Raw genomic sequence first — 57,671 nt, 5'->3', positions numbered from 1 at the left:
CGCGCTTTTAAGTTCGATGCTTTACTCAAAGACACTGTGATCGAAGAAATTGATTTTGCTATCGGCCGTACCGGAAAAATAACCCCCAGGGCCAAGGTTACTCCTACAGTACTTGCAGGAACAACAGTCACCTACGCTACCTTACACAACCAAGACTATATTAACGAATTGGGAGCAGGCATAGGCGCCAAAGTTTTGATTTCCAAACGAGGAGAAATCATTCCAGCCGTTGAAAAAGTAATCTCCCCTCCCACCAAAGGGGTATTTCAATTACCGACAGAATGTCCATCTTGCAAAACTCGCTTGGAAAAAGTAGATGATTCCGTCGATTTGTTTTGCACGAACAGACATTGTCCCGAAAGGGAAAAAAACTCTCTTATTTTTTTCTGCGCGAAAAAGCAGATGAATATAGAAAATATCGGAGAGAAACAAATTGAAATTTTTTACGAACAAGGCTTGGTAAAAAATCTACCTCAACTCTATTCACTTCATAAAAAAAGGGAAGAGCTTTTAGCAATGGACCGGTTTGCGGAAAAATCCGTAGACAATATACTTTCGGCTATCGAAAAATCGAAGGAAAAAGATTTTCGCCTAACACTTCCTTCTCTAGGACTTAATGAAGCGGGCCACAAAGTAACGGAGATACTGATTGAAAACGGATTGGACTCCTGGGATAAATTGGTCGCATTAGCTAAAAAGAAAAATGCAGAAGAGGAACTTTCCAATCTTCACGGAATCGGCCCGAGAACCGTAAAAGCGTTATTAGGTCATCTAAAAGACAAAGAAACTCTCACTCTTGTAAAAGATCTCATCAAACTGGGTCTGAAATTCAAAGCGGATGAAGTGGAGAAAAGCGACTTACAACCGTTTATCGACCAATCCTGGTGTGTGACAGGAAGTTTCGAAAACTTTCAGCCGAGAGAAAAAGCTCTGGATATCATTACGAAACACGGCGGCAGAAAAGTATCTTCCGTTTCTTCCAAAACAACCCATCTATTGTATGGGCCTGGTGCAGGATCAAAATTGGAAAAGGCGGAAGAACTGGGAATTACATTGGTCAATGAAGAGGAATTCCTCGCTCTTTTGAAAAAAGAAGGAATCCCTCACTAAAAAACAAACTTCCGATCGGAATCGATTTCCTATTTACAGATTTTATCCAAAGTAGAAACGATTTTAAAATCCACATTCGGCCAAAGTTTGCTTGTTCCATCCGCACCTTTGTGAAGATCTCTGCATTCTTCATTCAAACGGGAAAGTCCCGATTTCAATCCGAAATCCAATACATCCAAAGAACCTGCTACTTCAATTGTGTTTTCCTTTACCGTAAATTGAACAGGCACGGATTTTTTGATTCCGCCGAATTCCAGGTTCAATTTCGCGGAACCGGTATTAGTTCCTTTGATTTCCGAAAAACCGCCTTTGAACTCCTTTCCGTTCTTTACGGAACCGAAAAAGAATTTTTTGATTTTTTCATCCCGATCAGGGACATTCGAATTGATGGAAGCAATCTCGATTTTAAAAGATAAATCTTTTACGGAATCCAAGATGGTGGTTGCCGGTTTGACTTTAGCAACCTGGATGGAATCGAATTTTCCTTTTACACCTGTCTTCTCAGTGAATTTAAATGCGGTCCACTCCAAAGTCGTTTGTTTTGGATTGTACGAATAAGTACATTTTTCCTCGGCAAATAAAGAAGTGGCGGATACAATGGAACAGATAATTACAAACAGATAAACGTTTTTCATCGGTTTTTCCCTCTGGTTTAAGTAGATAATAAGAACATTTCTTTGTCAAGATTTAGGAGATTCGATTTTGCTAATTGTGGATTTATTAAGCATATGCCCTTTCCTGAGTGCAAAATTCGGATTAGCCCTAAAATTAAACCTCTTCTTTGAGATTGTGCTTAAAAAAACGACTTTAACAGAATGATCCGTTTCAAAATACTCTTCCCAAAAGAGAAGAAAGAATGCACGGCGAAGAATCCTTATTAACAGACATCGGTTTGAGCATTATTTTTGCTACCGTACTCAGTCACATAGCAAGAGTTGCAAAACAACCACTTATCCTTGGTTATATTATCGGAGGAGCCCTTCTTGGAAAAGAAATGGGGTTTTCACTCGTTACAAACGAAGCGTCCATTGAGCTGATTTCGGAAATAGGACTGATTTTGCTCCTATTCATCATCGGCCTGGAAATCAATCTTGCAGAGCTTGCAAAAATGGGTAAAGCGATGTTCCTTTTGGGAACCCTGCAGTTCACATTATCGGTGGCTTTTGTTTACGGATTTTTTCCCTTGTTGGGATTGCCGATCGGCGGAGAAAAATTCGACCTACTCTATATTGCAGTAGCCCTCTCTCTCAGCTCCACATTAATCGTAGTTAAACTATTACAAGACAAAGTAGAGATCAATACTCTGTCGGGCAAGCTCACCGTCGGGGTTTTGGTTTTTCAAGACATTTGGGCGATTTTGTTTATGGGGGTTCAACCGAACCTCAATAGTCCTGAAGTTTTAAAAATCCTCGCATCCATAGGCATCATCGTTTTGCTGATCATCTTCAGTTTCACAGTCAGTAGATACATATTAGCTCCTCTCTACAAGGCATGCGCATCCAGTTCCGAACTAGTTCTTTTAACATCAATTATGTGGTGTTTCGCCATTTGCGGTATCGCGGGTGAAGCGGGACTTTCCAAAGAGATGGGAGCGCTTGTTGCCGGTATGAGTATTGCCGCATTTCCTTACGGAGCGGACGTCATTTCCAAACTCATCGGGATTCGCGACTTTTTTGTGACTCTTTTCTTCGTAGCTTTGGGTCTGAAAGTTCCTATGCCTAGTGTGGAAGTAGTGGCGATTTCATTTGCAATCATAGTTTTGATGTTGGTTGTTCGCATATTGACCGTAGCACCGATCATCATTGCTTTGAAAAAAGGGGTAAGGACGGGATTTTTAACAGGCCTCAACCTGGCACAGATCTCCGAGTTCTCTCTCGTGATACTTGCATTAGGTGCCGGATTCGGACACGTCACCGGAAAATTACAGGCAGTTATCCTCACATCTACCATCATCGCTTCCATTCTTTCCACTTACATCATCCTATTCAACCATCAGATCGCTGCGGCATTGGCTCGATTTGTGGCTAAGTTCGGAATCCATGATGAAGTGGCAGAAGTCAAAACAACTGGTGAAGGTGGAGGTCACGGGCATGGTGACGGCCAAGTACGGGATATCATTGTGCTCGGTTATTTCAGAATCGCACGTGCCTTTATCAGTTATCTGGAAGATCTTTCCCCTTCTCTCATCAAAAGGATCATCATTGCCGATTACAACCCAGCATTCAAAGACGAACTCACAAGCAAAGGATTTCAATGGGCTTATGCGGATTTGGCTCACCCGGAATCACTTTCCCATATAGGACTTCATGATGCTTCGATGGTAGTATGTACGATTTCGGATTCTTTTCTGAAAGGAACAAATAACACTCGTTTGTTGTCTACGTTAACGAAGCTTGCCCCGAATGCAAAAATCATTCTGACTTCGGATGAACCGGACGATGCTAAAAAATTGGTCGTAGACGGAGCACAAAAAGTAATCGTTCCGGGTATCATCACCGGAGAATTTTTATACGATTATATCGCAGGTGGGATGAGAAAGGGTGCTTAATAAAATCAAATCCAACCTTTCTTTTTAAACTCTTCTACTACAAGTTCCAAGTCTCTGGGAGAATCCACTCCCAGATTGGCTTTGTTTGCCAAAAAAACACCGATCGTATTCCCGTTTTGCAAAGCTCTCAATTGTTCCAAAGATTCGGCTGCCTCCCAATCGGAAGTCGGAAGGGAATGATAATTCAGTAAAAATTTTCTTTCATAACCGTAGATTCCCAAGTGACGGAAGTAATCGGCTTTTTTTTTGAAAGAAGAAGGGATAGGACTGCGTGAAAAATAATTAGCACGTGATAGTTGGTCAAATACCACTTTTACCCGATTGGGGTCGGTAGGATCTTCCGCTTCACTGAAACGAACCGCAGCCGTAGTCATTTCCCAATCACTGTGTTTCAACTTTAGATCGACTACACCGTCAATCAATTCGGGCTCGATGCCCGGTTCATCCCCCTGGATGTTGATGATAACATCATACTCGGGAAATTGGGTTGCGACTTCAATGATTCTATCCGTTCCTGTTTCGTGATCTTCCCTTGTCATGGCGACTTTACCACCGAAAGATAAAACGGCATCACGGATCTTTTCATTATCCGTTGCTACAACCAATTCGTTTAAAGATTTTGCTTTTTTAGAATGCAGATAAGTCCACTCGATCATAGGCTTGGAACCGATGAGTGCGAGTGGTTTGCCCGGAAAACGCGTACTTGCGAAACGTGCAGGAATCACGCCCAAAACTTTTTTTGCCATAACGGATCTTAGTTTACTAAAAATTCGGTAAAATAAATCTCTTTGATCTTTCCGTTCGTCAAAATATGATTCAAATGAGCCTTGATCTCTTCTCTTAAATCCAATTGATTGGTAATCGATTTCAAATCATCTTTCGTTTTGCGTGCGATGATCAAGTTGATGATGTTCTGCATTTGCGCTACACGCATTGCCAATTCCTGAGAAAGAGCCGGTTGTCCCGATTCAAATCCCAAAGACATCTTTAACTTAACAAAATGCGATTCTCCCACATCCGATGTATTGATTCGAAACTCTTCTTGAAAACTATATATCTCAAGAGGAGGAGGTGCTTTTACCAATGATATGTTCTTTTGTTGTTTAAAGACACTGGTAGCAGTCTTTTGAGCAACAAACATGGATATTACGGTAACAATGATGATTCCAAAAATAGCAGCGGCAATGTAAAGTAACCATTTAACAATGGGAGACATTCCCGCCCCACTAGGGGAACCTTCGGCCAGCCCGCCTTCTTCTTCGTCTACTTCACGATCACCCATTACTGATCTCCTTCTACATTTGTTTCTGTATTTGGTAACCGAGACTCAGGCAATCCGTACTTACTTTCGCCAGGAGCTCGTTTTGTTGATTTTTCGGTTAAAATAATAATATCTATTCTTCGATTGAACGCTTTTGCTTCGGGAGTGCCTTCGTTCTCCATAATCATCGGACGATACGAACCGAAACTGACTGCTTGGAACCAGCTGGGATCGATCTCTTCCGAATTGATCATAAATACTGTGGTATTCACCGCACGCGCCGCAGCCAAGTCCCAGTTGTTGATATATTCTCTTTCTTCTCTACCGGGACGATTCACGGGATTCACAGCATCATCATCGCTATGACCTTCCACTCGGACAAATCGTTCCAGACCATTGATCAAAGTTGCGGCTTTGCGCAAAGTCTCTCTGATGGACGGAGTGAGAATCGCAGATCCCGGATAAAAATAATCCGCGCCAACAAGTGAAATTACAAGTCCTCTTTCGTTTTCGGAAATACGAACTTTACCTGCTTCCACTTCCGGTTTGAAAACTTCCTGAGCGTCTTTTTTCGATTTGGATAAATTTCTACCCACCACTTGGGAAGGAAGCGCTTCGATATTCATACCCATCTCTTCCAAAGAACCTTTGGATAGTGTTTGACCGCCTGTAAAAAATCCCGTTGTGGATTTGAAAGCGGACAAAATGATCTGCATCTCTCTAGCGTCCGTCTTACCGGTAGTATAGAGAAGGATAAAGAAACATAATAATAGTGTCACCATATCCCCGTAAGTTGCCATGAACTCGGGGACTTTTTGGATACACTCGGGACATTTTTGACTTTTCGCCATGGCTAAAGATTAATCTCCGTCGTCCTTCATTGCCGCTCTCTCGACCGGAGTCAGGAAGCTCGCAAGTTTTTCCTTCACAATACGAGGGTTATCTCCCGATTGAATGGAAAGTGTTCCTTCCACCATAACCTGTTTGATCACAAGTTCGTCTTCCGATCTGCGTGTCAATTTACGAACCACAGGCGCGGCAAAAAGGTTCTGCGCAAGTGATCCGTAAAGAGTGGTGATCAAGGCAGTCGCCATACCTTGACCGATCGCGCTGGCATCTCCACCACCTAGGTTTTTTAACATCCCCACGAGACCAACCAGGGTCCCTAACATCCCGAAGCCCGGCGCAAAACCTGCGTAAGCATCCCACCAGCTTCTTCCATAAGCATGCCTTTGCGCGGTGTTATTAATTTCAGTTTCCATAATATTTCGAACTAGTTCCGGATCCGTTCCGTCCACTACAAGCTGAATGCCTTTCTTTAAAAACTCTTCCGGCAATTCGTTGATATCGTCTTCCAATGCAAGTAATCCTTCCCGTCTGGCTTTCTCGGAAAAACTCACAAGTGTCGTGATCAGGTTGGGAAGATCAAAAGTAGGGTTCTGAAAAGCCTTTTTGGTTACAGTTCCGACTGCCATAGTGGAAGTCCATGGAAAGGAGATGATGGTTGCTGCGGCCGCACCACCAAACGTGATCATTACGGAAGGAATATCGATCAAATCCATGATACTCAAACCACCTGAGATGGTTCCGAGAACCATCAAGGCACTTCCTAAACCAAGTCCGATTACTGTTGCTATATCCATAAGTACGCGTTATCCCTCTTTAGTTGGACGATTGGTCACTGGTAGAGAATGGATACGAGCCTTGTATTGAAAGACTTTTTCCACAACAGTGTCTACAGGTTCTGAAACGATGTACTTCTTCTCATTTAAGAGAGTGATGACAGTGTCCGGATTTGCCTCGATAGACTCAATTAAGTCCGCATTGAGTACAAATTCTGCCCCTTTCAGTCGATGTAGGATGACCAATGGATCCCCCTATAAGATTACTACTTATGTCTATCGACTGCTTTACGAATTTCGCTTACGAATTTTTCTTCGGTAAACCGATTGATGGATTTTTGGAATTCCGTTCGCTTATATGTAATGGATTCCGACTCTTGGATGGCAAGATTTAGTGATTCGACCGTCTGTTCTTTGAAAAATACTCCCGTTTTCCCGGGAATTACAGTTTCCAAAGCCCCTCCCTGGCCGTAAGCAATCACAGGTGTCGCATAGGCTTGAGACTCGACGGGGGTAATTCCGAAGTCTTCCATACCCGGAAAAATAAAACCGCGAGCCTTTTTGTAATAATCAAGCACTTCCTGGCGAGGGATTCCTTTTTTCCAAATGATATTGGAGGGGAGGTTTTTGGTAAGTTTGGTTTCTTCCTGTCCGCCGCCGATGAGCACCAGTTTTTTTTTGTTTTTGGTAAAAGCTTCGATCGCCAGATCGATTTTTTTATAGGGAGCGAATGCGGAAACCATCAGATAATAATCTTCTTTGGAATAATCCTGTACTCTGAACTCTTCCGACAAACAAGGAGGAGGAATCACTTGGTAATCTCTTCGGTAATATTTCTGAATCCTTTTTCCCACAAAATGAGAGTTACACGTAAAATAGTCCACTCTTTGTGAGGATGCTACATCCCATGTGCGAAGATAATTCGCAATCGATTGAAATAGAAAAAATTTCAATCCGGAACGATTGGGAAAATAATCATAATACATATCCCAAACATATCTCATGGGAGAATGGATATAACTCATGTGAAACGTATTCGGATGAGGGATAACTCCCTTTGCCACACAATGGGAAGAACTAAGCACCACATCATAACCTTTTAGATCCAGCGACTCTATCGCCGTCGGAAAAAGAGGAAGGTAATAGCGATAATATTTTTCTTTGAAAGGAAGTCTGTCGGTAAATGCGGTAGTGATCCTGCGATTTTCAATTCGACCGTTTAACTTGCCTTTGCTGTAAAATAAAGTGAAAAGATCCGCAGTAGGATATGCCTTGAGAAGAGAATCCAAAACCACTTCTCCCCCCCGCATTCCCGTCAACCAATCGTGTATGATTGCAATTTTCATTAATTTTGAGGTCCAATCCTTCTACCCAGTAAAGTAGTTCGCCCGTAAAAAGAAGCAGTAATGACAAATGGAATCGGCATAGTGTTTTCCAGATTTCGTGATGATTCCATATAACGACGCCCTTCTTTACCGATCGCTTCCGCATCGGCAACAGTAGTATATAATTCGTCATACATCTCGGTGGAATTGATCAATTTAGGAATGGTTCCCGAAGGAGCGTTCAATTTGTCCGTAATGGAACGAAAATCCAATACTATGGAGCGAACGTCTTCCCTATTCTCTTCGATGGTTTGCGAAGATGCTTTGAAGAAATCATCGAAATAACGTGCAGATGGCAGATAATCGGGTGTCTTTTGGCCCTCTTGGAATGTAGGCCTGAAATAAGGGGTCTTTCCATCGGAGCTACCCGGATTGATATTGATCACACGATTTGAAAACACGGTAATCGTCTGAAAATCCACTTGGTAATTGTCCCAGAGCGTCAAAGGCTCTTCCAAAGCAATATGAAGTTCGATCGCATGATCTTTGTTACTGTCCAGAAAATGCCGATCGGGAACATCAATCACCGGTCTTGAATCGATATGCGCAACGTAACCTTTGGGAATTCCCAGAATCCGAACCTCAGTACCCTCTTTGATTCCGTCGATCCTGGAATAAAACAAAGAAAGCCTGTACGGATATTTTTTATCAGGTCGGTCCGGCAAAATCACCGTGGTAAAAAAAGCAAAACAAATCAGAAATACAAAGAAAACTCCTGCCAAAATCTCGAGTGAAATCCGATTCCTTAGCTGTTTCCAGAGCACTCCTAATCCTTGAAAGAAAAGAAAGGCTTGGCAAGCAGTTTTTAAATGAAGTTAATGGAAGCTATGAAAGCAGTTACTATCCTCAAATACGACCCTACGGAACCGGCCTTAGAACTCAGAGAAAAAGAAATCCCGGTCCCTAAAGACAACGAAGTACTAATCAAAATCCATGTTTCTGTCATCAACCCCTCTGACCTAATGTTCATTAGGGGGCTGTACGGAATAAAGAAGAAAGCTCCCGTTTCCGCCGGATTTGAAGCAAGCGGAACGATAGTTTCCGTAGGTTCCGAAATCAAAACTTTGAAAGAAGGAATGAAGGTATCTTGTGTTTCAGGACAAAATGACGGTTCCTGGGCGGAGTATATGGTAACTACGGAAGAAAATTGTATTCCTGTTATAGATGGGATCAGTTTGGATGAAGCCAGTTCCTTTTTTGTAAACCCTATGACTGCTTGGGCCATGGTTTCCAAATGTAAGGCGGAAAATCATCCTGCAATGATCCAAACCGCATCCGCTAGTGCTTTGGGAAAAATGGTAGTCCGCCTTTGCGCAGAATGGAAAATTCCACTAATCAATGTTGTGCGAAAGAAAGAACAGGAAGATGCTTTGAAGGAAATCGGTGCGGAATACGTAATCAATTCAGAACTACCCAATTTCGAAAAAGAACTTTATAAAATTTCCAAAAAACTGAATGCAACTTATGCAATCGATGCGGTAGCCGGAGAGACGGCTCAGAAAGTATTGGAATGTATGCCTTACGGTGGAAAGTTAGTATGTTACGGAGCATTGTCCGAAAAACCTTTTTCAGTCAATGCGGGAATCATACTGTTTCAAAACAAAAAAGTGGAAGGGTATTGGCTCTCATCCTGGATTTATTCCATAGGTGTTGAAGAATTTCAAAAACAGGCAAAAGAAGCTCAAAAGTATTTGAAAACGATTTTTCAAACCAAAATCAATAAAAAATATCCGCTGGAAGAATTTCAGGAAGCTTTGGAATTTTATAAAAACCATATGACGGAAGGGAAAGTAGTTTTCGCACCATGATCTTTTCACCTAACAAGAAAGAGAATATAAATCGTTTACTGATTTTTACCGTACTATGTTTATCCTTGTTTTTTCAATCTTGTGTTTCACAAGCAAAACAAAACTTGGATCGACTCAAAAAATGCGAGTTCCAATTGGTAAACGTACTTGTTTCACTGACCCCAGGCCAGCGATTTTCTCTCATTCCTAAATTCACGATCACACCCATCATCGAAATCAAAAATCCGAATGAAGAAGATGTGACTATCTATCAATTTGATTTGAATTTGTCCCTACTGGGAGAAGGAGAGGAAGAAAAACTGGGGCGGGTAAAAAACTCGGAGCCTAAAACCGTTGCGAAACATTCTTCCATCACCCTTCCTTTGACTCTGGATTTGGAACAAAAAGACGGGTTCGAAAACAAGATTTTAAGTGTCGCTATGCGTTTGTTAAATGAAGCCGGCGCAGGTAAAGATGCGGAGTTTTTAATCGAAGGAAATGTAACTTTTGATACCGGATTTGGGAAAATCCCTTTACCAGTTTCCGAAAGACAAAATATTAAACTTAAGAAGTGAAGATGTCCTTTTTAAAAACCCTCTTTCTGGTTTTATCTTTTGTATTTCTCCAATGTATCAGCAAACAAGATGATATTTTTTATACGGGGGCGGAAGCGAATTATAAGATTTTTGAAGCTTTTGCCGCAAAAGATTCCGCTTGCGGGCACAATCACAGAATCACATCCGTTGTTTTCGGAAAAGTAAAACAGACGGATTTGGATGCTTGTACCAAAGCAATCAATCTTATGGATTGCGGTTCGTGGGCGGCAAGTGATCCTGCACCTTATAGGTGCAAGTCGATCAATTACAAACTTTAATCATGCTTCGCTACCTTTTCACATTTTCGCAAACGGAACTGATCCTTTTTGTTCTATTGGGTCTTGCTGGTATTTTTCTGTTAACGTTCGGCCTTTTAAAAAGCAAACATAGTCCGAAAAAAGAAAAGGTAGATGCAAAAGAAAAAGAAGACCCTTCCGCTAAAAAAGACAAATCAAAACAAGATCCTTCCTTGAAGGTGATGGAGATCTTTGATTATAACGGAACCAAAATTTTGCACCAGGATGGCGCTTATACGGTTAATGACAAAGGTGTAGTCACAAACTATTCCAATTGGAATTTACTTCCTAAAAAATATCAGTCGATGGTAAAGGAATTGGACAATCGTTCTCTGGGGGAAAAGGGAGAGGATTATTTTTTGGAAATATTAAACGGATTTTATTATGTATCTCTTCCCGGTGGAAAAAAGAAAAGATACGATACGATCGCAGACATTCCCCCGAACATTCGCAAAAGGCTCGGGGTTTGACCGGTGATCTTAAAATCTAAGAAGAAGTAACAACCGTTCTGCTAGGGGCGGTTTTAATCTTTCGCGGTTTAGATAAATTTTTCGCAGCTGATAATGCAGCTTTTTTCTCGGCATCTCTTCGAAGTCCTTCGTCCAAAACTTTTACAGGCGGTTTTTTCAAATCCCAAACAATTCCCACCCAACTCAAAGCTTTCAGTATATAATAGGACAAATCCACTTCGTACCAATAGAATCCCTGATTTGCGGAAGAACAGTAATAGTGATGATTGTTATGCCAACCTTCTCCCATCGTAAGCAAAGCGAGGAAAAGATTGTTTTTACTTGTATCTCTGGACTCAAAACGGGTGGAACCGTAAACATGAGAAAGAGAGTTGATTGTCCAAGTGGCATGACCTAGGAAAAAAGTAGCTACCGCATATCCGTAAACCAACCATCCCCATCCACCGGCAAGATATAACCCAATAGCGAATGTTAAAGGGGGAATCCAATGGTTGCGATCAATCCAACGCAGTTCAGGGTATTTGTAAAAATCGGGGATTAACTTTGTTTCATAATCATTATATTCATCCCGCAAAAACCAAAACATATGGGAATACCAAAATCCTTTGCGGGAAGGAGAGTGGATGTCCTTTTCCGTATCGGAATATTTGTGGTGATTCCTGTGGTGAGCCGCCCACCACAAAACTCCCTTTTGCATCGACATGGAACCGATCCAAGCAAGAACGAATTGAAAAACCCGAGAGGTTTTGAATGAAGAATGAGAAAAATAACGATGGTAGGCGGCTGTGATCCCGAACATTCGAACGAAATAGGAAACCACCGCAACGAGCACTAATTCCCAACTGAAGGGAACGGTAAAAACCGTAAAAACAGTCGCCTGAATCATAAAAAAAAGCACAAAAAATAAGACAGGAGCCTGATGTTTGACTACTGTTTCTACTGATGAATGTGAATTGTCCATTATCCTTAATTCCTACATTAAAGTAAGAGACAGACCCTCCGGATCGGTTGCAAAAAAATTCATTCTACTTGATTCTGCGCCCCCTCGAACAACCCTGTCCCTAGAAACCATGTCATCTAGAATTGTTGTCCAAAAATACGGTGGTACCTCTGTCGGTGACACAACCAAGATCCAAAACGTTGCCAAAAGAATCAAAAAATACCATGACCAAGGCCATAAAGTGGCAGTCGTTGTTTCGGCAATGGGCCACACAACCGACGAATTGGTAGCACTCGCGGATCAAATCTCAAAGAACCCGACCAAACGGGAAATGGACATGCTCCTTTCCACCGGAGAACAAGTTTCCATTGCATTACTTGCAATCGCTTTGAACGAAATCGGAGTTCCTGCACAATCTTTCACAGGATCACAGGTGAAGATTCTCACGGATGGAAATTTTTCCAATGCAAAGATCGAAATGATCGATCGTACCCGCATCGACCAAGCGTTTAACAACAATAAGGTTGTTATCGTGGCGGGTTTTCAAGGAATTGATAAAGACGAAAATATAGTGACCTTAGGTCGCGGAGGAAGTGATACTTCCGCAGTTGCATTGGCTGCCGCATTGGGTGCGGATGAATGCGAAATTTATACCGATGTCGACGGAGTTTATACCGCTGACCCCCGTAAAATTCCGCAAGCAAAGATGCACAAACAAATCACATACGAAGAAATGTTGGAACTTGCAAGTCTCGGTGCGGGAGTTCTACACTCCAGAAGCGTGGAACTGGGAATGAATTACAATGTGGTGATTCATGTTCGATCCAGCTTTCACGATAAACCGGGAACTCTTGTTATGAGTGAGGAAAAAATTATGGAAAAAATGAAAGTCAGCGGAGTTACCGCAAAAGGCGACCAAGCACGCATAACAATTGCAGACGTAAAAGACAAACCTGGGATCGCTGCAGAATTATTCTCTCAATTATCCGAAAAAGATGTGATCGTAGATGTAATTGTTCAATCTTCTCCAAGAGATGGGATCAATACGATCTCTTTCACAATCGCCAAAAAAGACATAGCTGCCACAAAACCGATCATTGAAGCTTATGCGAAAGACCACGGAAATGGAAAAGCGGAGATAGATGAAAATATTTCCATCGTTTCGGCAGTAGGTGTCGGAATGAAATCTCATGTAGGTGTTGCTGCAAAAATGTTCCAAGCACTTGCCGACAAAAGCATCAATATTGAAATGATTTCCACATCTGAAATTAAAATTTCCTGCGTCATCAAACAAAACCAATCCGAGGAAGCAGTAAAGGCCCTACACGCGACTTTTATTGAAAAATAAAAGTCTTCCCAGTGGAACTAGGGCTATTACTTTTTTGACCAAATGGTTCTTTTTAAGAAGCGATGGCTTGCGATTTGTGTAACAACGACTTGTTTGTTGACACAGACTGTCTATTCTTACGAATCCCTAAACCAAGTCATCGCCATCGTAGGTAACCGGGCAATCACACAAACCGAGTATGAAAAGGGAGTTGAGAAATACAAATCACTCTCCCGTTTTGTTCCCGCTCTTCGTAAAAAAGGTTCTCTCCACTCACAGGTATTAGACTTCCTGATTGATAGAACCATCGTAGACATCACTGCCGAGGAAGAATCCATTCAGGTAAACGAAAAAAGAATCGAAGCCGAAATCCAAAAACGGATGGAAGCACAAGGTATGACCGATATCGAAGCTTTCAAAAAGAGCGTACAACAGCAGTTTGGTTTGCCTTACGAGATTTGGCTCGAAGATCTTCCTTACCAGATCAAAAAAGGACAACTTTTGCAAATCAAAGTTTCTCCTCCCCTTCCTTCCGAACAAGAGATTCTTAATTGGTACAATAAGAACAAATCCAAGGTAGGATTCGAATTTAAATTCAGAGAATTGATTTTTTCGCCGGCTAACTCTTCTATAGACGAAGAAACCAGGATTTTCCAGGAACTAAACGAAATCCGCGCAAAATCCATCAAAGATCCTTCTTTTTTCAGATTGGTAGCTTCCGGTCCTAGAAATGAGTCCAGATACAAAGCAAACGGTGGTTTGGTGAACTGGGTCCCGACTTTCGAACTTTATAAATCCCAACCGACAACCGCCTCCGTCCTCAGCCAAGTGCAACAAGGCAAAGTTTCCGAAGTATTCAGAGACGATCGGAAAAGATACTGCCTGGTTTTCGTAGAAGGAATTCGTCCGACTCCTTTGGACGCAGTGAGAAAAGGGATTCAAGGATTGTTATTTCGGGACAAAGAACAATCCTCTTTTGAAGATTGGGTTTCGAGCACCCGGAAAAATACTTCCGTTGTTATATTCGATCCTATCTATATGAAAGAGCATAATATTTCCAATCCGGAAGAAAAGTACAACGCAGAATAAATATGTCCAGGAAAGATTATTTACCTACGTTCGTTGCGGTTTATTTGGATAACGAGACTCTCTCGTTTCTAAATGACAAACCATCTTGGGATCTTTGGAAAAAATTTCTCCAAAGAGTAGACTCTCTTTTTCCCAACATAACAGTTCATATACGAATTGATGACGATCTTCAGGAAAAGTTGAAATCGGAAAAAGAAATATCGAACCGATTGAAAACCCATACCGGGTTAAACGATGAATCCGATTTTTTGAAAGAGATGATTCCGTTTCTTCCTCCTTCCAAATTTCAAGATCCTGATTGGGACGAGGTTTGTTTTCTTTATCTGAAAGGGATTAGTCCTCTTCTGGACGTGGAGTTATCCAAAAAATCCTGGAAGAGACATCAGGATTTTTTCAGTCAATATTCCTATAGCGAAAATCTTCCCGAAGGAATCATCCCTACGATTCTCACCAGAGAATTTTTAAGCACCTTACCGGATAAGCTACCTTCCGATGTTCATTCTTTCTTCTTAAAAAATATAAACCATTACGATGTGGATATATTCTTTGTACCGCCGGATTTAAGACAGTACCGATTCGATCTTAGGGTCAATCATCCTCGCAATGTAAATCTGATCGAAAACCTATTCAAAAAAATCCCTGAGCCGACTTATTCCGAAATTCTACCTATCTTAAAAAAAGAACCGTCTATCTTCCGTTTTGCGCCTTCCTATATTGAATGGGAAATTCAAAGAGGATCGGATCAAAATTGTATCTTTCGCGGCAGAAACCATCTGATCGACAAAAACGACAAAACTTCCATTTCTTTGGACAATGCAAAAATGATTTTGTCCAAATTGGAATCTACGTTTCCCTCTCCTATGACAATTTGTTTGGGCGGAAACGGAGAACCGTTACTCCACCCCGATTGGAAAGAGATCGTCACTCTGGTTCTAAAGTTTCCTTACTTAACCGAGCTAATGATCGAAACATCACTTACATCTAACACAAAAGAGTTGGTGTCTTTTTTAGAAAACTTATCCGAAGCGGAAAAAAAGAAAATTTGTGTGATCGTGGATTTATCCACTCTAAAGGAAGATAGATACAAAACTCTATACGGAACAAACGATCTGTCTAAAGTTTTGGAATCAATCGATCTATTGAAACCCATTTTACCGCAAGGTTCTTTGAATGTGGAAATGATCAAAATGAAGGAAGTTGAAGATGAGATTGATGCTTACTTCACTTATTTTGAAAAGAAAAATATCAATGTGATCTTGCAAAAGTACAATAGTTATGCCGGCAAACTTATAGAAAGAAGGGTAAGTGATCTTACTCCGATACATCGTGAGTTCTGTTGGCACCTAACTCGCGATCTATATATCAATGCGAACGGTTCCGTTGCTATCTGCAAACAGGATATTACCCGCGAGATAGGAAATCTGGCGACTGAAGACTTAAAAGATATTTGGCAAAAAGGGAATTCTTATTTTGCTTCTTCTTTCCTGGGAAACCACTCCGAAATCCCCGCACCATGCCTTTCCTGCGATGAATGGTACACATTTAACGCCTAAACCTTTTGCTTTCATCCAGGCTAGATTGGGTTCGACCCGCTTGCCTGGAAAAGTTTTACTCGAATTGCCCGAAGGGTCGGGTGTAACCATCCTCGATCATATCTTCAGTCGGCTCATTCAAATTCTACCGAAGGAAAGAATCGTATTTTTAATCCCGGAAACAGACCTGGAATTGAAAGATTTTCTGAACCGAAAAGATTATCTCTGGTTTGCAGGTTCGGAAACCGATGTTCGCGAACGTTATATTCTGGCCGCAGAAACTTTCGGAGCAAAGGACATCGTTCGTTTAACAGGCGATAATCCGTTTATAGACATTCATTCCATTGAGCTACTTACGGAAGCACTCTGTCATTTACAAACAAGATTGTATTGTCTTTCATTCCTGAATTTACCTTTGGGCATGGGAGCGGAATGTTTCTCTTATGAGGCGCTAGTAAGTGAAAGAGACACGAAAACGGAACCACGACATAGAGAACATGTAAGTCTGCACATCAAAGAGGACTTGGAAAGGTATTCTGTCTACCGATTGAATCCCCCGTATCTCGATTCCAAAGAGATGGAAGAGTCCGCGTTGATTCGAATGACAATCGATGAACCTTCCGACCTGAAATTGGCAAATTTAGTCTGGTTCGAGTTAGGTGGTGAGTCTCCATTTTTCGGATCGAAAGAAGTAATAGATCTATATCAGAAAAAACCTGATTTATTCTTGGAAAATAAATCCGTCGAACAAATCCGTTTTTCTCTCCCTAAAAATGAATCCGAAAAAAAGAAAATTCACATTCAATACGGAGATCCGAAACAATTCGGTTCCGGTCATTTTGATCGTTGTCAGTCCCTTTCCATAGAATTGCAGATGAACGGGTATTCGGTAATTACGGATACAAAGCATCAACCGGATGCAGACGCATTCATTTTAGATGCAAGGGAAACTTTACCGAAAGATGAAACCGTTTTTCTAATAGATAATTTGGAATATAAAAATAGAAAAAATCCTTACTTGTTTTTACTGCCTCATCCCTCGGTAGAATGGAAAGATAAAAATCATTTTTCCTTTTACACTTCACCTTTGATAGATTCCTATCGAAACGAAAAAGAAGTCGTCGGAGATTGGCTAGTTTATGCGGGAGCGCTAGATGAAGTTTTTTCCGATTCTTTGGACCTATATCTGAAGGAAGTGTTGTCTCCCAAATGGGGAATCAATCATATAACAAGAGTTGGTGGAACAAACCCGAAACTTCCCAACATCAGATATTATCCCCGTTTGACAAAGACGGATTATATGAAATGCATTTCGAAATCGGAAGGATTTATTTCGTATTTCGGTCAAAGTGTTTTGGAAGCTATCTATTTGAAAAAGAAAGTAGGAGTTTTTGGAATGACTGAAATTCATAAAGAACTGGGAATGTTCTTATCTAAAAAAATTGAAATTCCTTATCTGGGAGAACCGAAAAATTGGTTTCTTCCTCCGGACACTTGTCTATCCTCCCCAATTAGATTGGATAGAAACGCACAAAATGTAATTTTGAATTGGTTGAAAACGCTTTGAAAGATTCTTTATTGAAAACAATATCCCTATTTTCGAAAATCACCTTAGTTTGGTTAGCTCTCACATTCTCCGCTTACTCGCAAGAAACTCCTCCTCCTACCGAATCGGAAACATTTCAATCCAAGATTGATTTGGAAAAAACGGGGAGAAATATCATAAACGCGCTTCGTTATGGAAAATTCGGAGTCGCAGACTTGGAATGGAAAAAAATCCAAGCTGATATTTATAAAGAAGAAGCGGAATATTCTTATCTGGCCGGAGCGATTCATTATTCCCGACTGGAATGGCCCGAAGCAAAAGATGCGCTCACCAAAGCTTTGGCAAAAGAACCGAATCAGGAAGCAGCCAGTTTTTTACTAGGAATGATCTATGCCCAGGAAGACAATTGGAAAGAAGCCAAAGACACCTGGCTGGAAACAAATCAGATTTCCCCTTACAATCCCTTTTATCATTACAATCTGGGAGTCGCCTACTATATATTAGGTGAATACGGACAAGCCATAACGTCTTTATCAAAATCCTTGGAATACAAGCCGAATTATTCGGAAGCAAAAACAATTCTTGTCAAAACCTATCTGGAACTTGGAAATTACGCCGAGGCAAAAAAAGAAATCGAATCCATTCTGGAAACCGATCCAAAAAATGTTATGGCATCCAATCTGCTCGGACGGGTAGTATACCTGACGGAAAAAGATCCTAAAAAAGCCTTAGCACTTCTAAAAGACGAACGGATATTAGGTTGGCGCGAAAAAAAAACATACGCACGTTGTTATTTTGAAGTTAGAAAATGGCGAAACGCCGAATCCCTTTTTCGATCTATCGCATTCTCCCCGTTTGCCGATGATTATGACCAAAGTTTTTATCTGAATCTACTTTTAAATCTGGGATTGGAAGAAAAGGCTAATGAATTTTTTCATTTCATTCAAAAGAAAAATAAGAACGATTCCACGATTGCGGAAGCCTATCGGATGTTACTTGCAAGCAGGGAAGGTAAAACCCTGCTTTATCACTATTTCAAGGTAAGATACTAGGAAACTACCGCTTCCGGCTTGGATTGAGTGTATTTCCATTCCACTGCGACACGGATCAATTTTTCATTCTCAGAGATACTGAGTTTTGTTTTGATACGGGAACGCAAAGTTTCAATCGTAGATGCCGCCAAACCCATATTAGCCGCAATCTCTTTTACGGGCATACCTTCTCCGATCATAAGAAACACTTCCAATTCACGATTGGAAAGTCTGTCGATCGGATCTTTTTCTTCTTTTTGAGAAGTTCTGTAAAGATGCCCCAAAAGCCTGGTGGCTTGAGATGAACTTACGAAATAATCCCCTCTGAGTACGGTGTGAATCGCTTCTACAATCTGAGTGGTTGTGTCTTCTTTGAATACATAACCCATAGCGCCCAATTTAAAGGCTCTATCGACAAACGTATCATCGGTTAACATACTAATGATGATCACTGCGATATTGGGAAAGGAAGTTCGCAATTTTTTCAAAAGCTGCAAACCGTTTTGATTTTGTTTCAACTGAATGTCCACAAGGACAAGAGTCGGTTGCAAGTTTTCTATGTCGGCAAATGCCTTTTCAATAGTGTCAGAACTTCCAATACACTCCAAATCATCTGATTTGGAGATAAGGTTGTTCAGGGCATCTACAACGAGTGGATGGTCATCGACGATGTATACTTGCTTTTTCATGTGTAATCCCAATTAAGATTCTTTTAGCGCGTTGATCATCTCTTGGGTCGCTTTTTTTCCATCCCCGAATAACATGAGACAATTGTCTGCAATGAATAACGGGTTAGGAACTCCGGCAAATCCGGGAGAAAGTGACCGTTTGATCACAACTACAGTTTTCGCTTTATCAACATCCAAAATCGGCATTCCCGCAATCGGAGATTTAGGATCCGTTTTCGCAAGTGGGTTTGTAACGTCGTTGGCACCGTTGACAATTACAAGATCAACATTTTCGAATGTACTATTGATTTCGTCCATCTCTTTCAGACGATCGTAAGGAATATCGGCTTCCGCCAATAAAACGTTCATATGGCCCGGCATCCTTCCTGCAACCGGGTGAATGGCGAAAGTTACATCGATCCCTCTCGCAGTCAGCAATTGGTACAAATCACGAACCGCATGTTGTGCCTGTGCTACCGCCATTCCGTATCCGGGAACGATCACAACGGTACGGGCAATATCAAGCAACATGGCAACTTCTTCCGCGCTGGTAGATTTGATCTTACCATGATAAAAATCGCCGTCGTCTTTCATCTCGGAAGCAACAGCACCGAATCCGCCGAATAATACGTTGGTAAGACTTCTGTTCATCGCCTTACACATAATCTGCGTTAGAATAATGCCGGATGCACCTACAAGAGAACCTGCAATAATCAAAACATTATTATTTAAAACAAATCCCGTAGCGGAAGCCGCAATCCCGGAATAAGAGTTCAAAAGAGAAATCACAACCGGCATATCCGCACCACCGATCGGAACTACAAGTAAGATACCAAGCAACAAACTGATCGCACTTAGAATCCAGTAGATTGGTTCATTGGTCGGATAAAGAGTGCTGTAAACTCCAAGCCCGATACAAGCAAGTCCGACAATGATTTTTACAACCTGATCACCCGGATAACGTACTGCTTTTTCAGTAACAAGGCCTTGTAATTTTCCAAAAGCAATAAAACTTCCGCTGAAAGTAACACCACCAATGATCGCTGAAAATACGATCGAAATGATCTCTTGGTAATTGACCAAATATTCATATTTGGGAATGGAAATTTGCAATGCGGAACCAGCTACGAGTACCGAAGCGATACCTCCGAATCCGTTCAGAACCGCGACCAACTGAGGCATAGCGGTCATTTGAATCTTGATGGCCAAAATAATTCCGATTATGGAACCGATTGCAATTCCAATGGCGATCCATTCGTAACTAATGATTTGCTGATCAAATAAAGTCGCGACTACTGCGATAAACATTCCCACAGCGCCCAGGATATTTCCTTTGGTTGCTGTTTTCGGATGACCGAGTTGTTTGAGACCTACGATAAAAAGTACGGAAGCTAAGAGATAAGATAAATTGAGCGCGTTTACTAAGTTCATTTTGAAGTTTCCGCTTAGTCCTTTTTCTTAAACATCGCAAGCATTCTGTGGGTAACCAGAAATCCACCCACGACATTGACCGTTGCAAAGATCACGGAAAGAAATCCCAAGATCTTAGTGATATTATTATCAGGCAGACCGGAGGAGTAGAGAGCACCGATCAGGGTGATCCCAGAAATAGCATTGGAACCCGACATAAGTGGGGTATGAAGAATGGGAGGGATTTTTGTGATGATTTCAAATCCGACGAAAATCGCCAAAACGAAGATCGTCACTGCGGTTACAAATATTTCCATAGGTATGAAATAGTATTTGGGGAAGTCCTAGTTTTTGGAAAACCAAATTTTATACCGAAGGTGCCGGGAAATTGGTTTCGAATCCATTCTCCGGAGGCTGATTTGAATCCTACCAAATGAAAAAGAAGCACAAATAAAGCAGAATGAATCAAACTTGACGCCAAAATGAGGTGTAACAAAGATAGTTACAAGTAACCATGTCGATTCCAACCAGATATTCCGTCGCCATCCATATTTTGACCGTTTTGGATATGGAGGGAGAACAATCTTCCGAAGAAATTGCGGGTTCCGTAGGAACAAATCCGGCGATCATACGTTTGCTTATGGGAAAATTGAAAAAAGCCGGCTTAATCCAGGTAAGACGAGGGATCAAAGGGTCCACACTATCCAGATCTCCGAAAGAAATCAGCTTATTGGATGTTTACAAAGCCTCGGAAAAAGACGAATCCTTGTTTTTGCTGCACGAAAATCCGAATCCCCAATGCCCCGTTGGAAAAAATATCCAGGAAGCATTGGAAGGAATTTTGGACGAAGCCCAAACTGCAATGGAATCCAAACTAAACGAATACAGTTTGGCGGATGTTACAAGCGATATTCGCCGCAAAATCAATTCTCAAAAAGGCAGAACTTTGAAAAAAGGCGCCTGATTTTTTATCAAATCAAATGTAATAATGTAACTTACAACAAAACAATAAAGGATTAAAAAATGAAATTAACACTGATAGGAGCAACCGGCTTCATAGGATCAAAAGTATTGGAAGAAGCGTTGAATAGAGGTTATCAAATAACCGCTGTTTTAAGAGACCCTTCCAAACTTAGCGTTGAACATAAGAATTTGAAAAAAGTCAAAGGGGATATATTTGATACGGAAGCTTTGACAAAAATCATTTCCGAAACCGACGGAGTTCTGGATTCCTACAATCCGGGTTGGACCGATCCGAATATCAGAGAAAATGTAATCAAAGGATCTGTGTCCATTATAGAAGCTACGAAAAAATCAGGAGTGAAACGATTCCTGATTATGGGTGGTGCGGGTTCTTTGGAAGTAGCACCCGGTTTACAATTGTTAGATACTCCCGAATTTCCGAAAGAGTATTTTCACGCTGCGGATGCCGTAAGAGAAGTCCTTAAGCTTTTAAGGACGGAAACCGAGTTGGAATGGAGTTTTCTTTCCCCTTCCGCAGTGATTGATCCTGCAGGAGCAAGAACCGGAAACTACAGAGTGGGGGCTGATTCTTTATTAGTTGATAGTGAAGGGAAAAGCGGAATCTCTTTGGGTGATCTTGCGAAAGCATTTGTAGATGAAGTAGAAGATAGAAAACATATCAGAAGTAGATTTACAGTCGGATATTAAACAAGGAAAGAAACACAAATGAAACTTAATATAAAATCAACCAAAAACCATCTGATTCAAATAGCGACTGCAACCTTACTCCTATCTTGTTTTTTATCATGCGCTCAAAAAGAAGATAAACTGGAAAAGAATAAACAAATTGTAAGTGATTTTTATAATTTGATTTTTAAAGATCACAAACCGAAGGAAGCCGTTGAACGATACGTTGGTGATAAATACATTCAACACAATCCTTACGTTCCGAATGGCACGGAAGCTTTCTTGGAATACTTCATACCTTATTTCAAAAATAATCCGGATTCAATTTCCGAAATCAGGAGAATTGTTGCCGAAGGAGATTTGGTATTTCTTCACGTTCATGCCAAACAAAACAAACAAGATCGTGGACAAGCGGTCATTGATATTTTCAGATTGGAAAATGGTAAAATTGTAGAACATTGGGATGTGGTTCAGCCAATTCCTGAAAAATCCGCAAATACAAATACAATGTTTTAATAATGAATCGAAAAACTTTTTTACTGTCAGCGCTCGGTTTGCTATTAGCGACCGTTTGTCGCCCAAAGCAAAAATCAAAATTACAAGAGGAAGAAATGAATACAAATAAAATGCCGGTTTTATTCGTCGGCCATGGAAGTCCGATGAATGCAGTCGAAACCAATTCATTTACAAAAACCTGGAATGAATTGGGAAAATCCATTCCCAAACCGAAAGCAATCGTATGTATCTCCGCACATTGGCTTACGGAAGGAACTTATGTGACTGCAATGGACAAACCGAAAACCATTCATGATTTTTACGGCTTCCCTCATCAACTGATGGAATATCTATATGAGGTTCCCGGTGATCCTATTCTTGCGAACAAGATTACAAAAGATATTTCGGATCCGAAAGTATCATTGGACGGGGATTGGGGATTGGATCATGGAACATGGAGTGTTCTTTGTCATATTTATCCTGAAAGAAATATTCCCGTTTTGCAAATCAGTATAGATGCAACCAAAGATCTGGCATGGCATTTGGAATTCACGAAAAAGCTATCCTATCTTAGGCGGGAAGAAATTTTGATCGTGGGCAGTGGAAATCTGGTTCACAACCTAGGTCTCTATAATTGGAAAAACCCAACTGAAATTTTGCCTTGGGCGAAAGAAGCAAACGATACTTTTAAAAAATGGATTACTGAAAACGATACCAAAGCCTTCGTGGATTCGGATCGTTTTACACGTGCTATGTTTACAGCAATCCCGACCGCGGAACATTATATTCCCGCGATCTATGCACTTGGTCTAAGGGAATCCGACGACAAGCTGGAATTTTTTAACGATGTCCTGACTAGTTCGATTTCCATGACCGGATTTCGATTGGGATAAGCATCATTAGGATTTTTTTTCCAACTGAGACACGTCTCTTACTGCTCCCGTATGAGCGGAAGTTGTCATTGCTGCATAAGCCCTTAAAGCAGCAGATACAAACCGATCTCTTGCTTTGGGTTTCCAAGCAAGAGATCCTTTCGCTTCCATAGCAATTCTTCTTTTTTCCAATTCGGAATCGGAAATCTTCAGTTCAATCCTGCGGTTGGGAATATCAATTTCAATCGTATCCCCCTCCTCTACAAGCCCTATGATTCCTTTTTCCGCCGCTTCGGGCGAAACATGACCGATGGACAATCCGGAAGTTCCTCCGGAAAATCTACCGTCCGTTAAGAGAGCGCATTCTTTTCCCAAACCTTTCGACTTTAGATACGAAGTAGGGTATAACATTTCCTGCATACCTGGTCCGCCTTTGGGGCCTTCATAACGAATCACTACGACATCACCGGCCACAATTTGATTTCCAAGAATCTTTTCCGTAGCCTCGTCCTGACTTTCCATCACCCTAGCCTTTCCGGTGAATTTCCAAATGGATTCGTCTACTCCAGCCGTTTTCACAATACAACCGTAAGGAGCAAGATTTCCGAAAAGGACCGCCAAACCGCCATCTTGCGAATATGCGTGTTCTTTACTTCTAATACATCCGCTCTCTCTGTCCAAGTCCAGTTCGGGCCATCGCATGGATTGGGAAAACGGTTCCGTAGTTCGAATTCCTCCCGGCGCAGCTAAAAACAAGTCTTTCGATTTGGATCCTTCTTTTGCTTTTATGATATCCCATTCGTCAATCGCTTTGCCTATGGTTTCCGTATGTACGGTAGGAACGTTCCGATCGATAAGTCCGGCCCGATCCAACTCGGCAAGAATTCCCATAATACCGCCCGCTTTATGAACGTCTTCTATATGGTATTTTTGAGTGGCGGGTGCCACCTTACATAAACAAGGTGTTTTTCGGGAGATTTTGTCGATATCTTTCATGGTGAAATCGACACCTGCCTCTCTGGCAGCAGCTAATATATGTAATACTGTATTTGTGGAACCGCCCATAGCTACATCCAAACTCATCGCGTTCTGGAAAGCTCCGAATGTGGCGATATTTCTGGGGAGAGCGGATTCATCACCTTTCTCATAATATCTTTTTGCCAAATCCACGATCACTCTTCCCGCAGTTAGAAAAAGCTCCTTTCTGTCGGAATGTGTTGCGAGTATAGTTCCGTTTCCGGGAAGAGAGAGACCCAATGCCTCTGTCAGACAATTCATTGAATTAGCAGTGAACATTCCCGAACAAGAACCGCATGTAGGACAGGCGGATCTTTCCAAAGTGGCAACTTCTTCGTCCGAAACATTCGGGTTAGCCGCCTCTACCATCGCATCGATTAGATCCAGTTTCCGAGTCGTCCCTTTCCAAATCACTTTGCCGGCTTCCATCGGCCCACCGGAAACGAAAATGGTAGGTACGTTTAATCGCATAGCAGCCATTAGCATACCAGGTGTGATTTTATCGCAATTGGAAATGCATAGAAGCGCATCCGCAGTGTGAGCGTTTACCATATATTCGACCGAGTCGGCAATCAAATCCCTGCTGGGAAGAGAATACAACATCCCTCCGTGCCCCATTGCAATCCCGTCGTCTACTGCGATCGTATTGAATTCTTTTGCAACCCCACCGGCCTTTTCAATTTCTCTTGCTACCATTTGTCCTAAGTCTTTCAAATGGACGTGCCCAGGTACAAATTGAGTGAACGAATTTGCAATCGCAATGATCGGTTTACCGAAATCATTGTCGTTCATTCCGGTGGCTCTCCAAAGAGCTCTGGCGCCGGCCATATTTCTGCCATGAGTGGAAGTGCGGGATCTGTATTGAGGCATAATGAACTGCTACCTTATATTAACTTAGACGTCTAGTGTTTATTACTTTGTATAGTGGTCGGATTTATAATCATGCTCTGGACTGAAATGATAATGCGGGATCAGGGATCCCCGCTTCCTTGAAACCTTTGGCACGAAGCAAACAAGAATCGCATTTTCCGCAAGGTCTCCCGCGAACCGGATCATAACAAGAATGTGTTAGGTGAAAAGGAGCGCCTAAAGAAATTCCCAATTCCACGATTTCTTTTTTGTTCAAAGAGATCAGAGGGGTTTTGATTTGGATTCCATTTTCCTGTCTGCTGGTTACTCCCTTTTTTGTACCCAGATTCGCCATATTTTGGTAAGCTTCGATAAAATCAGGACGACAATCGGGATAACCCGAATAGTCCAAAGCATTCACTCCGATGTAGATCGAATCAAATCCATGACCCTCCGCCAGGGAAAGTGCGAAAGATAGAAACAGAATATTGCGTCCGGGCACATACGTATTCGGAATTGTTTTATCAGTTTCAATTCGTGAAACACTAGTTTGTTTACGAACCTTTAATTTTTTGTCAGTCAGAGAACTTCCCAGGAAAAAACCAGGGTCCAGTTTTTGAGTGAAATGGGGAATTCCCAAAAGTTTGCTGATCTTTTTACTTTTGGTTAATTCTATTTTATGTTTCTGGGAATAATCGAAAGACAATGCAACTAAAGGAAGTTTTTTCGTTTTAGGATATCCGTATTCTTTTGCCGCATAATACAGACAAGTGGTGGAATCCAATCCACCGGAAAGAAGGACGACTGCCCCTTTTGAATTCGACATGATCTTTTCCTATTTATTTTTAGGACCAGAGTAGACACAAGAGCTTGAACAAGTCTCATATACAGTGATCTTATCTAAAAGCGGTAGATTCGGTTTCAGATGATTCCAAAGCCAAACCGCCAAATTCTCGCTAGTTGGATTTTCCAATCCTGGAACCTCATTCAATACATAATGATCCAAAGATTCGGTGATGATCGGTTTTACAATTCCTTTCAATTCTCCGAAATCCATGATCCAACCGGTATGCGGGTCAATCGCACCTTTCAAGCTGACGGAAAATCTAAAACTATGACCGTGCATACGTTTGCATTTATGGCCTTCAGGGACATTGGGAAGAAAATGAGCTGCTTCGAATCCGAAGGTTTTGGAGAGTTCGATTTCCTCCATGGTTACTCTTCTACTGAATATTCCGTAAACAAAGACTTTTGATTACCGACATGTTCTTGGAATTCAACCGGATACTTGGTAGTAAAACAAGCATCACAGAAGCCGCCGCCTTTATGACCTTCGACCGCTTTGTTCATTCTTTCCAAAGAAAGATAAGCAATCGAATCCACTCTCAGATATTTTTGAATTTCATCAATCGTATGAGTTGCTGCAATGAGTTCCTTATGTGTAGGAATATCTATTCCATAATAACATGGTGAAATCGTAGGAGGCGCGGAAACCCGGAAATGTACTTCTTTGGCACCGGCATTGCGGAGCATCTTAATGATTTTTCTACTCGTAGTCCCTCGCATAACAGAGTCATCGATGACAATCACTCGCTTGCCATTTACGACTTCTTTCACTACGTTGTATTTGATTTTGGCACCGAAATCCCTGATCTTTTGATCCGGTTCTATGAATGTCCTTCCCACATAATGGGAACGGATGAGTCCGCTTTGGTAAGGAATCCCGGACTCTTCACTATAACCCAAGGCGGCTATGGTAGCGGAGTCAGGAACGGGAATCACTACATCTGCTTCCACAGGCATAACACGCGCTAATTGGCGACCGAGTTCTTTTCTGACTTTATAAACGGAGTCACCGAAAATATAGGAATCCGGTCTTGCAAAATAGATATATTCGAAAATACAAAGACTAGGTTGAGCTTTCGCAAACGGATAAAGTGATCTCACACCGGTATGGTCGACTACCACCATTTCCCCCGGTTCCACATCCCGAACATACTCGGTCTCCGTGATATCAAAAGCGCAGGTCTCAGAAGCAAATACGATGGCTCCATCCGGTCTTTTTCCCATCACAAGAGGGCGGAATCCATTGGGGTCCCGGACTGCGATCAAATATCTGGGAGTCAAAACCAAAAGGGAATAAGCACCACGCACTTGATTCAATGATTCGCATAATGCCTGCAATAGATCCGTCTGATGACTTCTCGCCATCAAATGAACGATCACTTCGGAATCTATTGTGGTTTGAAAAATGGATCCGTCTCTTTCCAGGCGATTGCGGATGTCCCAGGAGTTGACCAAGTTGCCGTTATGCGCAAGAGAGATCGGTCCAAGATGGGATTCCACCCGAACCGGCTGTGCATTTCGAAGGAAACTGGCACCGGTCGTAGAATAGCGGTTATGACCGATCGCGGCTTCTCCGATCAGCTCCTTGATTTTGGACTGAGTGAAGATATTGGCAACCAATCCCATATTCGCATAGCGATAGAGATGGTTTCCATCGGTGGAAACGATCCCACTCGATTCTTGTCCTCGGTGTTGGAGAGAATACAGCCCTAGGTAAGTAAAATTGGCTGCTTCTTTACTATTGTAGATGCCAAATATGGCACACTCTTCTTTTGGTTTGTCAGATTGAAGAATCATTGGTAGAATGACAATTGCAGTATTTCTACGAACACGATTAGATGCAAATCAATTCCAACTATATTCTCGTTGATACGGCAAAAGCTTTGGAGCTTGCCCTCATCAACCTAAAACAGTCTAAAATCCTTTCTATTGACACAGAATCCTCGGGATATTACACATACTTCCCCAAAGTCTGCCTCATTCAAATCAATTCCAACGGAAAAAACTATCTGATAGACCCGCTCAAAATCACAAATTTGAAGGGTTTGGCACCATTATTTGCCGATCCTAACATTTTGAAAATTTTTCATTCCGCTCAGGATGATATCAAAGCGTTAAAACGGGATTTCGGATTCCAATTTACGAACGTTGCGGATACTATGATCAGCTCCCGACTACTTTCCATGGAACAAAGTTCTCTCGCATTCGTTGTGGAACATTATCACAAAGTTTCTCTTTCCAAAGTGGAACAAAAATCCAATTGGGAAATCCGTCCTTTACAAACGCAGCAACTTCGTTATGCGGCGTTGGATACAGCCTATCTCGAAACGATCTGGCTCAAGATGGAAGAAGAATTAAAACGTAGAAATTTATATGAAGAAGCAAAATCGGAATTCGAATTTACGGCTTCCGAAGATTATGTGGAAAAAGGCGGAGAAGGATTCCACATTGCAAAATTTCCCGACATCATAAATTTCACTCCTCTCGAACGAAGAAAGATTTTGGAACTACTTCGTTACAGGGATGAAAAAGCAAAAAAAATAAATAAAGCTCCTTTTCGTGTCTTCAATAACGACCGTTTATCGCAAGCCGTCAAAGAACAACCGAATGAAGAAAAATGTATGGAATGGTTCGGAAAAAAAGACGGTAGCGAAATTTATAAACTCTTAATCAGCGAATACAGCGATCCGATCGAGACCTCTGAATTGTCCAAACGGCATGGAGAAGACTTGAATGAAGAAGAGGACAAAAAGTTTCAAAACGCTAAAAAATGGCGCCTTCGTGTCATGCGGATCAGACGAATGGAACATTCCCTTCTTCCATCTAACAAACAATTAATTGCGATTCTGAGAGCCAACCCGCAAAACATAGAAGAACTCAAAGCACTTCACGTATTTTCGGATTGGAAAGTGGAAAATTACGGGCCTTCCCTGCTTACTGCACTCGGTGGAGTTCATAATGATTCCATGTTGAGTAAACTAGTATCCGTTCGTTCCAAAGAAGCCTTTCTCGCCAAAAAAAGAAAAAAACAAAACCACTCTCAAAAAGAGGAGTGATGTTAGATCTTCCCAATCTTTCAAATTTTCTCTCGCAGGATTGGGAAGAAAAACCAAATACGAACGAGATTATTTCCTGTGTAGTTATGCCTTTGTTCGAAGATCCGGTCCACGGGCAAGGAATCATTCTGACACAAAGAGCACTTCATCTGAAATCCCATCCGGGACAAATATCATTTCCGGGCGGAGTCCACGAAGAATCCGATCCCAATCTTTTGGAATGTGCTCTCCGGGAATGGGAAGAAGAAATGGGAGTTTCCAAAAACTCTCTTACTACTCTGGGCAGACATACCGGCCTAAGTACCAGGACAGGATTCCATATTACACCTTTTGTATGTTTGTATTCCGGAGATTTCCAATTTTCACTTAACAAAGACGAGGTGGAAAAAACGATTTTACTTCCTTTGTCCCAATTGCAGAGTTCTCCCTTTTATGCAATGTCCGTTCCCAAAAGAATTCCTTTGGATTACATCAGCTATTTTGATCTGGAAGAGGGCCTTTTGTGGGGAGCCACCTGTGAAATGATCCTTCGTTTTTTGAAAGAATTCGGCAATTTCGATCGCAAACCGAAGTTCGTAGAACCGAATCTTCCTCATCCGCCTTTTTTAAACCCGCGACTGCTCTAAGGTAATTTCCGATTCTCACCGAAGTACAATAGGTGAGTTTCCTTTCTTCACATCAAAAATCCAAACTTGTCTTCTTATGTCTCTTTTATATACTATATATCTTTGCGACTCCGATCGTTCCGACTTCACCTAACAGTAAACGATATGTTTTTATCCTGGATGCCAGCGGCTCAATGACTGAAAAATTGAATGGTGTTACCAGGATGGCGATTGCAAAAGATCAAATGATTCAATTTCTTTCCAAGCTCCCGAAAGATAATGAAGTGGGACTTGTCGCCTATGGAAATCGAATCGCAGGTTGCAATTCAGCAAGACTTTATCATCCCATCCAAAGAGGAGGGGCAAGTGCCGTTATAAACAAACTAACAGGAATTATTCCCGCAGGTTCCACACCGATTGCCGCAACGATTGATTTGGTCGGTGAGTTTCTTTTACAAACCGAGAATGAAACGGAAATTATTTTTATCAGTGATGGAATCGAAAGTTGTGAAGGAGATCCTTTGCATTCTTTGCGCATACTCAAAGACAAAGGTAAAAAATTCAATCTACAGATCATAGGAATCGATTTGGATAAAAGGGCTGAAGATGATTTGACACGTCTCGCCCTAGTGGGAAGCGGGAAGTATTTCTCCGTGAAAAAGCGGGAGGATATTGAAGATGCATTTCAGTCCATATTTTCCCCGGGTATCCCTTTCGTTCCGCCAAAGATTGTGGAATCGGAAACCGGCCCAGCTGGTATCAGAATCATCAGCATCCTCCCCTATTCGAGTCATTCCGGTTCGCAAACATTCATACTTCATTATGAGTATGATGGAATATTACCGATTACGGATTATATGGTTCATTTGAATGTTTTTTCCAAAAAGGAAGTTCATCTTACCAAAGAGCTTCCTCCCATCAGGGAAAAAAGGATCGCTGATATGGGACAAACAGATGTTCAATTCAAGGAAGGTAGAAACGGTAAGGGAAAGCTGATTTTTACCGTTGACCCAAAATCCGCCTGGGAGACTTCTCTGGAACTTTGGGCCGTGGACGATATTCCGAAAATTCTTGCCAAATCCGATACAAAACTTCTTCAGAGAGATTAAGAAACCAGCCGACATTGAAACTAATGAGACAGAATTCGACGGTTTTGATTTTCTATTTTTCGGTTTTGGTTCTATTTTTCAACTTTCCCGCCCTGGCTGCGGAACCGAAAAAAATTTCCGAAGTCTATAAGGCTGAGGAAATCAAACAGGGAAATCTGCTATTCCAAAAGGCAAATGAGTTTTTTCAGGACAGAAATTATACAAAATCCATAGAGGAATTAAAACTTTTTCTAGTGCTTTACTTACGGCATCCAAAAGAGTGGGAAGCTAGGAAATTACTTTCCAGTGCTTACAGAAAAACAAGGGATACCGTGGCACTTGCTCAAAACGAACTAATGATGTACAAAGATTACCCAAATACGGAAGAAGGACTTGATGCTTATCTCGAATCGGCACGGGCTTTTGTAAGAATGGGGAGAGAAGAAAAAGCCATCGCCATACTTAAGGATATAACAGCAAACACTTATTCTTCCAAGATCGCTCAAGAAGCGGAGATGGAACTCTCGCAATTGGAAATTTTATCGGAAGGTAAAAATAAATGAATTTTGGGAAAATATTGCCTCCCTGCTTTCCGATAATAAAATGGGCACGTCGACAAGAAAAAGCCTTAGAGTAATCCAAAGATGTCATTTTTTCAAATGGTAACCTTCCCAGCAAACTCCTACATCATTGTAGAAGGGAAGAAAGATGCGAACAATTTCTATATCATACGTGAGGGGAAAGTACGCGTTACTCGGGAGACTGCTGTGGTCGGAGAAGATCCGAACCAAGTTCTTGGACCTGGGGATTTTTTCGGAGTAGTGGCGGCGATGAGCCAACACGCTCAAATTGAATCGGCTACTTCACTTACAAATGTTTCCTTAATCTCGGTTAGTTACGACCAATTCGGCACATTGATTCAAAAATCAACAGCCGTAGCAATGAACATCATTCGATTTTTCTCGATGAAGTTGCGCCAGTTCGATACTACGATTACCCGCCTTTCCTTTCGAAATGCAGTAGAGGAAGATCCGAACGAATTATTTAAAATCGGCGAATATTACTTCCAGCAACAAAATATTCCCCATGCTACTTTTGCTTACCAAAGTTATTTAAAACATCTACCGAACGGACAATTTGTACCCCAAGCAAAATTACGTTTGCAATCCAGTAACCAACCTTTCGCCGCAGCTGCGATCGACTATACAAAGTTCAATCGCAATTACAAAGACAACGAAATGATTTTCTGCGAGCATGAACCGGGGAAAGAGCTATTCATCCTCCAACAAGGCAAAGTTAAAATCTCCAAGATCGTTAACCAAAACGAAGTTATGTTGGCCGTCCTCCAAGCTGGAGATATTTTCGGAGAGATGGCGATTTTGGACAACAAGCCCCGTTCCGCTTCCGCAATCGCATCGGGAGATGTGGAACTACTTGCCATCAACAAAGCCAACTTTGAAGGAATGGTAAAGGCGCAACCGCAACTTGCCACAAGGTTGATTACGTTATTGTCCGAAAGAATTTGGACCGCATACAAACAACTTGCAAACCTACTACTCAAAGACTCCCAAGCACGCATTGTAGATACATTGATGACTCTTGTGGAAAAAAACAGGGTGAAAGTCGCTCCCAAACAAACGATCAACTTCGAATTGGGCGCCAAAGATCTTTTAAAAATGATCGGGCTAACCGATCCGAAAGATGAATTGTTGATCGCTGAACTTATCAAACAAAACAAATTTATTCGCCTGGATCTTGGAAAAATTGTATGTTCCGACACTGCGGAGCTGGAAAAACTCGTCCAATTTTATCATAAGAAAGCACAGATGGAAAATAAACTTAAAAAGCTGAAATAAATTTCAGTTGCTTAGTTTCTAATTTGCGCACACTAGATGCGAGAGAACATGAACAACGAAAAAATACTAATTGAAGAGAAAGCTAATACGATCCGCGTTCGTTTTATGGATCAAATCCTGGACGGAAATTCGCCCGAACTCAGAGAAACACTGAGCAGTATCTTAGACAAAGATGCTACTGAAGTTTATTTAGATATGGAGAAAGTTGTAATTGTTAGTTCTTTGGGAATTTCGAGACTTCTTTCTTTTAAAAACAAAGCGGATGAGAAAAAGATAACAGTCAAAATCGTGAACATTCAGGAAAAGCTAAAAGAAACTTTGAAAAAATTGATGTTGGATCAATTTTTCGGCCTTTAAACCAACCTTCCCCAAATGCCCGTTACATGATAAGTTTGGTTTGGTTTATGCTTCCGGTTTCAAACCGTAAGATGCCAAATCGGCTTCCGTCATAATCTTAACCAATTCTTTGAATTTCACTTTAGGAACCCAACCTAACTTTTGTTTTGCTTTTTCGGGATTTCCGATCAACAATTCCACTTCTGCAGGTCGGTAGTATTTAGGATCGATTTTGACTAAAACTTTGCCGGTCTTTTTATCTTTACCGACTTCTTTGTCTTCTTTACCTTCCCAAACCACTTCAAAACCGGCGATTCGGTACGATTCTTCGATGAATTCACGAACAGTATGCATTTCATTTGTAGCTACAACATAATCGTCCGGTTTGTCTTGTTGTAACATCATCCACATCATTTGCACATAGTCCGGTGCATATCCCCAGTCGCGTTTGGAATCAATATTTCCCATAGTAATATGAGGCAATTGTCCTGCTTTTACGGCAGCAACACCAAGTGTCACTTTTCTGGTTACGAATGCTTCTCCACGTCTAGGAGATTCATGATTGAATAGAATTCCATTGGAAGCATGAAGTCCGTATGCTTCTCTATAGTTTACTACCGCCCAATATGCGTATAATTTAGCTACGGCATAAGGAGAGCGGGGATAAAACGGAGTTTTTTCCGTTTGAGGAATTTCCTGTACCAAACCGTAAAGTTCGGATGTGGACGCCTGGTAAAATCTGGATTTGATGCCTGTCTGCTTAATTGCATCTAAGATTCGTAAGGTTCCCACTCCGTCTACTTCGGCAGTGTATTCCGGAACTTCAAAAGAAACCTGAACATGGGATTGTGCGGCCAGGTTATAAATCTCTTCCGGCTGGGTTTTTTCTAAAATTCGATTTAAATTGGAGGAATCGGTCATATCCCCGTAGTGTAAAATTAAATTGGAATTTCCATGAAGGTGTTCGATACGATTTCGGTTGAATAGACTTGTTCGTCTTACGATTCCATGTACTTGGTACCCTTTTTCCAAGAGAAGTTCCGCCAAGTAAGAGCCATCTTGCCCTGTGATTCCAGTAATCAGTGCTTTTTTCATAGATAATGGGAACAGTCTTTGGAACTAAGTTTTTTGGAAAAGGAAAAATGATTTCTGGTTTTCAAGATTTTACAGGCTTCGATTGGAGGTAGGGGGGTGAAAACCACTGTCGGAGGTACCACAAAATGATTCTGAGGGGTAAAGCGGATGACCTAAATTTACGACAGGAAAACATGTAATTAATTTGTAATTATCTCGCACCGTGGAAATCCCCGGAAAGCGCGGAATGGCCGCCGAAATGCCTAAAAGCCAAGATAAATACCTCATATTCCTTCTCTTTCTACTACTTTATCTACCTGTATCGAAAATCCACTCTCAAACCGACAGCCCTTCTCCCCTTCCTACGAAAACCGATCCGAAAAAGACAATCGTTGCCAAAGAAGAGAAGCTAAATTCGGAAAAACCGGCAAAAGTCCGTATGGCATTTGGAAAAGGTTTGGATTTTGAATCTCCCGACGAAGATGCGTCTCTTAATCTCCGTTTGCGCTTTCAGGGAAGATACACCCAGGGAAATTCCACAAACCCGGACAGTGATCCTACGGAACTACAACTGAGAAGGGCTAGAATTGCCCTACGAGGTTATGTCATGAACAAAGATTGGCAATACTATATGCAGTTGGGTTTTTCCGACCAAGATATGGAAAAAGACAGGCCGGTCCCTTTGAGGGATGCAGTTCTAACATATGCTAAATATAGAGATTTCAATATTTCGGGTGGACAGATGAAAGTTCCTTTCAACCGGGAAAGAGTAATCTCCGACGGCATACAAGAGTTTGTCGACCGAACCATTTCGAATGGGGAATTGAATTTGGATCGGGATGTAGGTGCTCAGGTATTTTCCAATAATTTTCTGGGATTGAATCATTTCGGTTATAATGTGGGGGTATTCGGAGGTGACGGAAGAAATAAAACATCCGGCTCACCTGGGGTCTTAAGCATCGCCAAACTAACATATTATCCTTTAGGTTGTTATACGGATACAGGAGAGCCTGACCTGGATTATTCTACAACGCCCAAACTTTCCTTTTCCGTCTTCGGGGCGAAAAACGTAAATTCGAACAGAACACTCTCAACCTTCGGTGATACATATGATTTTGCCCGGTTTACCTACAATCATTCCGGCGCAGAGTTTGTATTGAAGTGGCAGGGATTTTCTCTTTCAGGAGAATACTTGGTACGTGATGCGGATGCTCCTTATCGGGAAAAGGAAATAGGCAGTCAATTGAAACGGGAATACTCGAGATCCGCTCGAGGAGAAATGATTCAATTCGGTTATTTACTGACGCAAAAATTGGGAGTAGCATTTCGTTTTTCAGAATACTATCCTATTGCAAAAACGGATCCCACCCTTACCTACAGCCGGGAAAGAGGGATTGCTTTTTCTTATTATATCCAAGATCATAACTTAAAAATCCAAGCTGACTACTCGCACCAAGACGGTGAAGTAAGTCAAAACTACGGCTCGGAACAATTCCGAGTTCAGATGCAAATTTATTTATGATCATAACCAAACGAATATTAGATTTATTTTTCTGCACACAAACAAATCGGAAAAAAATTCTTTCCGTATTTTGTATTGTTACCTCCTTATTAAGTTTGTCTCTTCTTTCCCAAACCAAATCGAAACTTGTTTCTCAAACCCATATTGAAAACGGATTTGATGATCTGACTTTATGGGAAACCAAAAACGATTTGCCGGTGATCGCAGGGATCCAGTATCAAACAGGGTTGCTGCATTTTTTAAGTCCCACAGAACAAGGATTTGTTGGCAATATAGAAGCGCATTATTTTTCAGAGCCTGAACTAAAAAAGGAAATTTTAACAGGAAAGGAATCGGCTATTTATTTTCCTTACGGAGGAGAATCTTTTTCTCCGGACTACGCCGGAGATTCGTTCGGTGCCAGATGGATCGGCAAAATCAAATCTTCCTATTCCGAAAAGTATAAATTTACCACAAGAACGGACGATGGAACCAGACTTTGGGTAGATGGAAAACTCATCATTGATCAATGGAAGGATATGGGTACCTCCGAATTTTCAGGAGAACTCGCTTTAACAGCAGGCAAAGAATACAATCTGAAAATGGAATACTATGACCGGGGTGGGGATGCCTATGCGGAACTTCTTTGGGAGAGCCCGTCCTTTTCCAAGTCCACCATCCGAAAGATCGGATCCTTGGATTACGGATATTCCTTGGTCACTCCGTTCGGCACGGAAACAAACTGGGATGCAAATTATTTCAAAGGAAGGGAATTCAAAGAACCGATTTTAAAAAACAAAACTGATGTTTTGAATTTTATATCAAGTGCAGAACCGTTTACAAAAGGAGTTCCGCTTGAAAATTTTTGTGCAAGGTTTTCTTCCTTTCTACAAGTTCCCGTAACAGGAGATTATACTTTTTTTGTCACAAGCGATGACGGAGTTCGGGTAAAAATAGCCAACCAAACTCTAATTGATCAGTGGACTTGGATGGGGCCGACCGAGTTCTCGGAAACCACCAAACTGAATGAAGGTGATCCTGTACCGATTGAAATCGAATACTTTCAAGGAGGGGGAGGCAAATATTTGAAATTGGAATGGCAAGGACCCGGATTTGTGAGAACCTTACTCGGAGCCAAAGGAAAAAAAGAAAGATTCGCCACAGCAGTTCCTCTTCCTCTTTACCCGGGCAAAGTATTTTCTTACGACTTGAATTCGGATAATAAAAAAGATCTGGTTTTTACGCATCCGACTTACTCAGGTAAGGTTTCGATTGCGTTCCAAAACAAATTCGGTTTTTTAAAAAATCCAATCGAGTTGAAAGTAGGAAAAGATCCGAGCGAAATTCTATTTCTGGATTTGGACAATGATTTGGATATTGATATGATCGTTCGTTCCAAATCGGATTCGCAATTTTATATTCTTTGGAATGAGAGAGATTCCTTTCGTGCGGAACCCGGACCCAAATGGAAAGAACCGATTCAAAATATAAAAATACTTCCCTCCTATTCCAAACCGAACCCGAATGAATCGGATTACATTGTCTTAGGAACAAAGAACGGTGATTATGTGAAAACAAAATGGAAAAAATCAAATACCTGGACTGAATTCGAATCTATTTCCCAGCAAGAATCGAAAGAAATCAAAGAAATGATTTCAAAGGATACCGTCTTATCTTCTTCCGAAAAAAAATGCATATCACATCAAAAACAAGAAATCTGTTACGATAAAGCCAAACAAGAAGTTCAAATTTTCGAATAGAGCCTAAAGAGAAATTACATCCTCGATCACTTTCGCCGAACGGGGAGAAAGTGGAAACGGTCTACCGAAAGAATTCGGAAGCGAAGCGTCCGGGTCTACTCCCGAAGCATAATGTATGCTTGAAATCAAATCCCGTAGATGATAAGCTTCGCTTGATTTGGCAGGTCTTTCCCCTTTTTCGTCGGATTCTCCCAACACAAATCCTTTTTCAAAAGGGCCTCCTCCGAGAAGGCTCGTCCAAACTCTGGGATGATGGTCTCTTCCGTCCCGGCTTCCCACATCGGGAGTTCGTCCGAATTCAGTGCTGAGGAAAAATACAGTCTGGGATAATAAACCGCTCGCTGCCAAATCTTCAATCAATGCAGCAATGCCTTGATCCGTTTCGCTCATGATTTTCGCAATTTGCGCCTTATTGTTATTATGCGTATCCCAACCACCGATGGATATTTGAATGAAAGGAACTTCTTTTTCGGCCAATCTTTTCGCCATTAGCAATGATTTACCTTGCCAGCTTGTGCCATAACGAGCCTTAGTTGCTTCGGATTCTTTGGTAAGATCAAAGCTGGCGAGTCGTGAAGAATTTCTAAATTCATCCGCAGCTTTCACCATCTCGGACCAAAGTTTCAATTGAGGAGAATTGTTTCTAAGTCCGAACTCTGAATTCATCATTTCCAAAATGTCCTTTCTTCGAACCAGTCTTTCGTCTTTGTATTTTCCGGACGAAGGAACCAAATGATTGATAGGATTGTCCAGGTTGCCGATATGAAAACCCGCATAGGGAACACCCAAAAAGCCGGAATTTCCGATCCGTCCGCTTCGACTTCCCATCGTAACGTAGGAAGGAAAATAAGAACCTTTTTCATTTCTCTTTTTGGAATAAGCAAACACCGATCCGAAATGAGGAATGTCGGGAAATCCCATTCCTTCCGGCATACGATAACCTGTGTTTAAGAGATATTGCCCGAACCCATGATCTCCGTCTTCACTCCAAGTGCTCCTAACAATTCCTAGGTGTTTGAATTGTTTGGCCGTTTTGGCAAAGGGTTCCAATACATTGATTCCGGGAATGGTAGATGCCACTTTGGAAAAGGAACTATTCGCTTTCGGATCCAAGGTATCCACATGACTCATACCTCCTTCCATATTGATGAATATGATGGATTTGACCGGAGAGCTATGAGTGAATTCTCCTTCCTGTTCTGCGTCCTCTGCCTCTTTTGAAAACAGGGAATGTGCCGGTAAGGAAGCCATAAAAGCCCCCGCGAGAATCCCCATACTTTTTTTGAGAAATAACTTTCTTTCGTATGAATTCATATTAATTGACATGCAAAAACTCCTGACTATTTAAGATCGCCCAGGAAAGATCCTGCAATATTTCCCGATCGTACACATTGTCCGGTTTGAGTAATTGTTTGATCAATACATCCTGTTCCGATTTATGCATATGTCGTCCGAGAAGTGTAAAATAAATATGATCCATCGTCTTCGTCATGGATTTGGTTTCGTCGAATTTTTTCTTGGGGAAAGAATCGTTTCCTCCAAAATCCCAGGTGATCTTTCCGGTAACCCGTCCGTTTAATAGAGTTAACACCTGTTCAATTGTAATTTCAGAAAAGTCATCATCTATATCCGTTCTGGAACCTGATCCGAATACTGCTAAAAAACTATGATAAGGTGCGGGGCGTTCCACTTCGATAGCGGTCGTGATGTCTTTGGGTTGATCTTTCGGAGTACGAACCGTTCCCATTCCCGATAGATCGATGGATTCCAAATTTCCCAAATCATCCAAAGGAACGATCTTTCTTTCCCAAATTCCACTTAGCGACAAAGTATTTGAAGCTTTGATCAAGGAGTTTAATAATTGATCGGGATTCAATCTTTGAGATGCAAAATAACGGATGGAATCCTCGGGATCGGGATCTTTCGGCGCCGGATAAGAGCGCGCATACGCGTCTGAAGAGACGATGTATAAAATCAAATCCTTGATTCTGTATTCCTGCTTTACAAATACCTGATCCAGATGATTTAAAATTTCTTCGCCTTGTAGTTTCGTGTCCGCATTCCAATCGTCTAACGGAGTGAAGAAGCTCCATCCCATCAGCTCGGTCCAAATGCGATTGATTATGACTTTTCGAAAACGGTCATTCTTTCTATCCGTTAGCCAATTCGAAAAAACCTTTCTTCTATCTTCTCCCGGTTTTAATTTCGGTTCCGTCCCGTCTAAAAATTTCGGACGAACCAAATCTCCTCCGGGAGCGTCATCCGTATGGGGAAAACGTAAACCCAACTTCGGTTGGTTGTAAAGTGTGACGTATTTGAGTTCATGTTTCTTTTGATATGCCTTCCTCTCCTCTTCCGTCCACTTGTTCCAATTTTCACGATACCATTCGTTATTTTTGTCTTGCAAAGTTTTCAGATCCGCAGTCGGTAAATGTTCCTCTAATTCTCTCGGAACATAAGCTACATCCTGGCCTTTGAATTTATCCGAATCAAAGGACCAATCCTGTACAAACTGTTGGCTGAAAAAGGCTGCCACCGCATAATAATCCCTTCTGGTAAAATCCTTGATAAAGGGATGATCATGACATCTGGCGCATCCGACTCGTTTAGCATAAAACAGGCGACCTACGTATTCGGCCACCTGCAAAGGATCGGCATTATCCCTGATATAGAATCCTGTTGCAGGGTTTTCCGCAAGATTGCCTTGTGAATTCATCATTTCCCCTACCAGCACATCATAGGGTTTATTCGAATGAAGCGAATCCGCCAAATACTTGTAAAATGCTCCGGTCGGAGCCTTTCTTGTTTTTGTTTTATCTCTGAATAAAGATGCGAATTTCATTCCCCAGTATTCCGCAAATCCCGGATCGCGCAGATAATTGATCGAGTAATTGATTACTCTGGCTTCCGGATCGGAAGAAGCAAAATCACCGAGCTCGGCAGGAGAAGGAATGGTTCCTTTCAAATGAAGAGCTAACCTACGCAATACGACGGAATCTTCGGCGAGTTTTATTTTCGGAGATAATTTTTTATAAAAAACATCCAAAGGATGCGAACTGGAAGATGCTCCTGTATTTACAGATACAATGTACGTTATTGAAAATAGCAAAGCCGATATGGTTAAAATTTTAGGTAATAAATTCTTTCCATTATTTTTAAAGTAGGGCATAGGATGATTCTACCCATCAAGTGAGAGACGGGAAATAAAATATTTTTCTTGCAAAACATTATTTTTGCATCATAAAGCATTGGCGATGGCTGAAGAAAAAATTTATGAGATGCTTTGGGATTGCGAGTTTTGCAGTTCTAAAAAACTTCTGGGAAAAACACATAGGCATTGTCCTAATTGCGGTGCTACACAAGATCCCACTCGAAGATATTTTCCTTCTGATTCTGAAAAAGTTGCGGTTCAAGATCACGTATATTTCGGAGCTGATAAGGTTTGTACCTTTTGCAGCACACCCAACGGTGCAAAAGCTGTTTTCTGCGGAAACTGCGGAGGCTCTCTTGAAGGAGCAAAGGATGTATCGCGTCGTACGGACCAAGGTGTCGGAGTTGAAGATAGTGTTCAGGTAGCCAAACAAGATTTTGAAAATCAAAAGATAATAAGTGAAGGTGGAACTCCTCCGCCTGCGCAGGAAGATCTTGCTTTTAAGGATTCAAAGTTCATCAAACCTCATCCCAAAACTCCGAAATGGGTTTTATGGACGTTGGGTAGCATCTTATTCGGAACAATCGGATTTATTTGCGTGGGGGTTCTTTGGACGGAAAAAGTCACCTTGAAAGTTGCAAAACATGAATGGTCCCGTTCCATCGACATAGAAAGATTCAAACCCGTTTCGGACTCTTCCTGGTGCGACTCTATGCCGAGCAATGCCTACAGTGTTAGTCGACGTTCGGAAGTCCGCAGTCATAGACAAGTTGCCGACGGACAGGAATGCCATACAGTTCGTTCGGATAAAGGAGACGGAACTTATTCGGAAAGTGAAAGTTGTTCGACCAAATACAGAAGCGAGCCTGTCTATGATAGTAAATGTTATTATACTGTAGATAAATGGGCTTTTGAAAGAGCTTCAACCGCAAAAGGAGTCGGTATTGCAGAAGAACCGTATTGGCCGGTTCCTCAGTATCAATCCTGCTCGGGATCTATCGGCTGTGAGAGGTTAGGTGCAAAAAAGGAATCTTATATAGTTCATTTCGAAGAAGAATCGGGTGAAACCAAAGGAGAAAAACACGATTGCGATCTTGATCAGGCAAAATGGAAACAGTATAACCCCAAAACATTATATCAATCGGACAAGAGCGTCATTTTTAATTATATAACATGTGATTCGATTGTGGAATCGGAATCAATACAGGAGTACTAAGTTATGGACCAAGCATGGTTGCAATCAACGCTCGAACGTTTCCAATCGGAAGAAGGACCCGTTCGTAAATTTTTAAAAGAAACTTCTCTTTTTGCAGAAGCATTTGCCAATCAGGAATTCGATAAAACAAATGAATTGGTTCGAAAAGAAATTACAAATAAACTTTCCAGCTTCAAAGAATCTTTTCGTAAACTGGAAGAGAATTTCGTAGTAAAAGCGCAAATCCAAAACATCGGAAAAACAACGCCTGCTTTGAATACCTTGGAACGGGTGTTAATGAAAATTTCATCCGCCGGTTTCGGGCTGAACGGATTGGGAAGCGGATTCAAAGCAACCACTGCAGAATTGGAATCATTATTAAAACATGATTTTGGAATTTTGGAAAAATTGGGACAGTTGGAATTGGACGTGACTCAGAAACTTTCCACTTGGTTTTCCGAAAACCCGGAATCGGCGATTCAAAATGTAGTTACTTCGATCGAAGGAATCGAAAAAGAATTCGAAGCAAGAAACAACATTTTTCTAAAGAAATAATTATCAACTAACAAGGAAAATAACATGGCATTGATAGATCGGATAAAATTTGAAGGAAAGCCGAATGAAATCGTTTGGAAATACCCCTCGGACGAAATCAGCACTGCGGGACAATTGATCGTAGATGAAGGACTCGAAGCGGTATTTTTCAAAGAAGGAAAGGCGCTGGATACATTCGGTTCGGGAACCCATACTTTAAAAACGGGAAATATTCCGATCCTGGAAGCGTTGGTCAATCTTCCTTTCGGAGGAAAAACTCCTTTCACCGCCGAAGTATATTATATCAACAAAGGTATCTTTGCAATGAAATGGGGAACCAACACCCCCATTCCTTTGGAAGATCCGAAATATAAAATCGTTCTCAATATACGGGCGTTTGGTGATTATAAATTTAGAATCAAAGACTCCAAACCGTTCTTAATCAATGTTGTGAAAGCCGGAAACAGAACTACCAACGAAGCGATCGATGAATTTTTAAAACCGAATATTGTTCGCAGTATCGGAGATTTTATTTCCGAAGTCATTCTGAACAATAATACTTCCGTTGTGGAGATTAATAAGTACCGGGACGAAAGTTCCACTGCGGGAAGAGTAAAACTATCTCCGGAATTCGAAAAATACGGCCTTGAACTTACCGAATTCAACGTATCTTCCGTAAATTTCGACCAACAAGATCCGAATTATCAACGAATTCAAAAAATCATCACTGACAAATTCGAAATTGATACGTTAGGTGATAAGTATCAACAGAAAAAGATGTTCGATATCGGACAGGCTTCTGCTGAAAACCAAGGCCAGGGCGGTGGCGCTATGGGTGCAGGCATGGGAATGGGTATGGGGATGAATATGGGTCAGATGATGGGGAATATGATGAACCAGAATTCACAAAACCAAGGTCAGGCGGCTCCGGCGGCAAATGATCCTGCCGCAAGAATTGCAAAACTAAAAGGTTTATTGGATCAGGGACTCATTACTGCCGAGGAATTTGAAACGAAGAAGAAGGAAATCCTTTCTTCGATATGATTACATTCGGTCTTTTGGTAGTGGCGATCCTACCCGGATTTGTTATAGTCCAACGCTACTATTCAAAAGACCATTTGCAAAAAGAACCGATCGGAGTCATCTTACGCTCGTTCTTCTGGGGAGCAGCGTTGGTGATCCCCGCCGGATTCACTGAAAGTTTTCTTTCCACTGGTGAAGCCCAAATATCAGCCTCTTCTCTTGCAATCCACTACTTTTTAGTAGTTGCGCTTACGGAAGAAGTGTGCAAGTACATTGCTATTCGTCTTTATTCTGCAAATCATTATGCATTCAACGAACATTTCGACGGAATCGTTTACGGTGCTGCGGTAGGTGGAGGATTTGCCACTTTTGAGAATATTTTTTATGTTATGAATCATGGATTTGCAGTAGGAATTCTTCGTGCCTTTTTATCCGTTCCGGGACACATACTTTGGGGGGCTATAATAGGTCATTGGATTGCGAAAGCAAAGATGGAAAAAACAAATGGAATTTTTTGTTTTATTTTCGGTGTAGGTATCTCTACATTCCTACATGGAGGTTTTGATTTTATTTTAAACTTCGGAGCCGCAGCTTTGTTCGGGGCACCCGTATTCGTATTAACCCCACTTTTGTTAGTTAGACGGTATACGAAAACCGCATTGGAAAAAGATCATTTGTTATTGAATGCAATGGAAGCGAAAGAAGGATCGGAGGCGGTGGAAAGATCCGTAATCAAAATAGGAACACCGATTGAGCTTCCGAAATTCATTATATCACTATTTCGAACGCTACTTTACGCCTTATCCTGGTTATTTGCTCTTTTTTCCATCGTTCTGTTTTTATTTTGTTTTTATGATTTTTATTACGGAGAAGATTCAAACTTTGAAACCTGGATGTTTTCCATCCCGGCTCTTTCCGTATTTTTGAGCATTAGCTTAGGAGTCTGGGGCAAAAAATTTTCATCGGTTTCCAAATGATAAGTTTCAATTTATGGAAAAGCAAAATCCGCTAAGATAGACTCGCCATCTCTTCCGGCCATTTATTCCGAATTTCCAAAATCTCAGGCATCGCTTTGATGAAAAGTTCGGTCAATTGGGGATCAAAATGAGTTCCGGACTCTTTTCGTAAAAAATCAATTGCATCCGGAATATCCCATGCCTTTTTATATGGACGAACCGTTGTTAAAGCATCAAATACGTCGGCCACCGCAATGATCCTTCCCTCAATCGGGATTTTTTCTCCCTTTAGCCCGTAAGGATAACCGGTTCCGTCGAACTTTTCATGATGAGTGAGTGCAATGGTTCTAGCAAGTTTAAGAATACTCGATTTATGATCTCCTATGATCTCTGCACCGATTTCGGGATGTTTTTTCATAACTTCCCATTCTTCCGGAGAAAGTTTTCCCGGCTTTTGTATGATATTATCGGGAATTCCGATCTTTCCTACATCGTGCATTGGTGCAGCGTTTAATATATCTTCGGCGGCTTCGGTCGTATAACCGAAAGCTAACGCTAAAACCTGAGAATAATGACTCATACGAATGACATGCATTCCCGTTTCATTGTCTTTATATTCGGATGCCATTCCCAATCTTTGCACAATTTGCAAACGGGTTGCTTTTACTTCATTGATATCCACAAGAGACAAATGAGTTCGAACTCTTGCTTTTACAATCGGAGGACTTACCGGCTTGGTAATATAGTCTACGGCACCTAAATTGAATCCGATTTCTTCGTCTTCCACTTCCGACATGGCAGTCACAAAAATAATGGGAATCGACTTAGTAACAGGCTTTGATTTTAAAGTTTTACAAACCTCATGCCCTGTGAGATCGGGCATCATCACATCAAGCAAGATAAGGTTCGGATCTTCCTGTATGGCCAGTTCAATCGCTCTGGCTCCGTCTTTTGCAAATAATAATTCATATTCATCTTGAAGAATTTGCTTTAATACCTGTAAGTTGGCCGGTTCATCGTCAACGATTAGTATTTTCGGAATGGAACTATTCTGTATTTTTCCCTTCATTGTTTCATCCTAAGTAGATTTCTTTAATGGAATTCAATTCGTTGATAGTCGATTCAAAGTCGAATTGAGAAATTCTTTCTTCCAAATACGGAATCGAATCGGAGTGTTTGGTTTTCAGAATCAACGATACCAATTTGTTCCATTGTGTTTCACCGATTGATCCTCTTGCCAAAGAGAAAATATTTGCTTCTAATGTTTCTAAAAATAATCTATGTTCTTCCTCGGAAAGAGGTTTATCCGATTCGTTTTTATAATTTATGTTTGGTTGGTATCTGATATGCTCGGTCAGATTCGTAAACGAATCATTGAATTCTTTGATAAGTTGGTTTAAGTCTTGCAATTGTATTTCGTCGGAAACAAGTCTTTTCTCAAGATCTGTTAAAAGATTAGTGATTTTTGAAATCCCTAAATTCGAAGAAACTCCTTTTAATTTGTGCAAAAAAGACCTTAACCCTTGTTTATCGTCAAATAAGGAAATGCTCGAATTGACTTCCGATTTATAATCTTCAAAAAAACCTTCTAACATTTTCAAATACTTGGATTCGGTTCCGAATAATTTAATACCACGTTGGAATTGAAAATATTCTTCAGCTTCGGAATTCGATTGCTCTTCTTCTTCCGAAACAAAATCCAATTTTAAATTCAGTATTTTGGCTATCTCACGAAACAAAACTTCCGTTTCTATCGGCTTGGTAACAAATCCGTCCATACCCGCGTTCTTAGCGGAAATTTTATCTTCTTCGAATACGCTTGCGGATAAAGCGATGATGGGAACCCGCTTCAGGGAATTTATTTTTTCATATTCCCTGATCTTCTTTGTGGCTTCCAAACCGTCCATCTCAGGCATTTGGATATCCATCAAAATCAAATCAAACTCAGATCCAGATCCAAGATAGGTTTGTACTGCTTCTTTTCCGTTTCTTGCAACACCGACCGTATGTTGGTTGGAAGACAATACCAAGCTGATCAATTCGACATTTTGATAAACATCATCAACGATCAGCACTTTCAAACGAGGAAGTTTGAATTTTTCAATATCGGGTTTCTCCTGAACCACTTTCCCTTTTACCAACGGCAATGTGAAATGAAAAATACTACCGACACCTAACTCGCTTTCCACCCAGATTCTTCCACGCATCAATTCCACTAATTGTTTGGAAATCGTAGTACCAAGGCCCGTTCCACCGTACTTTCTGCTCATGGAAACATCCGCTTGTGTGAAAGGATCGAAGATTTTTTCCAATCTGTCTTTGGAAATACCGATACCCGAATCTCTGATTAAAAAATGCAAAACCTCTCCGTCCAAAAGTACACTCAGTTTAACAAAACCTTTGTCGGTAAACTTAATCGCATTGCCCAATAGATTCGTTATGATCTGTCTGATGCGGAGAGAATCTCCTTTATAAAATTCATCCAATTTCGGATCAAAATTAACGATAAACTCAAGGCCTTTATTTTTCGCTTCGATACTCATTGCAGATTTGATCTGATCAATCAATCGGATCAGAGAAAAATCCATTTCTTCCAGTTCGACTGCACCTTTTTCGAGTTTTGCGGAGTTCAAAATATCATTCAAAAGCCTTAACAAAGACTTTGCGGAATGGCGAACCGTATCCAAATGTTTTCTCTGTTGATCCAATAACTCACCGGATAACAATACTTCCGTAAAGCCGATGATTGCATTCATCGGCGTTCGAATTTCATGACTCATATTTGCAAGAAATGTGGTTTTGATAATTGCCGCCATCTCCGCTTTTTCTTTTGATTCAATCAAAGCTTCTTCTATTGTTTTACGATCCGTATTGTCTAAGATGACTCCGTCCAAACATTTGATGTTCCCCTGGTCATCCAAAACGACTCCACCGTATTCCAGAACCCAACGAATGTTTCCGTTTTTATGTATGATTCTGTAATTCAGTACAAATGTATCTTTCGTATAAATTGCATTCTGAATCATATTCGAAACATGGCCCTTATCGTCAGGATGCATGATATCCGAAAAAGTTCTGACACGATTCGGTTGCAAAAAATCTGATGCGGGATAACCGGCAAGAGTCTCTATGGCATCGCTCATAAAAATAGTAGTCCAGTCCTCATCCACCAAACAACGATAAGCTACTCCCGGAATATTCTCGATAAACGATCTCAATCTCTCTTCATTCTGTTTGAGCGCATCTTCGATGAGTTTTCGCTCCGTAATATCACTGATAAATCCTACAAACAAATCATCCTGAGGAAGTTTGGCATGCCCGATTGCCAAACGAATCGGGAACAAAGAACCGTCCTTTCTGATTCCATGCGCTTCCCTACCTGCACCGATGATTTTTGCCTCTCCCGTCGTTAAATAATTAGAGAGGTAATTGTCATGTTCCGTCTGATGCGGGTTAGGCATTAACATATTGATTTTTTGGCCGATGACTTCGTTTGATTTCCAGCCGAACATTTTCTCGGCGGATTGATTGAATTCCTGAATCTCGCCTTTGGTATTGATCATCACTACCGCATCCGCCGCAGTCTCGATGATAGCGCGTAATCTTGATTCGCTGGCTTGCAAATTTTGTACTAAGTCTTTATAACGGACGAATATATTCGTAAGAACAACCGATCCGATAAAAAGAAGAATGGCAACGGTAACGCTGATTGCCAGAAAAAACTGATCGGATTCATGGCTTTGAATCAATTGGCCTTCGGGAGAAACAAAACGCGCCGCAGCCATACCCGTATAATGCATTCCTGAAATGGCAATTCCCATAACAATCCCGCTAAGTAAAATCACAACCGGATTGCTTAGTTGGAGTCTTATATCTTTTAAACCGAAACGGATATAAAGTGCAAGGATAGCAAGTGTAATAGCGACAACCAAAGATAATAAAAATAAATACGGATCGTAAAGCAGTTTAGGACTCATATCCATCGCAGCCATGCCCATATAATGCATTGCTCCGATTCCTGAACCCACAATAATTCCACCTAATGCAAGTTCTTTGAAAGAAATCTTATCTTTACTTATGTAGGAAAGCGTGAAAGAAGAAGCTACAAAGCTAGGCAGAATGGACAAAATCGTCCAAACCTCGTTATAGTCGACTTTAGTACACAGATCAAAAGACAACATACCGATAAAATGCATGGACCAGACAGCACTACCCAATGCCAAACTAGCAGTTGTTAAAAGTAGATATCGGGAAGATTTGATATGAACCAAAGAAATTTGATTCAGTACGTACAAAGATATACAGGAAGCAAAAATCGCTATGAAAACGGAAAGAGAAACGAGCCAATAATTATAGCTCCCTTCTACGAATACGATTTGGTTTGTATCGAAAAGAAAAAAATTCTCTAGAATTCCCATGGATATCCGGAGAAAGAAACTACTGATTTTACTTTTATGCGAAGAGTCGTTTGATCTCTACGATATTATCCTCAGCTTCCTTCTCGCCTTTATCAATAATTTCTTGGTAGCGAACGAAATCAAACAATTGAAACTCTTCCAAGTGGAAATGTACAAATAAATCCATCCTAGGTCGCTTCAACCTGGTAATTTCCCTACCTTCCAGAGTAATTGTACGAGTCATTATCTGTAAAATCGGCGGATATTTTAGAGTATCCCAAATATAACGAAAAAAACCTTTTTCCGTAGTATTTCTATCTTCGAATAATTTCACAGGAACCATCTCTTGCAAAGGAGATACATTCACTCCCAAAACCACATCGGCGCCTTTTGAACGGATCAGACTTTCAGGAACATTATTGATCATTCCCCCATCTACCAAAATCTTTTCTCCCAATCGATAAGGAGGAAATGCTCCCGGCAAACTCATCGCGCTGGTCAATGCTTCCGTAATCGGACCTTGGTCGAAAATATGTTCCTTTCCCGTTTGTAAATCCACCGCCGAAGTAGCGAAAGGCAAAGGAAGTTCTTCAATCCTTTGATCCAGAAATGCTTCCTTTAACATGCGTTTCATTCGTTTGCCTTTAAAAAAAGCAACAATAGGTAAAGTGGGATCGAATGCACTTTCCAAACCGCCGAAAAAAGTTTTGATCAGTTCTTCGATCTTTTCAGGCGGCTCTTTTCTGGCATACAATGCGGCAATCACTGCACCCATGGAAGCTCCCGAAATAAAATCGAAATGAATCCCTTCGCGGTGTAAAACTTTGAGTAATCCCACATGGGCAAGCGCTCTTGCACCACCACCACCTAACGCCAAACCTCTTGTTTTGGAAACCAGAAAGCGCGCGAGAGTATCTTTTTGGTAGAATGTTTTTAAATTTTCATCACTGGGAAGATAACTTTTTTTCACAATTTCGTCTTCCATCAGACGAATGGCTCTTCCTTGAAAGTTGCGGATCCTTCCTTTCCAGAAGCCCACGATTTCTTCTTTTTCCTTATAAAATTTTTCAGGATCTTGTTCCCAAAAAACCAAAAAATCGGCTTGTACGACTAAGAATGCGAAATCCTGTCTTGTAACCCCTTCATCAAAGTACAGATGAACCAAAGGAGTTTTTCGCCTGATATCTGTTAGATATTCTGAAATTTTGGTAGGATCCATTCCGATAAATTTGGAAATGGGAATGGCAACGGAAAGTGCTTTGGTGGCTTCTCCGTAGTTTTCCAAAAATTTGGTTATTTTGGTTCCGAAATGATATTCAGGTTCCAGAGGAATATGACAACATAACCTACGTAATCCGGAAAACGGATCTTTCTTGGGAGAACGATCCAGATGTTCTCTCATCCGGGAGCCCATCATATGAATGATATTTTGCGCTAAAACTTTTTCCTGGGCGGCTAGTTGTAAAAAGAGTTTTCCATTTAATACATAAACCAATGTATCAATGACTGCAATCGCGGAAGTAGAATGATTGGAAGCGGAGATAAGTGAATTTTCAGCGAGAACCTGGCCGGCACCGATGTAAACTACGCCGTGATCGGATATATTCTCCAGGAGGATTTCTCCGTAGCGAACGATGTAGATACTCTCCGAAGATTCACCTTTGTAGTACAAAGCTTCATGGCTTCGGATGAGTTTTTCCTGAACATTATTTGCGATACGAGCAAGAACGCTGGGGGGGAGTTTGTTAAACAAATCCACCGACTTTAAAAAATTTTGGATCGCTGCGCGTTCCTTCTCTGTTCGTTTCATACTATCCTCTACGTATTAAATTCGAATATTCACCCACTCCTTCCTGCGAAATTTTTGAATAAAAAGAATCGCTAAGATCAAAATCCAAATAAAAAACGAAAACCAGATACCAATCGTCCCGCCTTTCAGTACAATTCCGAATAAATACGCCAAAGGTAACATAATCCCGAAAGAAACAAGCACATAGGCAATCAAAACCCAATACATAAGCCCGGCACTACGAAGAGCGGACCCTACTACCATATGGTAAGCATCCCCCACTTGAATAAAAGCCACCACCACAAGCGCAGGATAAGCTTCCGTAACAACCAAGCTTTCCGACGTGAAAAAGGTTAATAAGAACTTTCCAAAGAGAATAAATACGAGCCCCATCGAGCCCATCATAATCGCCGAAAAAGTTGCGGAACGCATGGTTCCCTGGTAAGCGAGGCGAACCTTTCCCGCCCCCATCGCTTGTCCCAAAATGGTCGTAGCCGAAATTCCGAAAGCAAATCCCGGCATAAAGGAAAGACTGAGACAGGCAAGTACGACGTTTGAAGCCGCGAGAGAAATCGTACTGATCATTCCTGAAATTTTCATAAATCCGACAAATGATAAATTGGTAAGAGTTCCTTCAACGGCAGGCGCAAAACCGACGACACCTAACTCTTGTATAATTTGAACGCTGGGAACCCAAACTTTTTTATTAAAATATTTTTTTACGTCTTTCCGCAAAAAGAAAAGTAACACCACTACCAAGGAAGGAATTCCTGCCAAAGCGGAAGCAATTGCAGCACCTTTGACCCCCCACTCCGGAAATCCCCAATTTCCATAGATAAGCAGCCAATTGAAAAATATGTTCGTGACCGCAGCGGTGATCGAAGAGATCATTCCCGCTTCCATAATTCCGATTCCATCGAAAAACCCACGTAAGGCGAATCCCATAAAAAAGAAAACCGTTCCCAGGAAACGATAAGAAAGATATTCGCCCGAAAGAAAGATCACTTCCTTATCATCGCCAAGCAATTCCATCATGGTATGGCCGTAATAATAACCGGCTAAAGAAAGAATGATTCCGATAAAACTGGAAAGATAAAGGGAATTGGTTAAAGTAATCCCTACTCCTAAATCATTTTTTTCCCCTACACGGCGGGCCACAACAATCTGCACCGCCATAGAACCGCCCATAAGAAATGATAATATTGTAAAATATACGATTCCCCCGAATCCAGCTGCCGCTTGAGACGTGGCCCCTAATTTTCCTACCATCGCGGTATCCGCAATCATGATGGCAGTATAACTGAGCATCCCGAAAAAAACTGGGATTGCCATTGTTAAAATTTTCTGATTCAATCGAGTAAGAGATAATACTCGTTGTACTTTATGGAGCATAGTTAGGACATTTTTTTATGTATTGCGATCTGCACAACCACCTTTATGGCTGTTTACCCGCGGAAACATTGTTTCGAATTGGAAAAGAAAATCCATCACCAAGATGGCATCTCTATTTAGATGCATTCGAGTCCGCCTACGGAATCAAAGTGAATCCGAAAACATTTTTTGATGATTATAAAGACATTGAGAAATTCAAAAAACTCTATTACTTTAAAGAAAAATCACCGTTTCTACATTTCCAGGCAAAATTCAATTTAATCATAGCACTTGTACAATTTCATGCGAAGGAAATCGAAGAAGTAACTAAAGATATCATCGTTTCACATGCGCTAAACGAAGTGAGTTACGCGGAATACAGACTGATGTTTGCCAAAGAAGAAACGAAAGAAATCTACTTTGCCAAACTAATGGCCGCATGCGAAGGAATGATTGAAGGAGAATCACTCGCTAAAAAAAACGGATTTCCAATCGAAGCTAAATTGGTTATGTCAATCCATAGGGATTTGAATTTCGAAAAACACTATGATTGGATGAAAAACTGGATGGAAAAAGAATCTGTCATCAAAGATTATTTGGTAGGAATCGATTTTTGTCATATAGAAGAAGGTTTTCCTCCGAAAGATAAAAAAGTTTTTTTTGAAAATCTATTGAAAGATAACAAAGCGGAAAATTCAACTGCTCTTTCCATTTTATACCATGTAGGTGAAAGTTTTAGAGACAAAACTCCTTTTTCTGCTTCCAGATGGGTATTGGAATCTGCGAATAACGGAGCTCACAGATTAGGGCATGCTTTGGCGGTAGGAGTTGCTCCGGATATGTTTTTAAGTGAAGAAAGAACCGAATCATTATCGGAAAGATTGGATCAGTTGGAATTGGAATTGGAAAATTACGATTCAATCAGCGAATTCGGTCCTTATTTTTCCAAAAACGAAATTGAAGAAGAAAGAAAAATATTACTGAAAGCCGATCCTTCACATACTGTTCGTATGATGATGAACTCGGAAAAAATCAAATTCTTAAATACATTCCAAAACTACTGTTTGGCGAATATCGCAAAAACAAATGCAGTGATCGAATCATGTCCCAGCTCGAATTATTATATAGGAATGCTGGAAAATTTATCCGATCATCCGATTTCCCGTTTTTACGATCATCAAATCAAACTTACCATCGGTTCCGATGATCCGGGCTTATTTCATACTAATTTGCGGGAAGAATACGATCTGGCTTTGGAGTCGGGAATCTCGGAAAAAAGTTTGGGAGAAATCAGAACACAATCTTTTCGCTATAAATCGACTCTGTTGAGTGGCCGTGAAAGCGTTGACCTATTCCCCTCATCCGTAAACTAGATTTGAAGCTGAAATGAAATCGATCCGAGCCTTGATCTGTCTTATTTGTTTGATGCCTTACATTGCACTCCCCGGAGTTCTTATGTCCCAAACAAAGGAAGGCTTTCAGGATACAAATAATTATGATTTGAGAAACCTTCCCGGCTCCGATCCGGAAGGAAATGTGCTTCGGGATGTGGACCAACCACCTCAGTTCGACAGACCTGCGCTTGCTACCCCGAAGGATGTCAAAACGAAATACGATCCCATTCTTTCTATCCCGGGCGCCGGGGCATTGATGCAAAACCAATCGCTCAATCAAAATACGGCCAACACCCAAAACAATGCTTCCAGAGCCAGAACACCTGCCATCAATCCTCTCACGGGAGAAGTAAATCCGAGCGCCTTACAAGATCAAGGTGATCGAAGCAGAATCAGAAAAGAAGCTCAAAAAAAATTAAGAGAAGAGTTCGATGATGAAGCTGTTTACGAAGAAACGAAGTTTCGCAGAGGATATATTATCTTTTTCCTTACCTTACCGTTTGCTTTGGGAGTTTCGGCGGGGCTTGCAGGACTTATCTCCGTAGAAAAAACGATCGTTGGCAGTTTCATCATGATTACGGGTACTACGGGGCTTTCCGGCACAAACGTTTATTTGGATCAAAAGCGCCTGGAAGAAAATAGAGAAAAAAAGAAGACGGCACCGAATTCAGCAGCACCTAACCCGTGAAAGTAAGACGACTTTTATATTTCTGGATTTTATTCTTGGGTCATGCGCAAACATGGAAACACCAAATCAGAAAATTTTATCTGGAACATTTTCGCTCCCTAGGTCGATTCATCTACACAACAACGGGAGTGATTTCTATCGCTATATTGATTTTAGAATTCGGATTTTATTATCCGGAAGAATGGAAACCGATCGTAAGATTAGCGGTTTATTCTATGGTCCGATTTTTTCTGATTTATGAAATCATTGGATTTTTATTTTGTAACAGCCCTTGGGATTATTTAAAAGCCCACAAATTGGAATTTATAATCGTACTTCTGCTCTTGGTTGAAAATTTTTACGAAGAGGATATCATTTTATTTTTAAAACAATTTCACCTAACGGGCGGAGATGCAACTCTGATTTTCCTTTCAACCAATCAGATTTTGTTTATTTTTGCAAACCTGGCGCATTTTTTCCGACTATCCCGATTTTATGATGCCAAAAATATAAACCCTTCGTTTGTATTTGTAGGTTCCTTTGCAACGATCATACTATTCGGTACCATATTTCTTCATTTTCCCAAAGCGACTTATAAACAAATCCCTACGATTGATTTGGTATTCACAACCGTATCTGCAACTTGTGTAACAGGTCTTTCAACGATTTCCATCGCCGATTCATTTACGCTAACGGGAAAAATCATCATTTTGTTTTTGATTCAAATCGGCGGACTCGGTTTGATGACTCTAACCAGTTTTTTTTCTATGTTTCTGGCAGGACAAGCGTCGGTAACGGACAAACTTTTATTAAAGGATTTACTTTCCGAAGAAGCTATCGGAAAAGTAAAAGGTTTACTCAAACAAATCGCATACCAAACCATCTTCATTGAGTTAATTGGTGCCGTGTTATTGTATATTAGTTTTCCAAAATCCTATCCCATGTCGGAATTCAATAAAATCTTCTTTGCAATATTTCATTCCATATCGGCTTTCTGTAATGCCGGTTTTAGTCTGTTACCTGCCGGTCTTGCCGATCCGAGTTTTATGCAGACGGAAAGTTTTCTTTCTACGATCATGTTGCTCATTGTTTTAGGAGGTTTGGGTTTTCCCGTCTTAAGCCAGATCCACAGACGTTTAACGCATCCCAAAGATGTTTATTTCCGTTGGTCTGTCACTTCCAAACTTGTTTTTATCACCACATTGGTTTTGCTTTTGATTGGTACTCTGGCGTATTATGTTTTGGAAAAAGAACTAACATTAAAGTCCTTAAGTACTGCAGATCGGATTTTTCACTCTTTATTTTATTCAGTCACAACCAGAACCGCAGGTTTCAATACTTTGGATTTGGCAAAAATGGGAATCCCCGTTACTTTCTTTTCCTTATTTTTAATGTGGGTAGGCGCTTCTCCCATATCCACAGGCGGCGGGATCAAAACAACTACTCTTGCCATTTCCGTATTCAACATAATCAATCAAATTCGGGGAAAGTCGGATTTGGAAGTATATCATCGTTCCATAGCGCCTTCCACCATCCATCGTGCGGGAGCTACCATCGTTTTATCCCTGTTTGTTATTTTTACAGCTATCTTCGGACTCGTAGTATTCGAATCTTTTTCTTTTTTGGATATCTCTTATGAAGTGGTATCCGCTTTCGGAACCGTAGGTTTGACCCGAGGAATTACACCTTATTTATCCGTTTATAGCAAAGGCATTTTATGTATAGTTATGTTTGTCGGTAGGGTCGGGATCTTAACGTTGTTAGTCGCTTTATCAAAAAAAGCGATTTCATTCTCGTATAAGTATCCCGTAGAATATGTTGTGGTAGGATAATCATGCAAAGGAAAAAAATTGCGGTCATAGGAATCGGTAGTTTCGGAAAACTTTTAACCCGTTATCTTTTTGCAGAAGGTCACGAAGTGTTTGCCATTGATAAAAAAGAAGATGTCATCCAGGAAATCAAAGATCATTGCACTGTGGCAGTGGTTTTGGATGCGACGGATGAGTCCGCACTTCGTTCCCAAGGAATCGAAGATCTGGACATAGTGGTCCTGGCAATCGCCGATGATTTTGAAACTTCGATTATCTGCGCGGATCTTCTGAAAAAGATGAATGCCAAAAATATTTACGCGCGTTATCAAACCGATTTGCAAATTCGAATTTTTCATCTTTTGGGAATCAGAAATATTTTCAATCCCGAAGAACAAGCTGCGCGCAGTATGGCGGAAATACTCGGTTTTTCTGGAATGAAAGCAAACTTCCTTCTCTCCGACGAATACAGTGTTTCCGAAGTAGTCGTTCCCAAACGTTATATTAACAAAACGATCAGCGATCTTGATCTCAGAGAAAAATACGAGATCAATATAATTACAATTAAACGACCGATTCAGGAAAAAGATAAAAAAAGATCATCGGATAGTACGCAAGGCAAAATCTTAGGTATCCCCGAAGGGAATATGGTTTTGAAAGAAAACGATACTCTCGTCATTTTTGCATCTCAAAAAAATATAAATCGTTTTTTAGAAGGTTAATTTGTCCGCACCCGAAAGAATCATCTGCCTTACGGAAGAACCTACCGAACTTCTTTACTTACTGGGAGAAGAAGATCGAATCGTGGGAATCTCCGCCTATACCGTCAGACCTCCTCATGCAAAGAAAGAAAAACCGAAAGTATCCGCATTTATTAGCGGGAATATAAAGAAAATAGAGAGCTTAAAACCGGATCTTGTCATAGGATTTTCCGATATCCAGGGTCAACTCGCCAAAGATCTCATTGAACGAGGATTAAACGTTCTTATCTTCAATCAAAGATCCATTGCGGAAATTTTTTCAAATATGATCATTTTGGGAAACATAGTCGGCAAAAATAAAGAAGTCACAACGCTCGTAGATTCTTGGAAAAAACAAACGGATTCATTACGGGAATATTCAAACAAACTTTCAGACAAACCGGGAGTATTTTTTCAGGAATGGGATGAACCGATTATAACAGGAATTAAATGGGTAAGTGAAGCCATTGAGATTGCCGGTGGCAAAGATGTCTTCTCCCATCTACAAGATGAAAAGTTAGCCAAAAACAGGATCATTCAAGCAAACGATGTGGCTGAAAAAAATCCGGATATCATCGTAGGCTCCTGGTGTGGCAAACCGATGGATTGGGAATGGGTTCGCAACAAACCGGAATGGCAATCCACAACTGCCATTCAGAAGGATAAGATTTTCGAATTGGACCCGAGCATTATTTTACAACCAGGCCCTGCTCTTTTTTTGGAAGGAATCCCGAAACTGAAAGAGATCTTCACCTCCAACTAACAAGAATTATTCTGTTTATATGGCGCCTCTTCCGGCTCTCCCTAAGGCGAGGGCGCTCGGTCGATCCGGGGCGTGGGATTTTTTACAATTTAGAAAAACAATCCGGAGATTCATAAATCCATTTCAGGAAAAAACCCGAACGTTAGCGGGCAAAAGGCCGAACTTTTTTTTAAAATATTTTCTAAACGAAGAATTTGATTTTCCAAAAAAGAAACATCGTGGTAAAGGAAGCCATTGGGTGGCGGGTGGTTAACCCCTCC

The 57,671-nt window shown here is 41.0% G+C and carries 55 protein-coding genes (1 of these 55 only partly in view); 32 read left to right on the top strand and 23 right to left on the bottom strand.

The features are described 5' to 3' along the window. Positions 1-1,110, top strand: partial view of an NAD-dependent DNA ligase LigA gene (gene ligA / locus DI077_RS00850; RefSeq protein WP_109021848.1) — the 3' portion only. 900 nt of this gene lie to the left of the window's left edge; the window shows 1,110 of its 2,010 coding nt (coding positions 901-2,010); its start codon lies off the left edge, out of view; the stop codon is at positions 1,108-1,110. Between the two features lie 29 nt (positions 1,111-1,139). Here ligA and DI077_RS00845 read toward each other — a convergent pair whose 3' ends face one another. Continuing rightward, entirely contained in the window at positions 1,140-1,745 is a 606-nt protein-coding gene (locus tag DI077_RS00845) for a YceI family protein (protein ID WP_109021847.1), read from the bottom strand. A gap of 221 nt (positions 1,746-1,966) precedes the next feature. Between DI077_RS00845 and DI077_RS00840 the strand changes: the two genes are divergently transcribed. Further along, complete coding sequence (locus DI077_RS00840; RefSeq protein ID WP_109021846.1) at positions 1,967-3,658, top strand: cation:proton antiporter; 1,692 nt, start codon at positions 1,967-1,969, stop codon at positions 3,656-3,658. 5 nt (positions 3,659-3,663) lie between these two features. Here the strand turns inward: DI077_RS00840 and kdsB are convergent, their stop codons facing one another. The 7 genes from kdsB to DI077_RS00805 are packed head-to-tail and all read right to left on the bottom strand — an operon-like array spanning position 3,664 to position 8,690. Continuing rightward, positions 3,664-4,404, bottom strand: coding sequence for a 3-deoxy-manno-octulosonate cytidylyltransferase (gene kdsB / locus DI077_RS00835; RefSeq protein WP_109021845.1), 741 nt, complete (start codon positions 4,402-4,404; stop codon positions 3,664-3,666). 8 nt (positions 4,405-4,412) lie between these two features. Beyond that, entirely contained in the window at positions 4,413-4,940 is a 528-nt protein-coding gene (locus DI077_RS00830; RefSeq protein ID WP_109021844.1) for a flagellar basal body-associated FliL family protein, read from the bottom strand. Further along, positions 4,940-5,770 (bottom strand): flagellar motor protein MotB, encoded by an 831-nt coding sequence (gene motB, locus DI077_RS00825; protein ID WP_109021843.1) that lies wholly within the window; start codon positions 5,768-5,770, stop codon positions 4,940-4,942. The genes DI077_RS00830 and motB overlap by 1 nt, the downstream gene beginning before the upstream one ends. Before the next feature lie 9 nt (positions 5,771-5,779). Beyond that, positions 5,780-6,562 (bottom strand): motility protein A, encoded by a 783-nt coding sequence (locus DI077_RS00820; RefSeq protein WP_109021842.1) that lies wholly within the window; start codon positions 6,560-6,562, stop codon positions 5,780-5,782. Positions 6,563-6,571: 9 nt separating this feature from the next. Then, positions 6,572-6,787, bottom strand: coding sequence for a flagellar FlbD family protein (locus tag DI077_RS00815; protein ID WP_109021841.1), 216 nt, complete (start codon positions 6,785-6,787; stop codon positions 6,572-6,574). A gap of 20 nt (positions 6,788-6,807) precedes the next feature. Beyond that, positions 6,808-7,887: a glycosyltransferase gene (locus tag DI077_RS00810; RefSeq protein ID WP_109021840.1), complete on the bottom strand. Its 1,080-nt coding sequence runs from the start codon at positions 7,885-7,887 to the stop codon at positions 6,808-6,810. Continuing rightward, positions 7,887-8,690, bottom strand: coding sequence for an MlaD family protein (locus tag DI077_RS00805; RefSeq protein WP_109021839.1), 804 nt, complete (start codon positions 8,688-8,690; stop codon positions 7,887-7,889). Before DI077_RS00805 ends, DI077_RS00810 begins: the two co-directional genes overlap by 1 nt. Before the next feature lie 63 nt (positions 8,691-8,753). Here DI077_RS00805 and DI077_RS00800 point away from each other — a divergent pair, with 63 nt between their 5' ends. The 4 genes from DI077_RS00800 to DI077_RS00785 are packed head-to-tail and all read left to right on the top strand — an operon-like array spanning position 8,754 to position 11,075. Then, a complete protein-coding gene (locus tag DI077_RS00800) occupies positions 8,754-9,734 on the top strand; it encodes a zinc-binding dehydrogenase (RefSeq protein ID WP_242935300.1) in 981 nt (326 codons plus the stop codon). Further along, a complete protein-coding gene (locus tag DI077_RS00795; RefSeq protein ID WP_109021837.1) occupies positions 9,731-10,288 on the top strand; it encodes an LEA/WHy family protein in 558 nt (185 codons plus the stop codon). Before DI077_RS00800 ends, DI077_RS00795 begins: the two co-directional genes overlap by 4 nt. A gap of 2 nt (positions 10,289-10,290) precedes the next feature. Then, positions 10,291-10,587, top strand: coding sequence for an LIC13255 family lipoprotein (locus DI077_RS00790; RefSeq protein WP_109021836.1), 297 nt, complete (start codon positions 10,291-10,293; stop codon positions 10,585-10,587). 2 nt (positions 10,588-10,589) lie between these two features. Beyond that, positions 10,590-11,075 carry a hypothetical protein gene (locus DI077_RS00785; protein WP_109021835.1) on the top strand — a complete coding sequence of 162 codons (486 nt, stop codon included), beginning with the start codon at positions 10,590-10,592 and terminating at the stop codon, positions 11,073-11,075. 16 nt (positions 11,076-11,091) lie between these two features. Here DI077_RS00785 and DI077_RS00780 read toward each other — a convergent pair whose 3' ends face one another. Next, a complete protein-coding gene (locus tag DI077_RS00780; protein ID WP_109021834.1) occupies positions 11,092-12,036 on the bottom strand; it encodes an acyl-CoA desaturase in 945 nt (314 codons plus the stop codon). A 109-nt stretch (positions 12,037-12,145) separates the two neighbouring features. Here DI077_RS00780 and DI077_RS00775 point away from each other — a divergent pair, with 109 nt between their 5' ends. From DI077_RS00775 to DI077_RS00755, 5 genes are read left to right on the top strand one after another with little or no spacing between them, the layout of a single operon-like run. Next, positions 12,146-13,363: an aspartate kinase gene (locus DI077_RS00775; RefSeq protein ID WP_109022190.1), complete on the top strand. Its 1,218-nt coding sequence runs from the start codon at positions 12,146-12,148 to the stop codon at positions 13,361-13,363. 42 nt (positions 13,364-13,405) lie between these two features. After that, positions 13,406-14,431, top strand: a complete 1,026-nt coding sequence (locus DI077_RS00770) for a putative peptidyl-prolyl cis-trans isomerase (protein WP_109021833.1) — start codon at positions 13,406-13,408, stop codon at positions 14,429-14,431. A 2-nt stretch (positions 14,432-14,433) separates the two neighbouring features. Further along, positions 14,434-15,984 carry a spiro-SPASM protein gene (locus DI077_RS00765; RefSeq protein WP_109021832.1) on the top strand — a complete coding sequence of 517 codons (1,551 nt, stop codon included), beginning with the start codon at positions 14,434-14,436 and terminating at the stop codon, positions 15,982-15,984. Beyond that, complete coding sequence (locus DI077_RS00760) at positions 15,959-17,530, top strand: cytidylyltransferase domain-containing protein (RefSeq protein WP_109021831.1); 1,572 nt, start codon at positions 15,959-15,961, stop codon at positions 17,528-17,530. Before DI077_RS00765 ends, DI077_RS00760 begins: the two co-directional genes overlap by 26 nt. Continuing rightward, entirely contained in the window at positions 17,527-18,561 is a 1,035-nt protein-coding gene (locus DI077_RS00755; RefSeq protein WP_242935298.1) for a tetratricopeptide repeat protein, read from the top strand. The genes DI077_RS00760 and DI077_RS00755 overlap by 4 nt, the downstream gene beginning before the upstream one ends. Here the strand turns inward: DI077_RS00755 and DI077_RS00750 are convergent. Genes DI077_RS00750 through DI077_RS00740 form a run of 3 tightly spaced genes read right to left on the bottom strand, consistent with a single transcriptional unit; the run spans position 18,558 to position 20,935 of the window. Continuing rightward, positions 18,558-19,229, bottom strand: coding sequence for a response regulator transcription factor (locus tag DI077_RS00750; protein ID WP_109021830.1), 672 nt, complete (start codon positions 19,227-19,229; stop codon positions 18,558-18,560). The two genes, DI077_RS00755 and DI077_RS00750, sit on opposite strands and share 4 nt — an antisense overlap. A 12-nt stretch (positions 19,230-19,241) precedes the next feature. Then, positions 19,242-20,639: an NAD(P)(+) transhydrogenase (Re/Si-specific) subunit beta gene (locus DI077_RS00745; RefSeq protein ID WP_109021829.1), complete on the bottom strand. Its 1,398-nt coding sequence runs from the start codon at positions 20,637-20,639 to the stop codon at positions 19,242-19,244. Positions 20,640-20,653: 14 nt separating this feature from the next. Beyond that, on the bottom strand, positions 20,654-20,935 hold the full coding sequence (locus DI077_RS00740; protein WP_109021828.1) for an NAD(P) transhydrogenase subunit alpha part 2: 282 nt from the start codon (positions 20,933-20,935) through the stop codon (positions 20,654-20,656). A 197-nt stretch (positions 20,936-21,132) separates the two neighbouring features. On the opposite strand from DI077_RS00740, the gene DI077_RS00735 reads away from it, so the two are divergent. The 4 genes from DI077_RS00735 to ygiD all read left to right on the top strand — a co-directional run bounded on the left by DI077_RS00735 (position 21,133) and on the right by ygiD (position 23,656). Beyond that, on the top strand, positions 21,133-21,582 hold the full coding sequence (locus DI077_RS00735) for an Rrf2 family transcriptional regulator (protein ID WP_109021826.1): 450 nt from the start codon (positions 21,133-21,135) through the stop codon (positions 21,580-21,582). Between the two features lie 59 nt (positions 21,583-21,641). Then, positions 21,642-22,289 (top strand): NAD(P)-dependent oxidoreductase, encoded by a 648-nt coding sequence (locus DI077_RS00730; protein ID WP_109021825.1) that lies wholly within the window; start codon positions 21,642-21,644, stop codon positions 22,287-22,289. A gap of 18 nt (positions 22,290-22,307) precedes the next feature. Continuing rightward, positions 22,308-22,784, top strand: coding sequence for a nuclear transport factor 2 family protein (locus DI077_RS00725; RefSeq protein ID WP_109021824.1), 477 nt, complete (start codon positions 22,308-22,310; stop codon positions 22,782-22,784). 95 nt (positions 22,785-22,879) lie between these two features. Further along, a complete protein-coding gene (gene ygiD, locus DI077_RS00720; RefSeq protein WP_242935297.1) occupies positions 22,880-23,656 on the top strand; it encodes a 4,5-DOPA-extradiol-dioxygenase in 777 nt (258 codons plus the stop codon). 6 nt (positions 23,657-23,662) lie between these two features. On the opposite strand, the gene ilvD is transcribed toward ygiD, so the two are convergent. The 4 genes from ilvD to purF all read right to left on the bottom strand — a co-directional run bounded on the left by ilvD (position 23,663) and on the right by purF (position 28,144). Then, positions 23,663-25,522: a dihydroxy-acid dehydratase gene (gene ilvD / locus DI077_RS00715; protein WP_109021822.1), complete on the bottom strand. Its 1,860-nt coding sequence runs from the start codon at positions 25,520-25,522 to the stop codon at positions 23,663-23,665. A 70-nt stretch (positions 25,523-25,592) separates the two neighbouring features. Then, on the bottom strand, positions 25,593-26,327 hold the full coding sequence (queC, locus tag DI077_RS00710; protein WP_109021821.1) for a 7-cyano-7-deazaguanine synthase QueC: 735 nt from the start codon (positions 26,325-26,327) through the stop codon (positions 25,593-25,595). Between the two features lie 9 nt (positions 26,328-26,336). Next, positions 26,337-26,714, bottom strand: a complete 378-nt coding sequence (queD, locus tag DI077_RS00705; RefSeq protein WP_109021820.1) for a 6-carboxytetrahydropterin synthase QueD — start codon at positions 26,712-26,714, stop codon at positions 26,337-26,339. 2 nt (positions 26,715-26,716) lie between these two features. After that, the gene (gene purF, locus DI077_RS00700) at positions 26,717-28,144 is read right to left on the bottom strand and encodes an amidophosphoribosyltransferase (RefSeq protein WP_109021819.1); all 1,428 of its coding nucleotides are present in this window, start codon (positions 28,142-28,144) and stop codon (positions 26,717-26,719) included. Positions 28,145-28,185: 41 nt separating this feature from the next. Between purF and DI077_RS00695 the strand changes: the two genes are divergently transcribed. The 6 genes from DI077_RS00695 (at position 28,186) to DI077_RS00670 (ending at position 33,309) form a co-directional block, all read left to right on the top strand. After that, positions 28,186-29,403, top strand: coding sequence for a ribonuclease D (locus DI077_RS00695; RefSeq protein ID WP_109021818.1), 1,218 nt, complete (start codon positions 28,186-28,188; stop codon positions 29,401-29,403). Beyond that, positions 29,403-30,029: an NUDIX hydrolase gene (locus tag DI077_RS00690; protein ID WP_109021817.1), complete on the top strand. Its 627-nt coding sequence runs from the start codon at positions 29,403-29,405 to the stop codon at positions 30,027-30,029. Before DI077_RS00695 ends, DI077_RS00690 begins: the two co-directional genes overlap by 1 nt. A 32-nt stretch (positions 30,030-30,061) precedes the next feature. Beyond that, positions 30,062-31,117, top strand: a complete 1,056-nt coding sequence (locus DI077_RS00685) for a vWA domain-containing protein (RefSeq protein ID WP_109021816.1) — start codon at positions 30,062-30,064, stop codon at positions 31,115-31,117. Positions 31,118-31,140: 23 nt separating this feature from the next. Continuing rightward, positions 31,141-31,659, top strand: coding sequence for a tetratricopeptide repeat protein (locus DI077_RS00680; RefSeq protein WP_109021815.1), 519 nt, complete (start codon positions 31,141-31,143; stop codon positions 31,657-31,659). 81 nt (positions 31,660-31,740) lie between these two features. After that, positions 31,741-32,952 carry a Crp/Fnr family transcriptional regulator gene (locus DI077_RS00675; RefSeq protein ID WP_109021814.1) on the top strand — a complete coding sequence of 404 codons (1,212 nt, stop codon included), beginning with the start codon at positions 31,741-31,743 and terminating at the stop codon, positions 32,950-32,952. 48 nt (positions 32,953-33,000) lie between these two features. After that, entirely contained in the window at positions 33,001-33,309 is a 309-nt protein-coding gene (locus DI077_RS00670; protein WP_109021813.1) for an STAS domain-containing protein, read from the top strand. A gap of 45 nt (positions 33,310-33,354) precedes the next feature. Here the strand turns inward: DI077_RS00670 and gmd are convergent, their stop codons facing one another. Then, positions 33,355-34,383, bottom strand: a complete 1,029-nt coding sequence (gmd, locus tag DI077_RS00665) for a GDP-mannose 4,6-dehydratase (protein ID WP_109021812.1) — start codon at positions 34,381-34,383, stop codon at positions 33,355-33,357. Between the two features lie 238 nt (positions 34,384-34,621). Here gmd and DI077_RS00660 point away from each other — a divergent pair, with 238 nt between their 5' ends. Together DI077_RS00660 and DI077_RS00655 are read left to right on the top strand one after the other, a co-directional pair. Continuing rightward, entirely contained in the window at positions 34,622-35,884 is a 1,263-nt protein-coding gene (locus tag DI077_RS00660) for a porin (RefSeq protein WP_167837209.1), read from the top strand. Continuing rightward, entirely contained in the window at positions 35,881-37,623 is a 1,743-nt protein-coding gene (locus DI077_RS00655; RefSeq protein ID WP_109021810.1) for a PA14 domain-containing protein, read from the top strand. Before DI077_RS00660 ends, DI077_RS00655 begins: the two co-directional genes overlap by 4 nt. Before the next feature lie 3 nt (positions 37,624-37,626). On the opposite strand, the gene DI077_RS00650 is transcribed toward DI077_RS00655, so the two are convergent. Both DI077_RS00650 and DI077_RS00645 read right to left on the bottom strand, forming a co-directional pair. After that, a complete protein-coding gene (locus DI077_RS00650; protein WP_242935296.1) occupies positions 37,627-38,949 on the bottom strand; it encodes a DUF1501 domain-containing protein in 1,323 nt (440 codons plus the stop codon). Then, the gene (locus DI077_RS00645) at positions 38,939-40,792 is read right to left on the bottom strand and encodes a DUF1553 domain-containing protein (protein WP_109021808.1); all 1,854 of its coding nucleotides are present in this window, start codon (positions 40,790-40,792) and stop codon (positions 38,939-38,941) included. The genes DI077_RS00650 and DI077_RS00645 overlap by 11 nt, the downstream gene beginning before the upstream one ends. Positions 40,793-40,877: 85 nt before the next feature. Between DI077_RS00645 and DI077_RS00640 the strand changes: the two genes are divergently transcribed. From DI077_RS00640 to DI077_RS00625, 4 genes are read left to right on the top strand one after another with little or no spacing between them, the layout of a single operon-like run. Then, the gene (locus DI077_RS00640) at positions 40,878-41,990 is read left to right on the top strand and encodes a hypothetical protein (RefSeq protein ID WP_109022188.1); all 1,113 of its coding nucleotides are present in this window, start codon (positions 40,878-40,880) and stop codon (positions 41,988-41,990) included. Positions 41,991-41,993: 3 nt separating this feature from the next. After that, entirely contained in the window at positions 41,994-42,524 is a 531-nt protein-coding gene (locus tag DI077_RS00635; RefSeq protein ID WP_109021807.1) for an LIMLP_15305 family protein, read from the top strand. 24 nt (positions 42,525-42,548) lie between these two features. Further along, complete coding sequence (locus DI077_RS00630; protein ID WP_109021806.1) at positions 42,549-43,547, top strand: SPFH domain-containing protein; 999 nt, start codon at positions 42,549-42,551, stop codon at positions 43,545-43,547. Then, entirely contained in the window at positions 43,544-44,503 is a 960-nt protein-coding gene (locus DI077_RS00625; protein ID WP_109021805.1) for a PrsW family intramembrane metalloprotease, read from the top strand. The genes DI077_RS00630 and DI077_RS00625 overlap by 4 nt, the downstream gene beginning before the upstream one ends. A 31-nt stretch (positions 44,504-44,534) precedes the next feature. Here DI077_RS00625 and DI077_RS00620 read toward each other — a convergent pair whose 3' ends face one another. Genes DI077_RS00620 through DI077_RS00605 form a run of 4 tightly spaced genes read right to left on the bottom strand, consistent with a single transcriptional unit; the run spans position 44,535 to position 52,000 of the window. Then, the gene (locus DI077_RS00620) at positions 44,535-45,551 is read right to left on the bottom strand and encodes a response regulator (RefSeq protein ID WP_109021804.1); all 1,017 of its coding nucleotides are present in this window, start codon (positions 45,549-45,551) and stop codon (positions 44,535-44,537) included. A gap of 4 nt (positions 45,552-45,555) precedes the next feature. Beyond that, positions 45,556-48,900 carry a PAS domain S-box protein gene (locus DI077_RS00615; protein WP_109021803.1) on the bottom strand — a complete coding sequence of 1,115 codons (3,345 nt, stop codon included), beginning with the start codon at positions 48,898-48,900 and terminating at the stop codon, positions 45,556-45,558. A 34-nt stretch (positions 48,901-48,934) separates the two neighbouring features. After that, positions 48,935-50,689, bottom strand: coding sequence for a patatin-like phospholipase family protein (locus DI077_RS00610; protein WP_109021802.1), 1,755 nt, complete (start codon positions 50,687-50,689; stop codon positions 48,935-48,937). A 15-nt stretch (positions 50,690-50,704) separates the two neighbouring features. Further along, positions 50,705-52,000 (bottom strand): MATE family efflux transporter, encoded by a 1,296-nt coding sequence (locus DI077_RS00605; protein ID WP_242935295.1) that lies wholly within the window; start codon positions 51,998-52,000, stop codon positions 50,705-50,707. A 77-nt stretch (positions 52,001-52,077) separates the two neighbouring features. Here DI077_RS00605 and DI077_RS00600 point away from each other — a divergent pair, with 77 nt between their 5' ends. Genes DI077_RS00600 through DI077_RS00580 form a run of 5 tightly spaced genes read left to right on the top strand, consistent with a single transcriptional unit; the run spans position 52,078 to position 57,411 of the window. Then, complete coding sequence (locus DI077_RS00600; protein WP_109021800.1) at positions 52,078-53,412, top strand: amidohydrolase family protein; 1,335 nt, start codon at positions 52,078-52,080, stop codon at positions 53,410-53,412. 13 nt (positions 53,413-53,425) lie between these two features. Beyond that, a complete protein-coding gene (locus DI077_RS00595; RefSeq protein ID WP_109021799.1) occupies positions 53,426-54,121 on the top strand; it encodes a hypothetical protein in 696 nt (231 codons plus the stop codon). Further along, positions 54,118-55,932, top strand: a complete 1,815-nt coding sequence (locus tag DI077_RS00590) for a TrkH family potassium uptake protein (RefSeq protein ID WP_423241755.1) — start codon at positions 54,118-54,120, stop codon at positions 55,930-55,932. The genes DI077_RS00595 and DI077_RS00590 overlap by 4 nt, the downstream gene beginning before the upstream one ends. 2 nt (positions 55,933-55,934) lie before the next feature. After that, positions 55,935-56,630, top strand: coding sequence for a potassium channel family protein (locus DI077_RS00585; protein WP_109021798.1), 696 nt, complete (start codon positions 55,935-55,937; stop codon positions 56,628-56,630). A gap of 1 nt (position 56,631) precedes the next feature. Beyond that, entirely contained in the window at positions 56,632-57,411 is a 780-nt protein-coding gene (locus DI077_RS00580; RefSeq protein ID WP_109021797.1) for a cobalamin-binding protein, read from the top strand. Positions 57,412-57,671: the final 260 nt, after the last annotated feature.

Origin of the sequence: Leptospira kobayashii (genome assembly GCF_003114835.2) — a bacterium.
Classification (GTDB): domain Bacteria; phylum Spirochaetota; class Leptospiria; order Leptospirales; family Leptospiraceae; genus Leptospira_A; species Leptospira_A kobayashii.
The sequence above is the reverse complement of the archived record's forward strand: the minus strand, read 5'-3'. Positions and strand labels throughout refer to the sequence as shown.

Bases quoted from the DNA above. Each gene is read 5' to 3' on its own strand.
- purF (WP_109021819.1), bottom strand. From the start codon at position 28,144: ATGATTCTTCAATCTGACAAACCAAAAGAAGAGTGTGCCATATTTGGC.
- kdsB (WP_109021845.1), bottom strand. From the start codon at position 4,404: ATGGCAAAAAAAGTTTTGGGCGTGATTCCTGCACGTTTCGCAAGTACG.
- queD (WP_109021820.1), bottom strand. From the start codon at position 26,714: ATGGAGGAAATCGAACTCTCCAAAACCTTCGGATTCGAAGCAGCTCAT.
- DI077_RS00790 (WP_109021836.1), top strand. From the start codon at position 10,291: ATGTCCTTTTTAAAAACCCTCTTTCTGGTTTTATCTTTTGTATTTCTC.
- DI077_RS00810 (WP_109021840.1), bottom strand. From the start codon at position 7,887: ATGAAAATTGCAATCATACACGATTGGTTGACGGGAATGCGGGGGGGA.
- DI077_RS00745 (WP_109021829.1), bottom strand. From the start codon at position 20,639: ATGAACTTAGTAAACGCGCTCAATTTATCTTATCTCTTAGCTTCCGTA.
- DI077_RS00625 (WP_109021805.1), top strand. From the start codon at position 43,544: ATGATTACATTCGGTCTTTTGGTAGTGGCGATCCTACCCGGATTTGTT.
- DI077_RS00655 (WP_109021810.1), top strand. From the start codon at position 35,881: ATGATCATAACCAAACGAATATTAGATTTATTTTTCTGCACACAAACA.
- DI077_RS00620 (WP_109021804.1), bottom strand. From the start codon at position 45,551: ATGAAGGGAAAAATACAGAATAGTTCCATTCCGAAAATACTAATCGTT.
- DI077_RS00740 (WP_109021828.1), bottom strand. From the start codon at position 20,935: ATGGAAATATTTGTAACCGCAGTGACGATCTTCGTTTTGGCGATTTTC.
- DI077_RS00765 (WP_109021832.1), top strand. From the start codon at position 14,434: ATGTCCAGGAAAGATTATTTACCTACGTTCGTTGCGGTTTATTTGGAT.
- DI077_RS00770 (WP_109021833.1), top strand. From the start codon at position 13,406: ATGGTTCTTTTTAAGAAGCGATGGCTTGCGATTTGTGTAACAACGACT.
- DI077_RS00845 (WP_109021847.1), bottom strand. From the start codon at position 1,745: ATGAAAAACGTTTATCTGTTTGTAATTATCTGTTCCATTGTATCCGCC.
- DI077_RS00640 (WP_109022188.1), top strand. From the start codon at position 40,878: ATGGCTGAAGAAAAAATTTATGAGATGCTTTGGGATTGCGAGTTTTGC.
- DI077_RS00780 (WP_109021834.1), bottom strand. From the start codon at position 12,036: ATGGACAATTCACATTCATCAGTAGAAACAGTAGTCAAACATCAGGCT.
- DI077_RS00750 (WP_109021830.1), bottom strand. From the start codon at position 19,229: ATGAAAAAGCAAGTATACATCGTCGATGACCATCCACTCGTTGTAGAT.
- DI077_RS00730 (WP_109021825.1), top strand. From the start codon at position 21,642: ATGAAATTAACACTGATAGGAGCAACCGGCTTCATAGGATCAAAAGTA.
- ilvD (WP_109021822.1), bottom strand. From the start codon at position 25,522: ATGCCTCAATACAGATCCCGCACTTCCACTCATGGCAGAAATATGGCC.
- DI077_RS00635 (WP_109021807.1), top strand. From the start codon at position 41,994: ATGGACCAAGCATGGTTGCAATCAACGCTCGAACGTTTCCAATCGGAA.
- DI077_RS00615 (WP_109021803.1), bottom strand. From the start codon at position 48,900: ATGGGAATTCTAGAGAATTTTTTTCTTTTCGATACAAACCAAATCGTA.
- motB (WP_109021843.1), bottom strand. From the start codon at position 5,770: ATGGCGAAAAGTCAAAAATGTCCCGAGTGTATCCAAAAAGTCCCCGAG.
- DI077_RS00585 (WP_109021798.1), top strand. From the start codon at position 55,935: ATGCAAAGGAAAAAAATTGCGGTCATAGGAATCGGTAGTTTCGGAAAA.
- DI077_RS00650 (WP_242935296.1), bottom strand. From the start codon at position 38,949: ATGTCAATTAATATGAATTCATACGAAAGAAAGTTATTTCTCAAAAAA.
- DI077_RS00820 (WP_109021842.1), bottom strand. From the start codon at position 6,562: ATGGATATAGCAACAGTAATCGGACTTGGTTTAGGAAGTGCCTTGATG.
- ygiD (WP_242935297.1), top strand. From the start codon at position 22,880: ATGAATACAAATAAAATGCCGGTTTTATTCGTCGGCCATGGAAGTCCG.
- DI077_RS00785 (WP_109021835.1), top strand. From the start codon at position 10,590: ATGCTTCGCTACCTTTTCACATTTTCGCAAACGGAACTGATCCTTTTT.
- DI077_RS00670 (WP_109021813.1), top strand. From the start codon at position 33,001: ATGAACAACGAAAAAATACTAATTGAAGAGAAAGCTAATACGATCCGC.
- DI077_RS00605 (WP_242935295.1), bottom strand. From the start codon at position 52,000: ATGGCAATCCCAGTTTTTTTCGGGATGCTCAGTTATACTGCCATCATG.
- DI077_RS00735 (WP_109021826.1), top strand. From the start codon at position 21,133: ATGTCGATTCCAACCAGATATTCCGTCGCCATCCATATTTTGACCGTT.
- DI077_RS00775 (WP_109022190.1), top strand. From the start codon at position 12,146: ATGTCATCTAGAATTGTTGTCCAAAAATACGGTGGTACCTCTGTCGGT.
- DI077_RS00695 (WP_109021818.1), top strand. From the start codon at position 28,186: ATGCAAATCAATTCCAACTATATTCTCGTTGATACGGCAAAAGCTTTG.
- DI077_RS00645 (WP_109021808.1), bottom strand. From the start codon at position 40,792: ATGCCCTACTTTAAAAATAATGGAAAGAATTTATTACCTAAAATTTTA.
- gmd (WP_109021812.1), bottom strand. From the start codon at position 34,383: ATGAAAAAAGCACTGATTACTGGAATCACAGGGCAAGATGGCTCTTAC.
- DI077_RS00610 (WP_109021802.1), bottom strand. From the start codon at position 50,689: ATGAAACGAACAGAGAAGGAACGCGCAGCGATCCAAAATTTTTTAAAG.
- DI077_RS00800 (WP_242935300.1), top strand. From the start codon at position 8,754: ATGAAAGCAGTTACTATCCTCAAATACGACCCTACGGAACCGGCCTTA.
- DI077_RS00680 (WP_109021815.1), top strand. From the start codon at position 31,141: ATGAGACAGAATTCGACGGTTTTGATTTTCTATTTTTCGGTTTTGGTT.
- DI077_RS00675 (WP_109021814.1), top strand. From the start codon at position 31,741: ATGTCATTTTTTCAAATGGTAACCTTCCCAGCAAACTCCTACATCATT.
- DI077_RS00840 (WP_109021846.1), top strand. From the start codon at position 1,967: ATGCACGGCGAAGAATCCTTATTAACAGACATCGGTTTGAGCATTATT.
- DI077_RS00600 (WP_109021800.1), top strand. From the start codon at position 52,078: ATGTATTGCGATCTGCACAACCACCTTTATGGCTGTTTACCCGCGGAA.
- DI077_RS00760 (WP_109021831.1), top strand. From the start codon at position 15,959: ATGAATGGTACACATTTAACGCCTAAACCTTTTGCTTTCATCCAGGCT.
- DI077_RS00795 (WP_109021837.1), top strand. From the start codon at position 9,731: ATGATCTTTTCACCTAACAAGAAAGAGAATATAAATCGTTTACTGATT.
- DI077_RS00830 (WP_109021844.1), bottom strand. From the start codon at position 4,940: ATGGGTGATCGTGAAGTAGACGAAGAAGAAGGCGGGCTGGCCGAAGGT.
- DI077_RS00660 (WP_167837209.1), top strand. From the start codon at position 34,622: ATGCCTAAAAGCCAAGATAAATACCTCATATTCCTTCTCTTTCTACTA.
- DI077_RS00690 (WP_109021817.1), top strand. From the start codon at position 29,403: ATGTTAGATCTTCCCAATCTTTCAAATTTTCTCTCGCAGGATTGGGAA.
- DI077_RS00595 (WP_109021799.1), top strand. From the start codon at position 53,426: ATGAAATCGATCCGAGCCTTGATCTGTCTTATTTGTTTGATGCCTTAC.
- DI077_RS00725 (WP_109021824.1), top strand. From the start codon at position 22,308: ATGAAACTTAATATAAAATCAACCAAAAACCATCTGATTCAAATAGCG.
- queC (WP_109021821.1), bottom strand. From the start codon at position 26,327: ATGTCGAATTCAAAAGGGGCAGTCGTCCTTCTTTCCGGTGGATTGGAT.
- DI077_RS00630 (WP_109021806.1), top strand. From the start codon at position 42,549: ATGGCATTGATAGATCGGATAAAATTTGAAGGAAAGCCGAATGAAATC.